Here is a 56518-nt window from a genome sequence, read left to right on the forward strand (position 1 = left end):
TTCGCGTTGCAGTCGGCCGGCCGCAGCATTGGCTCGGCATTGTCCCAATCCCCCCTCTGCCAGTTTGCGTAACTCAGTGACGGCAGCCACGGGAAGGCAACCAAAATAGTGTCTATCGTGCTGCAACCGAATCGCATTCTGCCGAGTTTCCCCGTCGTTCAGGTTCACGAAATTCGCGTGCGGCTTCCGGGCATACCACGCCAACTCTTCATTTAGCAGGCGAATGCACGCCTTCTTCAGCTCAACAAGGAAGCATGTTTCATACGCATCTGCTGCTTGCGCCTCAAATGCAGCAAAGACATTGTCCAACTGTCTTTGCAAATCTTGCTGAATCGCCTCGCGGCTGCCCACATCAAGCGTCACAGCCAATTGTCGCATCGCAATGTAGATGTCATTGAATGCGGTCAGTTTTTCATCAGGAATTTGCCAGCTTGGCATGTCGAAGTTGAAAGCTGGATGGTTGAGATAATTGCTTTCCAGTAGTGTATTAATCTGTTTCATCGTAGATCGTTGGAAATGGTCCGAGCGCTAGAATGCAATAGTCCATAGTACATGCCCAAAAGCGCCATGAAATAGCGCCAGAGTCCTTCGCTAAAGACATCCACCAAACCTCTCCCCGCGCACACAAGTATGATTGCGCAGAGGGTTACCAAGGACACCGATGCGCGCCCCGATCGAATCGCGCGCCGAGTGGAGCGCAGCACACCCCATATCACCCATGCATAGAACAAAAGACTGAACACGCCAAAAGAAACGACGTGCTGAACCAGGAAATTGTCGCCACGCTGGAACTTCCCAGGCTCACCTGCGACGCCCCACAGCCGTCCCATGTAGTCATCTGAATAACCGATCCCAAACGGGTGATCCCATAGGCTTTGCATACCCGTGAGTATCCAGGCTGTGCGCAGATAGGCAGATTGGTCGACCTTGCATCGGAAATGACCTTCGAGGTAGCACGCGTTGATATCTTTTATTGGGGCGCTCCAGTAGCTTTCGTCCACAAAGGGACGCTGGGATAACTCCACTTGCGAGTCAAATACGTCATGAGTTGCGGCTTTGATGCTGTAGCTCATGGATATCCAGCGCGATTTGCCCGCACTGTATCCCAATCCGACAACCACCATGAAAAAGCACACCAACACAATCCTCCCAAGGCCCGTTGGCAAATAAGGTCTGATCTTGCGCCACGCCGTACCGGGGCCGATGACAAATATCAGGACGGCGCCACTGAACGCTACGGATGCGTAGGCCGCTCGGGCATCCAGAAGGGCCAGCGACAATATGCTCAAACCAGTCATTGCCCCAGCCAGATACCTAGCTCTCGCATGCTTGTGGCGCCAAGTCATCAACCAGCCCGCACACAACAAGTGCAAAAGCGCCCAAGAAAGATAGCGACGCCCTACCCTGGGAGCATCCTTTATGTATTCAAGCATGCCTTGTTTGGATGACGACGAGAACGGTATGTTTCCTTTCTGGAGCGCGACGAAGACGTCAAGATACATGAAGGCCAGATGAACCACTCCCGGAATCAGGAATAACGCGAGCAGCAAGGATGGCTCACGCTCCGGTACTTGGTTTCGGAATACCACATACAGCAAAAAGAAGGGAAGAAAGCCAAATATCAGTTCCTTGATATAGGTTTGGGCGCCGTCTTCCGTTCCATTGGAAAAAGCCAGGGCAGCCACATATAGCAGCATGAAAATCAATGGCGTAAGCGGCTTGCATCCTGCCGCGATACCGGAGCGGTGCCAGCCGAACATGCCGAGGAAAATGACTAGCGAAAATGCGGCGATCAAGTCTGCGATTGGATATTTTGATGGTGCCAAATAGAGTGTCAGTATCACAGACAAGACGGCGCCAGTGATCACAGTGAACGCCCATGCGGACGGCAGTCGCTTCTTACCAATTTCGAAACTTGGAGACTCTTTTTGCGGCATTTAGTGGTAGGCAGCGTGTTGGGAAAGGTTTTCTTGCCTGTTCACCAGTTTCGTGGCAAAGCGAGCAAATGAGGGGTGATTGGCGAGAGAAAGAAAGGCTGCTTCTATGCTCTCATCTGCCGGTTCTCCCATATTGCAGGCTCGCCAGAAGGCGACAAAGGCCTTTTGTAAATCCCGTGTATCGCCAGCGTCATGGAGGTTATGCATGTAGTAGAAGGCCAGGGCCTGCTGCTGCATTTCTTCCTGCGATAGGGGACGTGCTTTGTAGGTCTGGAGCATGTCTTCATATTCTTGTCTTGTGCGCGCCGTGCGACAAAAGTCAAATGAGTGATGAGGATGGCGCGCACTTCCGATGCTTGGGACACCCAGATAAGCCAGTTCATGTGCCACTGTACCGTAGACAGTGACGCCGCAGGCAATGCCTGCCTGCGCCAGTTGCACATTGCTGGTACTGGCAGACAGCCACTTCAGGTCGGGGTACTTCGCTCGCAGCCGAACCATTGCCTTATCGCTCAAGGCAATCTGATTTGGATGTGGCTTAAGGAAAAAATTCGTTCCGTTTTTTTGCAGCGCTTCGACTGTGAAACAAATCCAGCTCCAGAAATCGTGAAATACAAGTTCTGGATAAATGTGGGGACTGTCGTAGAAGTCATGTAGGAATACAATCACTGCCCCATTGAGGCCTAACGGTAACTCTCCAGCTGTTTGCCCGTATGCCGATTGGCGCATGTAGCTTGTTGCGGCGTCGATATTGCCAGACAAGCGTATTTCCAGTTGCTTGCGTGCCTGTTGCAATTTCTCCGTCTGCTGATCCAGCATGTCGAAATCACTTCTGTATCTAGAACAATCTTGCGTGTGGTAGCTATCGCTGAGTGTCAGTTGTTTGCCGAATCCGTTCAGATTGCCAAACGACCAGACATCCACGTTTTTTTGCAATGCAACGCGCGCCGGTATGCCATGTTCCAAATAGGTAGTATAGGAAGTCAGGTACAAGTGAGGTCTAGTTCGGCCGAAATAGGCTTGTGCTTGTCGCACGTCTCGTGATGCCTGCCATATCAGTCGTCGGACAAAGGGATCTGATACATCGAATTCTGGGGCCGGCTTGAAACGCAGGTATGAATCAATCACTAAATCGGCGACTTCTATACCTTCAATTTGCAAGGAGAAATTTCCGTTCTGTTGTTGCAGTTGGCGCCACAGGAGAGAGGAACTGATCCAGTCCGACAGATCCGCATATGGATGAGCCCAGGTTGCGCATCGATAGCCTACATCGTTGACGAGTGTTCCATAGGCTCGCACCCAAGGCTTGCTCCATAACCAGGTCACCGGTGCAGCCCGTTTTAGCTCGGCTCGCCAACCGGTGCCGACGGCACCGCTGACGGCTCTTACCACCACTAATTCTGCGGGGCCGCGCAAGTCGGCATTTACATGGGCGCGAATGGCCCCGAACAAGAGAAAGTAAAACTTGTCGGGGACCATCTGAAACACCAGAGGGGCTAAGCGCGTATCGGCATGTCGATACGCAGGAGGGGGGCGGATGCCGGCAAATATTGTCGGGCGTACACCGGGTTCCTTCGGATAATTGGTGAGCAGGCTCCCAATCTTTCGTAATATCTCTTTAAATCTTGTGTGCACTGCTGTCACCTGATTGAGAAAATTCTTTCGCAGCGAAGAGATAATCCTGCCCGGAGAGCTTCTCGATAAACCGGTACCCATGGGATGTCAGGTACAAATCCAGGCGAGGAAAGTCTCGGCATTCGACGAGAAGATATTTGAATCGGAAGGCCTGATGGTCCACACCCTTGAGCACCTCCAACTCTGCCCCTTCGACATCGAGTGAAAGGAAGTCGATAGTTTTGGGCGCTGCTGCATCGAGCAGTAAGGAGTTGAGCGTACGTGCCACTGCACCAAACTCGAAGATAGTTTCGCCTTGACTCAGGAAGCGGTTGCCTTGTTGAGCATGGGCGCGTGGATCTTGAATATCCGACTCGAGGTTGACCGATGTTGACATGAGGTTCGAGTAGGCAATGCGCACAAACTCCTTGTCGTACTCGAAGGACACACAAGCCGCACAATAGATCCTGTCTTCCGAAGAACGGTTCTTTCGGCATTTTAGGTAGTTTTGCGGTGCTGGTTCAACGAGCAAGCCACGCCAGTTGCGGTACTTCTCAAAATACAGACTGTTGGATTGGTTCACGCCGTCGTTGGCGCCGAGCTCGACAAAATATCCGTTGTCATAATCGACGTACTTTTCTAGCTTGCGATCCAGCTGATTCAGGCTGGAGTATTTTCCCCGCAGCAAGCGTTTGGCGAGCAATTTTATTGTTTGCATAGTTATCTAAGAACTCTCATCGCCATGAAGGCCTCAGCCGCTGCAGAACCGGTACAAAATCCGTGATGCTCCGCAAGGCATCGCATGTGATCAAGACTGCGGGAGTGTGGTGGGGCACGCATTTCCCGCATGTATGCTTCAAGCGCCTGCATCTTGACTTCCATGTGGGCGCTGACATCAACAAAGAAATTGGGTAGGAAGGGGGCTAGGCCCGGGCTGCTCCACTCTGTACTCGACATTACCTCGAAGGTGAGGATTTCTCTCACAGAGCCGCCCGGCATGGGGCGACAGGCCGTCATGACGGCCTGGTGCACTATCCGATGATCGACATTCAAATCACCGTAATGATGGGTATAGATGATTTGGGGCTCGACCTTGCCAATGACCGCCTCTAGCGGTTGGACGACATCCAGCAATGGTAGGCTGTCGAGTCTGTTATCGGGAAGGTTCAGGCATATCACGGTGCTGATGCCGAGTATTCGCCGCGCATTTTCGGTTGCTTGTTGGCGATGCTGCAAATCCGCTGGTTCTGCGCCCTCTCTGGCGGTGACCCCATCGGCCACGAAGACAACATGAACCGTGTCTCCCTCTGCAGCATGTCTGGCCAAGGTGCCGCCGCAACCAAGAGCCTCGTCGTCCGCATGCGCCGCCACCACCAGTATCGTTTTACTCATCGAATTGGTCCCAGCTGGTGGCAGTGCCACGCACTACATCTACCTTCAGACGCTTGCCGATCAAGATATCGAAATATTTTGGTGGGAGACCCATTCCCGGACGTATGCGTCGGATGTCTTCAGCGCTGACAATGGCGCCGGCCGGAAGATCTCGTACGAAATAAACCGAACGACGGAACACTTTGCTTCCATCTTCTGCAGACTGACGCTGGTATCCGACCTTGCCGAGCGCCAGCCATGCGTCCTGCGTCTCTTTGCATAGCCGCTCAAGCTCTGCCGGCTCGATAGAAAATTCACTATCTGGTCCCTTGTCGGAGCGGCTCAGAGTGAAATGCTTTTCGATCACGCAAGCACCCAAGGCGACGGCCGCAACCGAGGCAGTGGTGCCAATCGTGTGGTCGGACAGACCTGGCATACTGCCAAAGCGCTTGGCCAGCTCCAGCATTTGGATAATGTTGGCCTGATTCATCGGCGCCGGATAGCTGCTGATGCAATGCAATAGCACGAGATCCTTGCAACCTGCGCTGCGCGCGGCGTCTACGGCCTCGGCAATCTCCGGCTCCGTCGCCATGCCGGTCGACATGATGATAGGTTTGCCCGTCCTGGCAACATACCGGATCAATGGCAGGTCGGTATTTTCGAAGGATGCGATCTTGTAGATTGGCGCATCCAGTCTTTCTAGAAGATCGACCGCGCTCTCGTCGAATGGTGTCGAGAAGACGGTGATGCCAATTTTTCTTGCGTGAGAAAACATGGCCTCATGCCACTCGAACGGTGTCTGCGCCCATTTGTAAAGGTCGTACAGCTTAAACCCATCCCATAGCCCGCCTTGAACCATGAAGTCCTGCCGATCGGAGTCGATCGTCATGGTGTCTGCAGTATACGTTTGCAGTTTGATGGCACTGGCACCGCAGCGCTTCGCGGCGTCGATTGTCTGAAGCGCACGTTCCAGTGAGCCATTGTGGTTGGCGGACAGCTCGGCAATGATATATGGAGGATGGTCCGTCCCGATTTTCCTACCATTGATTTCAAAACTCATGATTCGACTCTCTGTTAAACAGATTTTTTGCGGATAACGACCTTGGCGACAATTTCGTCCTCAAAAAGCTGTGCGTTTGAAAGCTCCAACTGAAAATCCCCGTGCTGGATAAACGCAAGAGGGTAAGTCGGGGCATCCAGCATACGTATGTGGTCGTAAAGCGCTTCGAGATATCCCATCGACGGGAGCATGCTCTGCTCGGGTTTGCGGCGCTTGAAAATCACGGCGTCGCCTTCTTGCGGAACAGCCTCGGGCTCAGTCCGCGTGATCCATCGAATGATATCGAAGCTGAGCTGACCAGCCCTTATGTAGATTTCCTCTGCTCGGCCATCCAGCGGGAGTTCCCGTTTGACGTAGACCGGACCTGCGTCCATCTCGTGAACCATCTGCAGTGCTGAAAGCTTGGTATTTTTGTGGCCGGCTACAATCAGGTTTTGCAACGGACTGCCGCCACGACCATAGGGGACATCCGTCATGTGAAAACAAACGCACTCGAAACGCGACCATATTTCAACTGGAACGTGCCAGTTCCAATGCAGAAAGAATATATAGCGCAAACCGGATGTTTGATTGACGCTCTGCAAAAGCTCGTCAGGAGATTCTACCCAATGCCATCGGCCTTTTTCCTGTTTGCTCAGCTCGTTGAATCCTGTTTTGTGCCAGGCTTTGCAGCTCGCAACGATATAGTTGTCAGCCATCGTTTTTCATCTCGTCTTTAGGATTGATGCCGATTTCATAGAGTCTTCCTCGCATCTCGAAAAAGGCAGGGTAATCCTTGTTGTCTACGACTCTCAGCAGATCGAATTGCTCGGCCAGAGTTTTGCGGGGGTCCAGCTTGCTGTCGCCGGGGCGGCGGCGAGGATAGAGGCTTCCCTCGCCAGTTTGTTGGCGTGCCTCGTTGATGATGCTTGGATAGGCCTTCAACCATTGCAGACACAAACGCTGCGTGGCATGGGCTTGGAGCATTCTCCATTCCGGATTGAGTTCCGTGCCGTCGAGATCAATCCACTCCTGTAGATAGATGGGGCCGGCATCGACATTGTCGACAGCTTCGATCAGCGTTACGGGGATACGTTTTTTTCCTTCGAGGATTTGCCATGTCATCGGTGCCCAGCCACGACCATTGGGGAGGTCGCTCTCATGAACTACCAACGTGTGCTTGAAGTGCTTGCGCGCATCGGCTGAAATGATCTTGCTGAAACTTAGGCAAAAACAGAAATCAGCGGGACGGACTTGCTCCACCGCGTGTGCGATGTGCACGGTATGGCCTGCCGATTCCCATTCTTGCGCCAGTTCGGCAACGTAGGGCGCGATCCACGAACCTGCATCCGTCAACACTTGGATCGAATGCTGTGTTTTCTGGATGCGCCTGTTTTTTTCATTCGCGTAGCGAGAACTCAAGCCACGCTGGACGGTGCGCCATTCGCTGAGCAACATCCCCATTCTGAGTACATCCCGGTGGGTGTCCCCATCGAGATAAGCCGCCCGGGACTTGCCTTCAATGGAAAAGCCACATTTTTTTTTGTAGAAATCTAGTGCAAACCGATCATCTTCTACTGGATCCCAAGAGATTCTGTGCACGCCGGCAGCGCAAAATGCCAAGTCTAGGCCTTCGAGCATCATGCAAATCAATGTACTGCGCGAGGCATCTACGGCTGCCACCCAGCCTATTTGTAGTTCATGGCTATTAGCGTTGGGGCGGCGGCAAATGAGCGTGCCTTGGATTTCTCCCGCCTCGTCTTGATAAGCATGGATGAGAACATTTTCATCTTGTAGTTCTTGTCCAAGCCAAGAGTTTACTTCACGGCCGTCAATCAATTGCCGAGGAAACGCGACACTGCCGTTGCATCGTGCAAGTACGCGCGATAGGGACGTTGAATCTAACGAATGATAGGCCATGCTCTTTCTTTTTCTAGTCCAGCAAAATGTCGCATACACGTTGAGTCCCTGAACCCGGGACCAAGTCCTGGCCCATTTGACTCATCTGCTGTAATTGTTGAGGCTGCTGGATGCATTGAATAATCGAATCCGCAATTATTGTCGCGCTGATCTGGTTGCATTCTCCCAGAAAGTGGATGTACCCAGCCGCATGCATGGCATGGTTTGTCACTATCTGGTTGTCGGCGATGCTGATGACAATGGCCGGGAGGCCAAGGCACATCCGCTCCCAACTGGTGGAGCCGCCTGCACTGAGCATCAGATCGGCGTGCATCATCAGTGGCGCCAAGGAGGGGAGACCGCTATGTACATGAGTTAAGGGACGTGCAGCAGCTTGATGAGTTACGCTCTGCGGATCCGGATGGTTGACTCCGATCACGATATCCACATGCAGGTGGGCCAAGTCCGGATGCGCAAGTGCATCGAGTACTTTTCCAGTTTCATTTGTCGGATCGCTTCCACCCATAAAGACCAATATGCGCTCGGCCTTGCCATTGCGCGGCGGCATTTGGGCGCGCAGCATTGAATACTCCGGCTTGAGCAACGCGTATTCCGGACCCAGCATCGTTATGCAGTGATCAGGTATCATTCCGCGGTAGCGGCCGAGCGTATCGTCGCCGAACCAGTTTTGATCAAGCAGAAAGTCGCATTCGTGTCGGCGGTCAGCCAGATCGTCGATGACCATGAGTTTACGAACATGAGGGCGAAGCTGCTCTTCCCAGCGTTTGTCGATAGCATAATGATCAACGATTAGCAGATCAGGTTTGGAATCCTGAATGGCGCTTCGCGTCTCGTCGGCATCCTGCTTCCAATCGCTACCCAGCCAATCGGCGTGTGCTAAACGGAAGTCGCATGTTTCAGCTGCCAGGGGAGAGAACGCCGGGATGGTTGGCAATTCCGTGACTCCGTAGCCTTGCTGGCGTATGGCAGCAACCATGTTGCCTGCATGCATACGGCAAACGAAATGCGGCGTTAGTCCTCTGGCTCGCAATTTGTCAGCGAGAGAAAGACTGCGCACTATATGTCCGGTTCCGATTTGCAGGGAGGCATCCGCGCGGAATACTACGTTCATGTCAATTTTGCCCCATGCTGCATGGCCTTGAACATCCATTCGGCGCGTCGCCAATCCTCGGGTGTATCAATATCCTGTACAAGTTCGCGCGGCAATCGTATCGGCATTGAAGAAGGGGTGAAGAAGGCCGAATCCTCCAACCAAGCATTCCGCTTGCCCCAGTAGAATTGGCCTGCATCGTGCCACGCCTCCTCCAAATCCTGTGAGCGGGTATTGAAATGTTCTGGATAAAACATTTCAACGCGTTCGTTGTTCTGAATACGAATGGCTCGCTGAATTGGGAACGGATAACTGGTTACCGAGAACGCATAGTTACAGTCGTTGGCCAACAGCAAATTCAGGCCGCGGCGCAAATCATCGGGCCGCACAAATGGTGCTGTCGCGTAGATGCAGCAAATCTGTAACGGTAGCCTGTCTTGCGGGAACCATTCGATTGCATGACGAATCACGGGAATCGTTCCAGTGTGATCGTCTGCCAGGTTCGCCGGCCGCATGAATGGCACGCTTGCGCCCCACTGCCTCGCGACGTCGGCAATTTCTGTGTCATCGGTGGAGACGATGACGTCATCAAAGCAGCCACTTCGTAGAGCAGCCTCAATCGACCACGCGATCATGGGCTTGCCGCAGAAAGGCTTAATATTTTTACGCGGTATGCGCTTGCTACCGCCGCGTGCAGGGATGACAGCAAGCTTCACGATGCGCCGCTCCCGTGATCGAATTCCTTGATCGTTGCAGCGACTCGGGTGACATCTTCGATCGTGTGCCCGAAGGATACAGGAAGGCTGAGCTCGGTGGCATGCAGTTCTTCTGCGATGGGGTAGTAGCGGCCCGACAGGAGTCCTCGCATTGCCTCCTGTTGATGTGGCGGAATGGGATAGTGTATTTCTGTCTTGACGCCGCGCGCCAACAAGTATTGGCGCAATGCATCGCGCTGCGGATGACGAATGCCATAGATGTGAAATACATCGTATTCATCCGGCCGGCGCACCGGCATCTCTACGGAGTCCGGCAAATGAGAAAAATAGACCTCGGCCAGCGTCCGCTTATGCTCCGTCATGTTGTCCAAATGGCGCAACTTGACGCGCAACAATGCGGCTTGCATCTCATCGAGCCGGGAATTCTGCCCGATATAGCGGTTCACGTACTTTTGCTTGGAGCCGTAGTTGCGCGTGTGGCGCAGCCGATCCGCCAGAGCATCGTCGTTGGTGACAATGGCGCCCGCGTCGCCTATGGCGCCCAGGTTCTTCGTCGGATAAAAGCTGAAACAGCCTGCATCGCCGAAGGTGCCGGTCATTTGATTGCCCAGGCGTGCACCGTGAGACTGAGCACAGTCTTCAACTACTTTCAGGCCGTGTGCGTCGGCAAAGGCGCCGATGGCATCCATCCGGCAGGTCTTGCCGAACAGATGGGTGACGCAAATGGCGCGCGTATTGCTGGTCATGGCGTGTGGCAAGCGCGCCGGATCCATGTTGAACGTTGCCAGTTCGGGCTCCACCAGCACTGGGTTGTGTCCGGCGCGAACGATAGCGAGGATGGTGGCAATGTATGTATTGGAGGCCACCAGAATGTCGCTGCCCTTGGGAAGATCAAGGGCCTCGATGGATAGAATCAGCGCGTCCAGCCCGTTCGCTACACCGATGCAGTGCCGCGCGCCTACGTAGTGGGCGAATTCGGTTTCGAAAGCGTTGACCTCTTGGCCAAGTACGTACCAGCCACTGCGGATGACGCGCGTTGCCGCTGCCTCCAGGTCAGCCATGAAGGCATCGTTGGAGCGTGCCAGGCTTTCGTATTCGATGGTCAGAGATTCATTCATAGGGCGTATCAATATATTCGCTCCGGTCATATGGATGCGACGACATTACAAGCAAGACAGCGCCCGTATCAAATGTCATTGTGTGCCAATCCTTGGGCTCGACCAACAGGCACTTGCTTGGATGATCCAGGTCCACGGTATCGGTCGTCACACCATCATTCATGTATATGGAGACTTTCCCGCTGACGGCTATCAGCGCCTGGCGGGTATGGATGTGACGGTGTCCGCCACGGGTTTCTCCATTGGCGCCATAGATCCAGTACGTACGAACCACCTCAAATGGCAACGAGTCTTGCAGCACAGTCAGAGAGCCGCGTGAATCCGTGAATGTGGGGAGATTGAGAACGGTGAAATATGTCATGCGCTGCCTCTGGCCGGATAACGTGAACCATGGTAATGGAGTTTGGCGGCCAGCAATTCCTTGGCCGGGTATGCGCTACGTCCATCAAGCCATTTGCCGATGCGCTTGTCGGCGGGGCGCGTGGAGCATTGCCTCTTCATTCAAAAGATCGTCTGATAGCCGGAAGGAGCGAGCAGACGGGCAACAACTTCACCCTGCTGCTCCGCAGTGAGTCCCGGATAGATGGGAATGGTGATGGCCTCACCGTAATATCGCTCCGCCTCGGGGAAGTCCGTCGCCTGGAAGCCCATGCGTTCGTAGTAAGGCTGGCGATAAAGCGGGATGTAGTGCACGTTGACGCCAATGCCGTCGGCCCGCATGCGTTCGAATACTTCCCGGTGGCTGGCCTTCATGGTGTCAGCGGGCAACCTGACGATGTAGAGATGTAGCGCCGAGTGGGCGTCCGGGTGCTGCCAGGGGCGGACAATTGGTGTGTCTTTCAGCAACTCTTCATAGTGCTGCGCAATGGCATGGCGTTTCGTGACAAACTCGTCGAGCCGCCGCATTTGACTCACGCCCAGCGCAGCTTGGATGTCCGTCATACGATAATTGAAGCCGAGGTCGATTTGCTGGTAATACCAGGGGCCGTCGGGGGGGCAAGTCATTTCCGACGGATAGCGGGTGATGCCGTGACTACGGAAGCGAGCCATGCGCTTGAGCAGCGCCGGGTCATTGGTCATGGCCATGCCGCCTTCACCTGTGGTGATGATCTTCACCGGGTGGAAGCTGAATACGGTGATATCGCTGTAGCGGCAGTTGCCGATTTTTTCGCCTTTGTAGCTGCCACCGATGGCATGCGATGCATCCTCAATGATGCGGAAGCCATACTCGATGGACAGCGCATGAATGCGTTCCATGTCACAGGATTGGCCGGACAGGTGAACCGGTATGACTACCTTGGGCAACCTGCCATTACGCTTTGCATGCTCCAGTTTTTCCGCTAAACGGGTTGCGCTCATATTGTAGGTGTCCGGGTCGATATCGACAAAATCGACTTCGGCGCCACAATAGAGCGCACAGTTTGCGCTGGCCACGAAAGTGATCGGCGAGGTCCAAACCAGATCGCCCGGGCCGACTTCCAGGGCCAAGCAAGCAATGTGCAGGGCGCCGGTCGCGCTGTTGACTGCTGCCGCATGTTTGGCCCCGCAGTAGTTCGCGACGACTTTTTCGAACTCCGGCACAACCGGGCCTTGCGTGAGGAAGTCCGAACGCAGCACTTCCACTACTGCGTCGATGTCTTCTTGGGAAATATTCTGGCGTCCGTATGGAATCATGGCTTTTGACCGTCTAATGTAAAACAAAAGGGCGCGATGAGTTCATTGTCGCAGGTGACAACAGCCCTCTCTGTGATTTTTCGTTTTGCTACAACCAATCGTGCGGCTCGCGATATCCGGAGCAAACAACGCAACGCTCCGCGTAGGATTCCCGGTGAAGGCCGGCCAATTCCGAAGCGGCGAGATCAGGATCAAAGATGATCTGAAAAGGATTTTACAAGGCTACCGCTGTGCTGTTACACGATCAGCAAGCGCGGTTTGCAGGTTATATAGAAGGTCTGGCGGGGGAACGTGCCAGAAGTACATTTCTCGCAAGTTCGTCAGACCGAGGCAATTGTGCCACATCGCAACGACTTGAGAAAGGCTTATGAAAAGATGGACTGAGCCGCTGTAGGGGCAACGGGGATCATGCAGCGCTATCTTCTTGGTTCTTATTCTTTAGATTGAGCTGCCGGCCGGCGGGGCGCATCTCCGCGCAACGATCGCTCGATGTTGGGCTGAAGGGGGCGGCGGTCGGTGATCTTGATCAACTGAGTTTGCGCACGCTCGTCAGTCGCACAGGAATGACAACCGGCTTGCTGAGCAATTCGATCAGGACGATGACGCGGCGATCGCCGTCGGCCATCTGATAGATGCCCTCAAGACCGGCAAACGGTCCATCACGGAGTTGTATTTTTTCGCCATGACTGAACAGTTGTTGCGCTTCGTGCTGTACAAGCGACTGCTGCTGTTGCAGTAGTTCAATCAGGTAACTATCGACTTTTGCGGGTTCTGTACCAAAGCTGACCAACCGGCTTACACCCTTGGTCGAACGGATTGGCGTCCAGCTCTTGGTGGAACTGTCACGCCCCAGCCGGATGAACAGATAGCGCGGGAATAACGGTTCGTCGCTGACAGTGACCGTGCCTTGGCGGAGCTTTTCGACAGGCAGTACGGGGAGATAGCACTGGAAGCCCTGTCTTTCCAGGTTCTCCTGTGCGCACTTTTCCTGCCGGGGTTTGGTATGGACGAGATACCAGTGCATCGCGACTCCCAAATGTTATTTTAATCCCGGGCTCATTCTACCTTCCGGTATTGGGGGCGAGCAAATGAATCGCATCATACCGTTGTTCAATTTCTTTTGGGAAACTGACGGATATTGTTCATGAGACCACAAAGTCAAACGGCCGCCCCGAGGCAGCCGTTTGGACTTTTGCAGTGCAAAGCGCTTTACTGCTTCGCCGCCAGACTCACCGAATTCTCGTTAAGCCCACCCCCCAACGCCTTGTACAGATCGATAGCGTTGTTGAGTCGCAGCTGGCGCGCCTGGATCAGCGACTGCTGCGCCGAGAACAGGTCGCGCTGCGCGTCGAGCTGGTCGAGCGAGGAGGCGATGCCGTTCTTGAAACGCAGGTCGGTCAGTTTCAGGCGTTCCTGCTGGGCCGAGAGGAAGGCTTCCTGGGCCTTGACCTGGTCGTCCAGGCTGCCGCGGGCGACCAGGGCGTCGGCCACTTCGCGGAAGGCGGTCTGGATGGTCTTTTCATACGTGACCACCGCCTTGTTCTTGCGCACTTCGGCCAGGTCCAGGTTGGCGCTGTTGCGGCCGAAGTCGAAGATCGGCAGCGACAGCGAGGGGCCGAAGCTCCAGGCGCCGGAGCCGGACTCGAACAGGCCACCCAGCGTGCTGCTGGCGCTGCCGAAGCTGCCGGTCAGCGAGATCTTCGGGAAGAAGGCCGCGCGCGCCGCGCCGATGTTGGCGTTGGCCGAGAGCAGGCTCTGTTCGGCTGAGCGGATGTCCGGACGGTTGGTCAGCAGGTCCGAAGGCAGGCCGGCCGGGATGTCGGTGACGATCTTTTCATCCGACAGCAGCTGCGCCGGCGGCAGGTCGCCGACCTTCTTGCCCACCAGCAGCGTGAGCGCGTTTTCGGCCTGGGCGCGCTGGCGTTCCAGCGTGGCCTTGGACACGCGCGCCGATTCCACCAGGGTTTGCGTCAGTCGGAAGTCCAGCGCCGAGGAGGCGCCCACGTCCAGGCGCTTCTGCGCCAGCTGCAGGTTGTCTTCGCGCGATTTCAGGGTCTGGTCCGCCAGGAGCAGCTGTTCGGCGTAGGAACGCTCGGTCAGGTAAGCCTGCGCCACCTGCGCGACCAGGCTGATCTGGGCCGACTTCTGCGCTTCCTCGGTGGAGAGGTAGCTGGCCAGCGCTGCGTCCTTCAGGCTGCGCACGCGACCGAAGAAGTCCAGCTCGTAGGCCGGCACTGCCAGGCCCACCTGGTAGCTGTTGCTGATGTAGGGCTGGCCGGTCAGCGACTGGCTGGCCGCGGTGCGGGTACGCGCAGCGTTGCCGCTCACGTTCAGGTTGGGCAGCAGGTCGGCGCGGGTGATCTGGTACTGCGCGCGCGCTTCCTCGATGTTCAGGGCGGCGGTGCGCAGGTCGCGGTTGTTTTCCAGGGCGGCCGCGATCAGCGCCTGCAGGCGCTGGTCGGGGAAGAACTGGCGCCAGCCCAGGTTGACCGCTTCCAGCTCCTTGCTGCCGGCGGCGTTGGCCGGGTAGGCCGTTTCCACCGGCGCTTGCGGGCGCTCATAGGTGGGGGCCAGCGTGCAGCCCCCCAGTACGCCGGCGACGGCCAGCGCTGCGCAGAGTTGCAGCAAGCGCGGCGAGCGTGGCATCGACAGATTAGCCATTGTTATTCTCCACATTAATCTTGGGCGAGTGGTCCGCATCGAACTTGCGTTGGCGTTCGCTGCCCTTGAAGATCTTGCGCACGACCACGAAGAAGATCGGCACCAGGAACACTGCCAGCACGGTTGCGGTGATCATGCCGCCCATCACGCCGGTACCGATGGCGCGTTGGCTGGCCGAACCGGCGCCGGAGGCGATGGCCAGCGGCAGCACGCCGAGGATGAAGGCCAGCGAGGTCATGATGATCGGACGGAAGCGCAGGTGCACCGCTTCCAGCGTCGCTTCGATCAGGCCCATGCCCTGCGCCTGCAGGTCCTTGGCGAACTCGATGATCAGGATCGCGTTCTTGGCCGACAGGCCCACCACCGCGATCATGCCCACCTTGAAGTACACGTCGTTGGGCATGGCGCGCAGCGTCACGCCCAAGAGCGCGCCGAGGATACCCAGCGGCACCACCAGCATCACCGCCAGCGGGATCGAGGTGCTTTCATACAGCGCTGCCAGCACCAGGAACACGGCGATCAGCGACAGCGCGTACAGGGCCGGGGCCTGGTTGCCGGAGGTCTTTTCTTCCAGCGACTGGCCGGTCCACTCGAAGCCGAAGCCCGCGGGCAGCTTGGCGACGAAGGATTCCATCTCCGCCATCGCCTCGCCGGTGCTGCGACCCGGGGCCGCGCCGCCGGCGATCTTCATCGCCGGGTAGCCGTTGTAGCGGATCAGCTGCACGGGGCCGTTGATCCACTTGGCCGACACGAAGGCCGAGAACGGCACCATGGTGCCCGAGGAGTTCTTGGCGTACAGGTTGACCAGGTCTTCCGGCTGCAGGCGACGGTTGGCGTCGGCCTGGACGATCACGCGCTGCTGGCGGCCCTGGTTGGGGAAGTCGTTCACATACGACGAACCCAGAGCGGTCGACAGCACGCTGTTGATGGTCGAGAACGGCACGCCCAGCGCGTTGGCCTTGTCGCGGTCGATGTCCAGTTGCAGCTGCGGCGCATCTTCCAGGCCTTCCGGACGCACGCCCGCCAGCACCTTGCTTTGCGAGGCCATGCCCAGGATCTGGTTGCGCGCCTGCACCAGTGCGGCGTGTCCCACGCCTGCGCGATCCTGCAGACGGAAGGTGAAGCCGGTGGCGTTGCCCAGTTCAGGGATAGGCGGCGGGTTCAGCGGGAACACGATCGCGTCCTTGATCTGCGAGAAGGCGCCGAAGGCCTTGCCGGCGATGGCGTCGGCCGACTGCGACTTGTCGCGCTCAGCCCAGTCCTTCAGCGGGGTGAACACCAGCGCCGCGTTCTGGCCGTTGCCGGAGAACGAGAAGCCCAGCACCGCAATCGCGTGCTCGACCGCCGGATCCTTCAGGTAATACTCTTCGACCTTCTTCACGACCTCCGTGGTGCGCGCCGTGCTTGCGCCCGGCGGCAGCTGGATGTTGGTGATGATGTAGCCCTGGTCTTCGTTGGGCAGGAAGGACGCCGGCAGGCGGGCATACAGCAGGCCCACGCAAGCCACGATCACCACGTACACGATCATGTAGCGGCCGGCCTTGGTCAGCATCTTGGCGATGAAGCCCTGGTAGCCGGCGGCGGTGGTGTTGAACTTGCGGTTGAACCAGCCGAAGAAACCCTTCTTCTCGTGGTGGTGACCCTTCTCGACCGGCTTGAGGATGGTCGCGCACAGCGCCGGCGTCAGCGTGAACGCCATGAGCACCGAGAACACCATGGAGGCCACCATCGACAGCGAGAACTGGCGATAGATCGCGCCCACGGCGCCGCCGAAGAAGGCCATCGGGATGAACACCGCGATCAGCACCAGCGTGATGCCGATCAGCGCGCCCGAGATCTGGCCCATGGCCTTGCGGGTGGCGTCGGCCGGCGACAGGCCTTCCTCGCTCATGATGCGTTCGACGTTTTCCACCACCACGATCGCATCGTCCACCAGGATACCGATGGCCAGCACCATGCCGAACATGGTCAGCACGTTGATCGAGAAGCCGAACACCAGCAGCGTGGCGAAGGTACCCAGCAGGGCCACCGGCACCACCACCGTCGGGATGATGGTGTAGCGGATGTTCTGCAGGAACAGGAACATCACCAGGAACACCAGCACGATGGCTTCGATCAGGGTCTTGACCACTTCCTCGATCGAGATCTTGACGAACTTGGAGGTGTCGTAAGGGATGGTGTACTTCACGCCGGCCGGGAAGTACTTGGCCAGTTCTTCCATCTTCTTGTGCACGGCGGTGGCGGTGCCCAGCGCGTTGGCGGTGGGCGAGAGCTGCACACCGATGAACGACGACGGCTTGCCGTCCAGGCGACCCGAGGTGTCGTAGGTCTGGCCGCCGACTTCGATGCGGGCCACGTCGCGCATGCGCACGGCGGCGCCGTTCGCGTTGGCGCGCAGGATGATGTCGCCGAACTGCTCGGGCGTGGTCAGCTGGCCGTTCACCACCACGGTGGCGGCGATCTGCTGCGTGCCGGGGCTGGGCAGGGCGCCCAGCGTGCCGCCGGCCACCAGCGCGTTCTGCGCGGTGATCGCTGCGGTCACGTCGGCCGGCGTCAGGTTCAGGCCGATCAGCTTGTTCGGGTCGATCCAGATGCGCATGGCGCGTTCGGTACCGAACAGCTGCGCCTGGCCCACGCCGGGCACGCGCTTGATTTCGTTGAGGACGTTGCGCGACAGGTAGTCGCCCAGCGCCACCGGATCAAGCTTGCCGTCGGTGGACGAGAGGCCGATGAACAGCAGGAAGTTGGAGCGCGACTTGGTCACCTGCACGCCCTGTTGCGTCACGGCCGCCGGCAGGCGGGCCTCCACGCGCTTGAGGCGGTTCTGCACGTCCACCGCGGCCAGGTCGGCGTTGGTGTCGGGCGAGAAGGTGATGGTGATCTGCACCTGGCCGTTGGCCTGGCTTTGCGACTCCATGTACTGCAGGCCGTCGGCGCCGTTCATTTCCTGTTCGATCAGGCTGGTCACCGAATCGTCCAGGGTCTGCGCGGTCGCGCCCGGATAGGTCGCCGTGACCACGATGGTCGGCGGCGCGATACTGGGGTACTGGGCCACCGGCAAGCCGGTGATCGCCAATGCCCCGGCCAACATGATGAAGATGGCCAACACCCACGCGAATACGGGGCGATCAATAAAAAACTTTCCCATCTTGCAGCCTCTTAGTTAGCTTTCGGTTGGGCGCCCGCACCTTGCTGGGCCGGCTGGCCTTGCGCGGGAGCACCCGCGGGATTCCACTGCACCGGCTTGACGGGCGCGCCTGGCTTGACCTTCTGCAGGCCTTCCACGATCACGCGGTCGCCGTCCTTCAGGCCGTCGGTGACCTGCCAGCTGTTGTTGAGCGCGGAGCCGGTCTTGACCGGACGGGCCTCGACCTTGTTGTCGGCGTTGACCACGAACACCACCGAGCCGGACGCGTCACGCATGACGGCCTGCTGCGGGATCACCAGCGCCTGCTCGTCGACCGCCTGCTCGATCTTGGTACGCACATAGGTGCCCGGCAGCAGCACGCGCTTGGGGTTGGGGAACTCGGCGCGCAGCGAGACCGAGCCGGTGGCTTCGTCCACGCTGATGTCGGAGAACAGCAGCTTGCCCGGCAGCGGATAGGCCTGGCCGTTTTCCAGCATCAGGGTCACGCTGGCCTTGTTCTCGCCCACGCTCTTCAACTTGCCGTTGGCCATGGCCTGTTGCAGTTTCAGCAGGTCGGCGCTGGACTGGGTCACGTTGACGTAGATCGGGTCGAGCTGCTGCACCAGCGCCAGCTGGGTGGCGTCGCTGCCCTGGCCGACCAGCGCGCCCTCGGTCACCAGCGCGCGGCCGATGCGGCCGGAGATGGGCGAGGTAACGGTGGCGTAACCCAGGTTCAGGCTGGCGGTCTGCACCGAAGCCTTGCCGGAAGCGACGTCGGCTTCGGCCTGCTTCTGCGCGGCCACGGCGTCGTCATATTCCTGCTTGGAGACGGCGTTGACTTCCACCAGCGGCTTGTAGCGTTGCGCCTTGAGCGCAGCCTGGGTCAGGTTGGCCTGGGCGCGGGCCAGCGTGGCTTGCGCGCTGTCGTAGGTGGCCTTGTACTGGGCCGGGTCGATCTTGTAGAGGACCTGGCCTTCCTTGACGTCGCTGCCTTCCTTGAAGACGCGCTTCTGGACGATGCCGGCCACGCGTGCGCGCACCTGGGCGATGCGGTAGGCCTCGACGCGGCCGGGCAGCTCATTGGTGACGGCGATGCGTTGCGGGGCCACGGTGACCACGGACACCTCCGAGGGCGGCATCGCGCCCGGACCGGCGGGTTTTTGTCCGCAGGCCGCCAGGGCGGCGGCAACGGCGACGGTCATGGTGAGGCGCGTGAAACGACTGACTGAGCTCATAGATATCTCGCACGAAAGTAAAGTTGATGCCGCGGAGGCGGCGGTGAAACGAATTCGGTGAAACGGATGTTGCCGACTGCTGAGGCCGTCCGGTATGGCGGAGCGGAGGATGAAACACGGTTGTTGCAGAGCAAAAAATACGATCCCTGCTTCCCGGCGGAGGCGATCAAATTTTTTGCAGGTGATTTACGGCAGGAGCTTGAAGCGGATGCTATTATACATACATTCGTGTATGTATGTATTTCTTCGAAAACTCACACTAATTTAGCAAACTTGTTGAAAAGGGCGTAGAGAAATATGAGCGATTCCTTGCATTTTCTGAATCGCGCCGTCTCCGCGCCGCTTCTGCAGGTCGAAAACCGAGCCCTTGTTCTTTTTCCCGCGACGATTTGTCGCAGCTAAAAGACGGGCCAGAATGCCATGACATTGTGCCCAGCATTGCCTGAAGGGAAAATGAAGGCGCGCACCCATAAGGTGCGCCATGCCGGCGCGCGTTGTCCAAATCCGATGTGCGGGTGCAGCATGCAGGGCCGGCGAATGCCGCCGCCTGTTGCCCGGCACGTTCATCCTGTCCAGGTATCGCCATGATCCATATTTCCATCCTCACCGCGGGCTGTCACTGACATGGCCCGCTCGACCAAGGAAGAAGCGCTCGAAACGCGCTCCCGCATCCTCGACGCCGCCGAACAGGTGTTCCACGAGCGCGGCGTCTCGCACACCTCGCTGGCCGACGTGGCCAAGGCGGCCGACGTCACGCGCGGCGCCATCTACTGGCATTTCAAGAACAAGAGCGACCTGTTCGACGCCATGTGCGAACGCGTGCGGCTGCCGATGGAGGCCGTGCTGGAAGAAAACGCCAGCCCGCAGGTCGAGGATCCGCTGGGCGAATTTTTGCGCAGCGGCGTCTACGTGCTGACGCTGGCCTCCACCGACGAGCGCTGCCGCCGGGTGTTCGACATCATCTTCAACAAGTGCGAATTCGCCGATCACGAGGACCCGATCCTGGTCCGCCAGCGCGAATGCCATGTCGACGGCATGCTGCGCCTGGAGCAGATCCTTACCAACGCCATCGCGCGCGGCCAGTTGCCGGCCTCGCTCAACATCCGCGTGGCCTGCCTGATGGCGCACGCCACCTTCAGCGGCTTGCTGACCGACTGGTTCTTCGCGCCCGACAGTTTCGATCTGGTCAGGGACGGCGAACGTATCCTAGCGGCGTCGCTGCATGCCTTGAAGTCGGCGCCGTCCCTGCAGAAATCGGTGGACGAGGCCGCGCCCGCGGCCTGACATCCGACCTGTGCCGCTTTACTGCTGGGGTCCGCCCAGCAGGGCATTGATCTGCGCCAGGTCGTCCTCGCGCAGGGCGCCGGCCGCAGCCTTGAGCTTCAATCCGTTCATCAGCGTGTCGTAGCGCGCCTTAGCCAGGTCGCGCCGGGTCGAGTACAGCTGCTGCTGCGCATTGAGCACGTCGATGTTGATGCGCACGCCGACCTGGTAGCCCAGCTTGTTGGAGTCCAGCGACGACTGGCTCGACACTTCCGCCGCCTCATACGCCTTCACCTGCGACAAGCCGTTGGCCACGCCCAGAAAAGCCTGGCGCGCGTTCAGCACCGCGGTGCGGCGCGCGTTCTCCAGGTCCGAGCGCGCCTTGTCGGCCAGCGCCACCGCCTCGTCCACCTTGCTGCTGGTGGCAAATCCCGAGAACAGCGGAATGTTCCATTGCACCCCGATCGAATTGCTGTAGCCGCGCGCGTTGAGGTAGGGCGTGCGCACGCTGGTCTGGTCGGTGTAGTTGCGCGCCACCACCAGGTCGACGGTGGGCGCGTGGCCGGCGCGGTTGCGCTTGATCTCGCTCTGGGCCACCTCCAGCGCCACCTGCTGCGCCACGACCGCGTAGTTGTCGGCCTGGGCGCTGGCGATCCAGGTGTCGATCTGGGCCGGCCGCGGCGACGAGAGCTTCACGCCGGGGCGCAGCACCGCCAGCGGCGCCGGCGGCTGGCCGATGATCTGCTGCAATTTCGAGAGCGCGACTTCAAGGTCGTTCTGCGCCGCGATCTCCTGCGCCGTCGCCAGGTCGTAGCGCGCCTGCGCTTCGTTGGTGTCGGTGATGGTGGAGGTGCCGATCTCGAAATTGCGTTTGGCCGAGGCCAGCTGCTCGCTGATGGCGATCTTCTGCGCGCCCAGGAAGGACAGCGCATCCTGCGCCGCCAGCACGTCGAAATAGGCCTGGCCGGTACGCAGGATCAGGTCCTGCTGGGCCTGGGCGAATTGCGCCTCGCTGGAGGCCACCGACAGCTTGCCCTGCTTGTAGCTTTCCCAGTTGGCCAGGCGCAGCAGCGGTTGCGTCAGCTGCAGCGCGTAGCTGTTGTTGGTGCTGTCGAAGTTCTGGTCCGAGCGCGTATAGCTGCCGCCGACGCCGACCGCGGGCAGCAGGCCGGCGCGGCCCTGGGTGTCCTTCTCCCTGCCCGCCGTCAGCGCGTAGCGCGCGCTGGTGTAGACCGGGTCGTTGGCCAGCGCCTGCTGGTAGACCTGCAGCAGGTCGGCGCCGCTGGCGGCGCCATGCAGGACCAGGCCGGCGATCAGTGAGGTAAGCAGGGCAGCACGCATGTGGCGGATTCTCCGAAGAGGTGGAACAGGTCGGTACGGGCAGCGGCGCAAGCGCGCGGCACAGGCGCAATCCAGGCCCGGACCGCGCTTGCGGTGAGCTGGAGAGAATGGAGGGAAAGTGCGCCGGACGCTGCCTGTTGCGATCACGCCCGCCTTTTCAGGGGCGGGCGCGACGGCTTCAGTAGGTCGGCATGGACGGGTCGACCTGGTTGGCCCAGGCGTGGACGCCGCCGGTCAGGTTGATCACCTTGGTGAAACCCTGGCGTTCGAGGAACGCGGCGACTTGCATGCTGCGGCCGCCATGATGGCAGATGCACACGACGGCCTGCTCTTCATCGAGCTCGGAAAAGCGCCCGGGAACGGTATTCATCGGAACCAGCTGCGATCCGGTGATGTTGCAGGTCTGATGTTCCCAGGGTTCGCGCACATCCAGCAACAGAGGGGTGGGGCGGTCGGGATCGTTGATCCAGGCGGCCAGTTCCGGGGCGGTGATGTGCTCCATGGTGTTTCCTAGAATGAGAAGTGGGAGGGCGCGGCGGCCGCGTGCAGCGGCTTGGCCACGGTTTCGACGATGTTGACGGTGTCGAACGTCTGTTCGGAGGTGCGGGTGACCAGCTTGATGTCCATCACCGGCAGCGAGCCGACGATGGCCAGCAGGCGGCCGCCGACCTTCAGTTGCTTGCCGAAGGCTTCCGGCAGGAAGGGCAGCGAGCCCGAGATGACGATCACGTCGTACTCGGCGGCCTTGCCGTCGGCGCCGGTCCAGCCTTGCGCGCCGTTGCCCAGCTGGACGTCGACGTTGGCCACGCCGTAGTCCGACAGGTTCTGCTCGGCCAGGCTCTTCAATTCCGGGGAGATTTCAACGGTCGTCACGTGACGCGCCTTGTGCGCCAGCAGCGCCGCCATGTAGCCCGAACCGGCGCCGATTTCCAGCACGACTTCGTGCTTCTTGACGTTGGCTTCCTGCAGGATGCGCGCTTCGATCTTGGGCGCCAGCATGTTTTCGCCGCCCGGCAGCGGGATCTCGGTGTCGAAGAAGGCCAGGCTGCGGTGCGCGGCCGGCACGAATTCTTCGCGCTTGACGACCGTCAGCAGGTCCAGGATGTCCTGCGCCAGCACGTTCCAGGGACGGATTTGCTGTTCGATCATGTTGAAACGGGCTTGTTCGATATTCATGGCGGTAGGCTCTAATAGCGACGGAAAACCGCCATTTTATCAAACACAGACCAGCTGGACAGCTCGTATAGCCCCGGAAAAACGCCTGAGAAACCCACCTGTTGCGGGATTTCCTCAACGCAACGGCCCGCCCGGGCCCGCCGGGCCAGCTCAGCCGTCATGGCGCATCCCTCCGGCGGCGTCGGCGCCGTCCCGGCCGAACCACTTGCGCTTGAACCAGGCGCCCAGGTCGTCCAGGTAGGTATAGGCCACCGGCACCACCACCAGCGTCAGTAGCGAGGAGGTGATGATGCCGCCGATCACCGCCTGCCCCATCGGCGCGCGCTGCTCGGAACCCTCGGCCACGCCGAAGGCCAGCGGCACCATGCCGAACACCATGGCCAGCGTGGTCATCAGGATCGGGCGCAGCCGCACGTGGGCCGCCTCCAGCAGCGCGGCGCCGCGCTCCATGCCTTCGCGCCGGGCCTGGTTGGCGAAGTCCACCAGCAGGATCGCGTTCTTGGTTACCAGGCCCATCAGCATGATGAAACCGATGATGGAAAACATGTTCAGCGTCGAGCGGAAGAACATCAGCGCCAGGAACACCCCGATCAGCGTCAGCGGCAGCGAGGACATGATCGCCACCGGCTGCAGGAAGCTGGCGAACTGCGAGGCCAGGATCATGTAGATGAACACGATGGCCAGCGCCAGCGCGCCCACCGCATAGCCGAAGGATTCGTTCATGCTCTTGGTGGAGCCGCCGATCTGGTAGCGGTAGCCCGGCGGCCAGTGCATGCCGTCGAGCATGGTCTTGATCTGGGCGTTGATCTGCCCGGCCGAGCGGCCCTGGGCGTTGGCCGAGAGCTCGACCTCGCGGTTCAGGTCGCGCCGGTTGATCTGGTTGGCGCCCAGCGTGTCCTTGATCTCGGCCACCTGGCGCAGCGGCACCATGCGCGGCGAGCCGTCCGCATTGGTCAGCGTGCTGGCCAGCATCAGCCGCGAGAGGTCGTCGGCGGTGTTGCGGTCCTTGGGCGAGAGGCGCACGTTGACGTCGTAGTTCTCGTCATCCGGTCCGCGCCAGCTGCTGGCCGCCTCGCCCGCCAGCAGCGGCGAGAGCGCGTTGCCCAGCTGCGCCACGCCGATGCCCAGGTCCGAGCCGATGTCGCGCCTGGGCTCGACCGACAGGGTGGGCTTTTGCGCCTTCAGGCTGGAGTCGAGGTCGACCACGCCGGGGATCTGCCGCAGCTGCGCCTGCACCTGGTCGGACAGCCGCGCCAGCTGCTGCAGGTCGGGACCGAGCAGGCTGAAGCGGATCTGCTTGTTGTCGCCGCCCACGCCGTCCAGCGTACCCACGTGGGTCACCGTGATGCCGGCCACCTGCGCCAGCTTGTCGCGCAGCAGCGGCGCCATCTGGCCGGTGGTCAGCGTGCGCTGGGTGCGCGGCTTCAGGCGGATGAACACGGTCGCGTAGTTCTTGCCCTGGGCGTTGCCGGTGTTGACGGTGCTGTAGATGTCGGTGACTTCCGGGAACTGGCGCAGCACCGCCTCGACCTGGCGCACCTTGCTTTCGGTCAGCTCCAGCGAAGAGCCCACCGGCGTGAAGAAGGTGACGCCGGTCTCCGAGTAGTCCGCCTGCGGCACGAACTCGGAGCCGATCAGGCCGGTGGCCGGCAGCGCGAAGCCGGCGAAGAAGGTGGCCAGCGCGATCGCCAGCGTGGCCACGCGGTGCTTCAGCGACCAGCGCAGCATTTCCTGGTAGCGCGCCGACAGCCATTGCACCAGGCGATCGAAGGCCTGCAGCACGCGGCCGATGCTCTTGTCGTACCAGCCGGCTTTCCTGCCGTGTTCGCCGTGGGCGTCGGGGTCGGGCCAGATCGAAGACAGCATCGGGTCCAGCGTGAAGGAGACGAACATCGAGATCAGCACGGCGGCCGCCACCGTCACGCCGAACTGGTGGAAGAAGCGGCCGATGATGCCGCCCATGAAGCCCACCGGCAGGAACACCGCGACGATGGAAAACGTCGTGGCCAGCACCGCCAGGCCGATTTCCTGCGTGCCCTCCATGGCCGCCGCGCGGTGCGACTTGAACTTGCCGTGCACCTTCATGCCGGCGTGGCGCACGATGTTTTCCCGCACCACGATGGCGTCGTCGATCAACAGCCCCACGCACAGCGACAGCGCCATCAGCGTGATCATGTTGATGGTGAAGCCGAACATGTACATGAACAGGAAGGTGCCGATCAGCGCCACCGGCAGCGTCAGGCCGGTGATCACGGTGGAGCGCCACGAGTTCAGGAACAGGAACACGATCACGATGGTCAGCAGCGCGCCCTCGATCAGCGTGCGCCGCACGTTCTCCACGCCGGTGCGGATCTGGCGCGAGCCGTCCTTGACCACCTCCAGCATCACGCCCGGATAGAGCTTCTGGAAACTGGGCTCCATCTCCTTCATGGCGCGCTTCAAGCCGTCGGCCACGTCGATGGTGTTCTGGCCCTGGGCTTTCAGGATGTCCAGCGCCAGCGTGCGGCGGCCGTTGTAGAGCGCCAGCGTCTCCTGTTCTTCCTGGCCGTCGACCACGTTGGCGACCTGGCCCAGCGTCACCGGCTGGCCGCCGCGGCGGGCGACGATCAGGCGCCTGAAGTCTTCCGGATTCTTCACGCGGCCCTGCACCTGCACGGTCTTTTCCGCGTCCAGGGTGCGGATGGCGCCGGTGGGCAGTTCCTGGTTCTCGTTCTTCACCGCGTCCACGATCTGGTTCACGCCCACGCCCAGCGCTTCCATCTCGGCCGGCTTGACGTAGATGTTGATCTCGCGCTTGACGCCGCCCACCAGCGTCACCGAGCCCACGCCGCGCACGTTTTCCAGGCGCTTCTTGATCACCTGGTCGGCGATGGTGGTCAGCTCGCGCAGGCTGCGCAATGTTGCGTTGGGGGCCTCGGGCGCGTTGGACACCGAGATCGAGAAGATCGGCTGGTCGGCCGGATCGAAACGGGTGATGCGCGGCTCGTCGACTTCCTTGCGGAAGGCCGCCTTCACCAGCGCCACCTTTTCGCGCACGTCCTGCGCGGCCAGCGCCGGGTCGACGGTGAGGTCGAACTGCACGATCACCACCGACAGGCCTTCGTAGGAGTGCGACACCAGCGTGTCGATGCCGTTGATGGTGTTGACCGACTCTTCGATCTTGCGCGTGACGTCGGACTCGACGTTCTCAGGCGAGGCGCCGGGGTAAGTGGTCTGCACCACCACCACCGGGAAGGTGATGTCGGGGAACTGGTCGACCCGCATGCGCTGGTAGGAGAACAGGCCCAGCACCACGAAGGCCATCATCATCATGGTGGCCAGCACGGGGTTGCCGATCGAGATGCGCGTGAACCACATCGTCTAGCGCCCCTGCGGCTGGGTGGACGGATTGGCCGGCGGCGCGGCCGGCGGCAGCCCGGCTTGTGCGGTCTTCGTGGCCTGCATGGCTTGTGGCGAGGCCGCGGCTGGAGCGGCGCCGGACGTCGCCGCCGCGCCGCCCTGCGGCAGCACGCGCACCGATGTGCCGTCGCGCATGATGCCCAGGTTGGCCTTGACGATCTGCGCGCCCTCGGCCAGGCCGCTGACGATCTCGACCGCGTTGCCGTCGTCGGCGCGGCCCTGCAAGCCGGTCACCACCGGGCGGCGCGCCAGCACGCCGTGCTCGATGGCGTAGACGTAGGCGTTGCCGTTTTCGGTCTGGATCGCGGTGGCGGGCACCGACAGGGCGCGCTCCTTCTTTTCCAGCGTCAGGCTGGCGTCGGCGAACATGCCGGCGCGCAGCAGGCCCTGCGGATTGTCCACCCGCACATAGACCATGATCGAGCGCGAGCCCGACTGCGTGGCCGGGTTGATGCGCACCACGCGGCCCGGCACCTTCTGCGGCAGGCCCTCCACCGCTACCTGCACTTCCTGTCCGCCCTGCACCTTCAGGATGTCATTGGTCGGCACCGGCGCCTCCAGCTCCATCTGCGACAGGTCGACGATGTCGATCAGCTTGCCGTCGACGGCCACCTTTTCGCCCGGCTGCACGTTGCGCGCGCTGACCAGCCCGGCGATGGGCGAGCGCACCACCGTGTCGGACAGGGCTTTCCTGGCCACATCGAGTGCGCCGCGCGCGGAGTCGACGTTGGCGCGGGCGATGTCGAACTGGCTGGCGGCGGTGTCGAAGGCGTTGCGCGAGATGAAGCCCTTGTCCAGCAGCACCTGGTTGTTGTTGCGGGTCTGGGTGGCGATGTCGAGCTGGCCTTGCGAGGCCACCAGCGAGCCGCGCGCCTGGTCCACCTTGGCCTGGTAGTCGGCGGTGTCGATGCGCGCCAGCACCTGGCCTTCGCGCACCGCTTCGCCTTCACGCACCAGCACCTGCTGTACCTCGCCGGCCACGCGCGCCTTCACCGAGGCCTGGTTGAGCGCGCGCAGCGCGCCCGACAGCGGCAGCACCTGGCGCAGCTCGCCGCTTTTGACGACATACAGGTCGCCGGGCAGGAATTCCATGGCCGTCGGCGCCACGGCGGCGGGCGCCGATGCCGAGGCCGATGTCGGCGCGGCGTTGCGCTTTTTCAGCAGCATCGCTGCCGCGATCAGCAGCACCAGCGCCAGCAAGGTCCACCGCAGCCAGCGGCGTTTCAGAAAGGAAAGCGTCATTCGAAGTCCCGGGTTTGAGCCTGCAGACGTTCGTGCAGGCTTTTTATTGTTCTATTGCTTGGAGGCTCAGGCCTTCAGGCCGTTGATGCAAAGGTCGATCAGGCAGGCCAGGTAGGCTTGCGGATCAATGGGCACGATGGAGCAGGGGCCGAAGGACTGGTCCCACAGCATCAGCATCACCACCGGCGCCACGATCACTTTTTTCATCGTGTGGGCGTCGACGGCGCGGAATTCGCCGCGCGCCATGCCGCGCTCCAGCATGCGCACGATCATGGCGTCGCTGCGCACGATCACTTCGTCGTGGTAGAAGCGCGCCAGCTCGGGGAAGTTGCCCGACTCCGCCACCATCAGCTTGGAAATGCCGTTCAGGCCCGAGCGCGCGGCGGTGTCCCACCAGCCCGTGATCAGTTCGCGCAGCAGGTCGGCGCTGCTGCCGGCATAGCCGTCCACCATCGCCTCGGCCTCGGCCAGCAGCGGCAGCATGTTGGCGCGCACGACCGACTTGAACAGGCTTTCCTTGTTTTCGAAGTAAAGATACAGCGTGCCCTTGGAAACGCCGGCGCGCGCGGCCACGTCTTCCAGCCGGGTGGCGGCGAAGCCGCGTTCGACGAACAATTGCAGCGCAGCCGCCAGCAATTCCTGCGGACGGTCCTGCTTGCGGCGTTCCCAGCGGGGTTCTTTGGCGGCTTCTGACATGGCGGGGCAAGGCGCGGCGAACGCCATATCCGCATGCCGGCGGGCGTTGCGCTGCGGCCGGAAGAAAAGGCGAGTCCGCCGGTAAGTTACCGAGGAGTCAGCAATGTAAGTGTCAATCGGCATGGCGTCAAGGAGGCGGCGCAAGCATTCGGGTAAGCGAATGTAAAGGCGCCGCGGGCGGTGCCGCCAGCCTTGTGCGACAGGCGGTCGATGCGCGGCGCGAAATGCAGGCGCGGGGGATTTGCCTGACGGAACGGGAGAATCAACCAACTGGAAACCGGACTGAAAAGGCAGGCAGCAGCGGGCTGAAACGCTGGACAGACGATCAAGGCCGGGAGCCGAGGGGGCGAGAACGAAGGCGCCGGACCGCAAAAACCGGGCGGTCGCCGGCGCAGGCCTTAAAATGGCGACCTTGCCGTCCGCGTCAACGCCGGGCACGGCTTCTTGCATTGCCTGTTTGTCACGTTTCCCGATTTCCCGATTTCCCGATCTCCATGAACTGCCGCTCCCAGTGCGGCGCCTGCTGCACGGCGCCTTCCATCACCAGCCCGATCCCCGGCATGCCGCACGGCAAGCCGGCCGGCGTGCCGTGCGTGCAACTGGACGAGGCGATGCGCTGCCGCATCTTCGGCCGGCCGGAGCGCCCGGCGTTTTGCGGCGGGCTGCAGCCTTCGGCGGAGATGTGCGGCGACAGCCGCGAGGCGGCCATGTTCTGGCTGGGAGCGCTGGAGGCGGCGACCGCGCCGGCGGCCTGAGGCGATCGCCGCGCCGCGATCAGGGGAAGATTTCCGCCAGTCGCTCGCTGGGGCGCACCAGCATCGTGCCCTTGGGCGCCACGACGATGGGACGGTTGATCAGGATGGGGTGCGCCAGCATGGCGTCGAGCAGTTGCTCGTCGCTGAGCGCCGGATCGTCCAGGCCCAGTTCCTTGTACAGCGTTTCCTTGGCGCGGATGACGTCGCGCACCGGCACGCCCATGGCGGCGATCAGCTGTTTCAGCGTGGCGCGGTCGGGCGGGGTTTTCAGGTATTCGATCACGGTCGGTTCAACGCCGCCGTCGCGCAGGCCTTGCAGGACGTTGCGCGAGGTGCCGCATTTGGGGTTGTGATAGATGGTGATGTCGCTCATGGAAGTCCTTTCGCCCGGCATGGATCAAAAGGCGACATGGTAGCGCGCCCGGCGGTTTCCTAAGAAGACGCTAAGTGGCGTGCTGTAAAATTTCGATTTGTTGCAGCGCACCTTCCTGCGCAAGCGCGGTCAAACCGCCGGTTTTTGATCAGTTTTGATCATTTTTTGATTTATACGCCACGTTTTTTCCGTTCAACCCCACAAAAGAAGCCACCCAGCCACCGTATGGATACTATCCTCGCGCTCAAGGCGCTCATCATGGGCATCGTCGAAGGCCTGACCGAATTCCTGCCCATTTCCTCCACCGGCCACCTGATCCTGGCCAACAGCCTGCTGCAGTTCACCGGCCCGACTTTCTCCAAGGAAAAAGCCGACGTCTTTGAAATCGTCATCCAGGCCGGCGCCATCCTGGCGGTGTGCTGGGAATACCGCGCCCGCATCGCCGCGGTGCTGGGCGGCTTGTTCACCGACCGCAAGGCGCAGCGCCTGGTGATCAACCTGATCATCGCCTTCCTGCCGGCTGCCATCCTGGGCTTCCTGTTCAGCCGCAAGATCAAGGAGGTGCTGTTCAATCCGGTGGCCGTGGCGGTCGCCTTCATCGTCGGCGGCCTGATCATCCTGTGGGTGGAACGCCGCAACAAGGACCGCATGAGCATGGCTTCGGCGCGCATCGAGACGGTGGACGACATGACGCCGCTGGACGCGCTCAAAGTCGGCATCGCCCAGGCCTTCGCGCTGATCCCCGGCACCAGCCGCTCCGGCGCCACCATCATCGGCGGCATGATGTTCGGCCTGTCGCGCAAGGCGGCCACCGAGTTCTCCTTCTTCCTGGCGATCCCGACGCTGTTCGCCGCCACCATCTACTCGCTCTACAAGGAGCGCGCGCTGCTGTCGGCGGCCGACGTGCCGCTGTTTACCGTGGGCACCGTGGCCGCCTTCGTCTCGGCCTTCCTGTGCGTACGCTGGCTGCTGCGCTATATCAGCTCGCACGATTTCACCGTGTTCGCCTGGTACCGCATCGTGTTCGGCATCATGGTGCTGGTCACCGCCTACACCGGCGTGGTGGCCTGGGTCGAATAAAGCCGCCCGCGGCCGTACACCGCGACCCATCCCGCGTTACACTGCTGCACCCGCCGGACGCCTCGACGCGTCCGGCGTCATATTAAAAGCACCTCGATCACCGCCAATCCCTTCCAGAGAACATCCACATGGCCAATGTTTGCAGCGCCGGCCTCGATATCGGCTTCGCTTCGCTCAGCTACGCGCAGATCGGTTTCCTCGGCATCGTCCAGGGCATCACCGAGCTGTTGCCCATTTCGTCTACCGCCCACATGCGCGTGGTGCCCGCCTTCCTCGGCTGGCATGACCCGGGATCGGCGTTCTCGGCGGCGATGCAGCTGGCGGCGCTGGCGGCGGTGATCAGCTATTTCCGCCGCGACGTGGCGGCGGTCACCGGCGGCAGCGTGGCCGCCTGGCGCCGGCGCGACTTCAACGACCCGATGTTCAAGCTGGCCGTGGCCATCATCCTGGCCACCATCCCCATCGGCATCGCCGGCCTGGCGCTGTCGCATGTGCTCAACGCCTGCGGCTCGCCGCTGCGCAGCCTGACGGTGATCGGCTATTCCTGCATCGCCATGGCGATCCTGCTGGCGCTGTCGGAGCTGGTCTGCAAGCACCGCCGCAGCGTCGACCAGATGCGCCTGCGCGACGCCCTGATCGTGGGCCTGGCCCAGGTCGGCGCGCTCATTCCCGGCGTCTCGCGTTCCGGCTCCACGCTGACGGCGGCGCTGTTCCTGAATTTCCGCCGCGAAGAGGCGGCGCGCTTCTCCTTCCTGCTGGGCTTGCCGGCCATCGCGCTGGCCGGCCTGAAGGAGCTGGCCGTGCTGCTGCACGCGCATATTCCGCTGGAAGCCTGGGGCGTGCTGCTGTTCGGCCTGGCCGTGGCGAGCATCTCGGCGTTTGCCGCGATCTGGGGACTGATGAAGTTCCTGGAGAAATTTTCGACCTGGCCCTTCATCGTTTATCGAGCCGCGCTGGGGATATTCCTGCTGGCGGCGGTGGGACAGGGCTGGCTGCAATAAAATAGCGCCTTTGCTCCCCGCCCTGGCCCACGCCCACGCTTTCTGATTCATGGTCGACTTCGATTCCCTTCCCGCCGCAGCCACGCTGCAAGACCGCGCCCTGCATGTGCTGGAGACGGTGTTCGGCTATTCCTCCTTCCGCGGGCACCAGGGCGAGATCGTGCGTCACGTGGCCTCGGGCGGCGATGCGCTGGTGCTCATGCCCACCGGCGGCGGCAAGTCGCTGTGCTACCAGGTGCCGGCGCTGTTGCGCGAAGGCACCGGCGTGGTGGTGTCGCCGCTGATCGCGCTGATGCAGGACCAGGTCGACGCGCTGGCCGAAGTCGGCGTGCGCGCCGCCTTCCTCAACTCCACCCAGAGTTTCGACGAGGCGCTCAACATCGAGCGCCGCCTGCGCCAGGGCGACCTCGACCTGCTCTACGTCGCTCCCGAGCGGTTGATGACGCCGCGCTGCCTGGAGCTGCTGGAGGCGGCCCGCATCTCGCTGTTCGCCATCGACGAGGCGCACTGCGTCTCGCAATGGGGCCACGACTTCCGTCCCGAATACATCAAGCTGTCGGTGCTGCACGAGCGCTTCCCGCAAGTGCCGCGCATCGCCCTGACGGCCACCGCCGACCAGCAGACGCGCGAGGAGATCATCCACCGCCTGCAGCTGGAAGAGGCGCAGCAGTTCGTCTCCTCGTTCGACCGTCCCAACATCCGTTACCAGATCGTCGAGAAGGCCAACGGCCGCAAGCAGCTGCTGGACTTCATCAAGAGCGAGCACCCGGAAGACGCCGGCATCGTCTACTGCCTCTCGCGCAAGAAGGTGGAAGAGACCGCCGAGTTCCTGCGCGGCGAGGGCATCAATGCGCTGGCCTACCACGCCGGCATGGAGTACGCGCTGCGCACCGCCAACCAGGCGCGCTTCCTGCGCGAGGACCGCATCGTGATGGTCGCCACCATCGCCTTCGGCATGGGCATCGACAAGCCCGACGTGCGTTTCGTCTGCCACCTGGACCTGCCCAAGAGCGTGGAAGGCTACTACCAGGAAACCGGCCGCGCCGGCCGCGACGGCCAGCCCGCTGACGCCTGGATGGCCTACGGCCTGCAGGACGTGGTGCAGCAGCGCCGCATGATCGACGAGTCCGAAGCCGACGAGACCTTCAAGCGGGTCCAGGGCACCAAGCTCGACGCCATGCTGAGCCTGTGCGAGACCCTGCACTGCCGGCGCGTGCGCCTGCTCAACTACTTCGGCCAGGAGGCCGGCCCCTGCGGCAACTGCGACACCTGCATGACGCCGCCGGTATCCTTCGACGCCACCGTCGAGGTGCAAAAGCTCCTGTCCACCGTCTACCGCGTCGAGCAGCGCTTCGCGCCCGGCCACGTGATCGAGGTGCTGCGCGGCATCGACGGCGACCGCGTCAAGCAATGGCGCCACGACCAGCTCTCCGTCTTCGGCGTGGGCAGCGACCGCAGCGAGGCCGAGTGGCGCGCGATCCTGCGCCAGGTGATCGCGCTGGGCCTGCTGACCGTGGACGCCGAGAACTACAGCGCGCTCAAGCTCACCGAGGCCGCACGCCCGGTGCTGCGCGGCGAGCAGAACGTGCAGCTGCGCCAGTACCAGAAACCGGCCAAGCCCAAGCGCGGCTCGCAGCGCTCCAGCTTCGTCGAGACCGACCTCTCGCCGGAAGAGCAGCAGCTGTTCGAGAAGCTGCGCTGGTGGCGCGTGGAAACCGCGCGCGAGCACAACGTGCCGGCCTACGTCATCTTCCACGACGCCACCATGCGAGAAATCGCCAAGGCCCGTCCGCAATCGCTGGACGAGTTGCGCCACGTCAACGGCGTCGGCGAGAAGAAGCTCGACACCTACGGCGCCAAGATCATCGCGCTCATTTCCGGCATCGAGGAAGAGCCGGCCTGATCCGGGGCGCTGAGGCCCGCCCAGCGCAGGAAATCCTCTCCGATCCTCTCACTCATGGCATCTTCCGTGTCATGGCGGTTCACGCGCGCACGCAAAACGTGCGGCGTCACCGTGGCGACACATTCTTCCTTCAATCTCTGCAGCGCTTCATGCGGCGACGCATCAGGATTTTCCTGAGAGTCTCTTCAGCCGGTCATCCGTCATGCCGTTAACACGTTTGTCAGATGACGCGCGCCACTTCCGGGGGAAAAGATGAAGCTCAACGATTTCAAGATAGGCATACGCCTGGGTGTCCTGGCGGCACTGTTGCTGGCGGCCACGGCTTTTGTGGGCGTGCGCGGCTGGATCGTGCTGGACGAGATCTATGGGCAGGGTGCGCAGGCGATGGAGAAGGGCGCGCTGATCGAGCAATCGGTGGACGCCGCGCGCAGCGCCCAGGTCCAGTTCAAGATCCAGGTGCAGGAGTGGAAGAACACCTTGCTGCGCGGCAAGGACGCGGAAGCGTTCAAGAAATACCGCCAGGCCTTCATCGACGAGAGCGCCGCGACCCAGGTCTCGCTGAAGAAACTGGAAAAGCTGATGCCGCAGATCGGCATGAGCGACGAGGCCGCGCGCAAGGCGCAGGAGGCGCATGCCGACCTGCTGGCCAAGTATCTCGACGCCCTGAAGGCTTACGTGCCGGAGGACGCCGCGTCGGTGGCGCGGGTCGATGAACAGGTCAAGGGCGTCGACCGCCTGCCCACCAAGATGATCGACGACATCGTCGCAGCCGTGCTCGAGCATGGCCACAAGATGCGCGACGAGATCAACGCCGACAGCCAGGCCGACTACCTGCATGCGCGCGCGCTGCTGATGGCCTCCATCGCCCTGTCGCTGCTGGTGGGCATCGGCATCACCTGGTGGCTGGTGCGCAGCATCGTGCGTCCGCTGGGCGTGGCGGTGCAGATCGCCCAGACCGTGGCGGCGGGCGACCTGCGTTCCGACGTCGCGGTATCGGGCAAGGACGAGACCGCGCAACTGCTGCATGCGCTGAAGGAAATGAACGGCAACCTCGCCAACATCGTGTCGGAAGTGCGCCACGGCACCGGCGCCATCACGGTCGCCGCCACCGAGATCGCCAGCGGCAACCGCGACCTGTCGGAGCGCACCGAGGAGCAGGCCAGTTCGCTGGAAGAAACCGCGGCCTCGATGGAAGAGATCACCTCCACCGTGCAAAAGAACGCCGACAACGCCCAGCACGCCAACCAGCTGGCCGGCGCCGCCTCCGGCGTGGCCGCGCGCGGCGGCGAGATGGTCGGGGCGGTGGTGCAGACCATGCAGGCCATCGAAGAGAGTTCGCACAAGATCGTCGACATCATCGGCGTGATCGACGGCATCGCCTTCCAGACCAACATCCTGGCGCTCAACGCCGCGGTGGAAGCGGCGCGCGCCGGTGAACAAGGGCGCGGCTTCGCGGTGGTGGCCTCCGAGGTGCGTTCGCTGGCCCAGCGCTCGGCCACGGCGGCCAAGGAAATCAAGGAGCTGATCAATGACTCGGTCGGCAAGATCAACGCCGGCACTTCGCTGGTGGGCGGCGCCGGCGAGACCATGCAGGAGATCGTCGCATCGATCCGGAAGGTCGCCGCCATCATGGACGAGATCACCGACGCCAACCGCGAGCAGAGCGCCGGCATCGACGAGGTCAACAAGGCCGTGGTGCAGATGGACATGGTCACGCAGCAGAACGCGGCGCTGGTCGAGCAGGCCGCAGCCGCGGCCGAGAGCATGCAGGATCAGGCCGAGAGCTTGCAGCGGGCGGTGGCGGTATTCAAGCTGAAGTAGCGCGCGGCGCGGCGCCAAAGAAAAAGGCATGTCGAACGCGACATGCCTTTTTCATTTGTGGGGCCGTTGTCCGGCGGCCGTGCGTCATGCCGTCTTTTCGAACACCAGGTCCCACACGCCGTGTCCCAGCCGCAGCCCGCGGTTCTCGAACTTGGTGGTCGGGCGGTAATCCGGACGCGGCGCATAGCCCGATGCATCGGTGGAGGTGTTCTTCAGCGTCGGCTCCGCGCCCAGCACTTCCAGCATCTGGATCGCATAGTCTTCCCAGTCGGTGGCGCAGTGGATATAGCCGCCCACGGCCAGGCGCGAGCTCAGCAGCTGCACCAGCGGCCCCTGGATCAGGCGGCGCTTGTTGTGGCGCGCCTTGTGCCACGGATCGGGGAAGAACACGTGCACGCCCGCCAGCGCGTCCGGCGCGATCATGTTGTTGAGCACTTCCACCGCGTCGTGCTGGATGATGCGCACGTTGTCCAGGTTGCCTTCGCCGGCCAGCTTCAGGTAGCTGCCCACGCCGGGCGTGTGCACTTCCACGCCGATGAAGTTCTTTTCCGGCATCAGCGCCGCGATCTTCGCGCTGGTTTCGCCCATGCCGAAGCCGATCTCCAGCACGGTCGGCGCCGTGCGGCCGAAAGCGGCGGCCAGGTCCAGGGTTTGCTTGGCGTAGGGCAGCATGAATTTCGGCCCCAGTTCTTCCAGCGCGCGACCTTGCGCATTGGAGACGCGCCCGGTGCGCGTGACGAAGCTGCGGATGCGGCGCTCGCTGGGATCGTAGAAAAGCGGCTTGCCGGATTTGTTCTCAGACATGAATGACTCGTGAATCGGTGAAGCGCGGCCCTGAACCAGTTTCCAGCCGGAAGCTTCCGGCGGCGGGCCGCAGACGGTATGGAGCGGGTGAAGGGGATCGAACCCTCGTCTTAAGCTTGGGAAGCTCCTGCTCTACCATTGAGCTACACCCGCGAAAGCCGATATTTTACGCGCGATTGAGCAATTCGCTCAGCGTATTCAACGTGGTGCACGTCAATTTTGAATCCATCCTCAAGAACCCTTGCTTTGAAGAGCCTCTATTTCCACAATTGAGCTTTTCATCTGCTCTACAAGCCATACATATTTTTCTCGAACCTTTCCGGTCGTATTTTCCATATCTTCAAGAATTTTAAGATAGACCAATACCAGGCATTGCATCGGATCCATTGATGATAGTTCCGGCACCGAGATTCTCATGCTTTTCTCGAATTGTGTCCTCATATCGGGGCTAATGGGATCTGTCGCAAAGGCTCGTTCTAAGAACGAATAATTAAATGGGTTTATAAAAGTATGGTGCGTATCACTAGATAAAAAATCTGCCGCATATGGAAAAAAATCCTTGAGACTTGTTGCAGGATCCAGAATTATGCGTGGATATATTGCGCCACTAACTTTATTGCTTTCAAGTTCATAGGCACGGTTAAGGCCTGGTCCGAAGACGATTTCTTCATCGTGATATAGCTGACCAACGGTGACAGCACCTCGTATAAGGAAACCCTGTGCGGCTGCGCCAAACTGAATGCGCGCGAGGGCATCGAGAGTTGGGAAAAGGTATTCGGTTTTATAGGGAATACTGGCAACTACATTGTCTGAGAAAGATGTGATGCGCGCACCCGCAACGCGCTCAGCCAGACCAGTTACTGCTCTGCTAAATTGTCGGGGTAGAGAGGCTAAACGAGCAATTCTATAAGGGTCATCTCCAGCGTGCTCTATCTGATTTTTCCAGCCCAAAGTATCGAAAAATGCGATGAGGCGTTGTTCGTACCGTAGCTCTCCGAAAATATTGCTTGTAGATGGCGCCATTCTTTTTCAATCTTCTCTAATTAGACACTGGTTTTGGAACCGGCTTAATAAGAAAACATTTCCATTTTGGCTATGATTTGTCCGGTTTGCGGAAGCTTGTTTCCACCGTAAATCATTAACTCAAAGTCTGCACTAAGCGTCGCGCAAGCGCGGACGAAGGCAGTTCGCGATAGGGGATGATTTTCATGGGCAACACACTTTAGCGCCTTACATTTATCGTTAATGTGGGCTGAAATGAAGTTCAACTTTGTATGTTCGGATCGATGAACAATTTGGTGGGCAAACTCGTTTCTGATTTCGCGGATGATGTGCAGATCCGATTTTATGGTTCCACTGATCAGTCCCAGAAGACTGCAAAGATCGATCTTTGCAGAGAAGGTTGAAAGAGGCCCATTGCTACCAAAGAGTCTACTCCATGCTTTGCTATCGGCATGAAGAAATGACTCCATCGCAGTAGTCATCGCCTCTTCGATCCATGCCGCACCAACTATGGCAACCCCACGGTCTGTTTGTTCTTCTATTTCTTCGATGAGGGCCAGCATTCGCTTTTGCCCTTCAGCTGAATTCGGATCAAGTCTCATATGATCGTAATGGGTGAACAGAGCTAAATGTCATATTTGAATCCGTGCCGGGCCTAACGTTTTTCCGAGCTACCTGTTTCAGATGCATCGGGTACGCAGGCCTTTACAAAAAGTTGGCCAAATGGAGTCAGGCAAATGTCATTTCTAATGCGAACAGCTGTTTGCACGTTGCCCACATGGATAGCTTCTTGATTGCCTTTTTGCCAGACGCCAGCAAGATTGAGGCTATACAAATGATCCATGTAGATGAAAAAATTCTGAGAGTGCGACAGGATATCTAGAGGAAAAGTATTTGATTCTGTTTGCCGAGAGGAAAAGAGATTTCTAGCCTTGTCATACTGGGCTGTTTGAACCAAGTCGTAATGTTTCTGTTTCAGCGCTTTAAGAATCTGCGCCTCATCAGGTGACATGTGAGAAATGATCTTGGCAAATGCTGGATGCGCTTCGTTGACCCTTTCTTTGTCGATAGAGCGGGCTAGCAAATTGATAAACATCTCGGTCAAGATGTTGTCGTCTTCAAGATAGCGCATGCCTTCGATCGCTGTGCCAGCTATTTGGGGATGCGCTTCTATAAGATTTTCTTCCGGGACTTTCTCGCTGATCCGTTTTAAAAGACGCTGCCAGCGATCGTGTTGCGCTGCCAAATAATCTATCGGGGCTAATAGAAACCGTGCCGCTTTTACGCCATTTTTTGCAGCATCTCCGATTTCTCTAAAGGCAGGACCCAATAAGTGGTCATACACTTTTTCTACTGGGATAGTTTTCAGAGCAGTCTTAATTTCTTCTTCCATACCATTCTTCTGATAGTAATAGTCAAGTCAGCGGGCCCCTAGATAGAAAGTCTTCTTTGCAAGGGGCGCTACGCCGGAGGCGTCGTCGTACCTAGATCAGAAAGGTACGGTCTGAAATTCTACGATGAAAACTCAGGTGGGCTATTTCGGAAGAAAATGGGCTGGGGAGGAGAAGAGGAGTGCCGGGCACAACGGCAGGATACTGCGCAATGCAGGGGCGCGATATCTGCCGAGAGAAATTGGGAAGCTCCTGCTCTACCATTGAGCTACACCCGCGGAGATGCGCATTTTACGCGGGATCGGGGCTGTTTTGTGAACCCGGTGGCCTTTGCAGGGCTTTCCCGGCCGCATGCCGGGGCCCCGCCAGCCGTTAGAATCATGCCTTTCCACCAGAGGTTGCCGCCATTTCCATCCCATCGATCCCGGACGAAGAAGTCGAACTGACCGCCATCCGCGCGCAAGGCGCGGGTGGGCAGAATGTCAACAAGGTATCGAGCGCGATCCACCTGCGCTTCGATATCCGCGCCTCGTCCTTGCCGGACGAGGTGAAGCAGCGCCTGCTGGCGTTGCGGGATCAGCGCATCAGCAAGGACGGGGTGGTCATCATCAAGGCCCAGGCGCATCGCAGCCAGGAAAAGAACAAGGCCGAGGCCCTGCAGCGCCTGCAGGAAATGCTGGCGCTGGCGTCGGCGGTGCCGCTGCTGCGCCGGCCCACGCGTCCGACCCGCAGCTCGCAGCGCAAGCGGCTGCAGGGCAAGACCTTGCGCGGCGAGATCAAGTCGATGCGCGGCAAGGTGCGCGACTGACATCCGCGCACCTGGTGCGCAGGCCCGCAAGGCCGCGTTGCCGGGCTGTCAAAATCGACCCGGCGGCTGCAAGAATTCCCGCCTGCTCCCGATTAACGATGTAACATTGACCGTCACATCGCAATGGCCGGTCGATGGCCGAGGCAGCTTGAATTTCATCAACGTAGGGGGATGCAATCATGTCGGAAGCAAAGAAATATCGTCTGGTGACGCGCAGCGACTTCGATGGCCTGGTGTGCGCGGTCTTGTTGAAGCATCTGGACATGATCAACGAGATCCTGTTCGTCCATCCCAAGGACATGCAGGATGGCAAGATCGCCATCAGCGACAACGACATCACCACCAACCTGCCCTTCGTGTCGGGCGTGCATATTGCCTTCGATCACCATCTGTCCGAAACCATCCGCAACACCGGCGAACGCAAGAACCATGTGATCCATCCCGAGGCGCCGTCGGCGGCGCGCGTGGTGTATGACTACTACGGCGGCGAGAAGGCTTTCCCCGCGGCATGGGGCGACATGATGGCGGCCGTCGACAAGGGCGACGCCGCGCGGTTCAACGAGCAGGAAGTGCTGAACCCGCAGGGCTGGGACCTGCTGAATTTCCTGATGGATGCGCGCACCGGCCTGGGCCGCTTCCGCGATTTCCGCATCTCCAACTACAACCTGATGATGGACCTGATCGAGCTGTGCAAGACGCACACCATCGACCAGATCATGGCCTCGCCCGACGTCAAGGAACGCCGCGACCTGTATTTCGAGCACGCCGAGAAATGCAAGGAGCAGATCCGCCGCTGCGCCACGGTGCACAAGAACCTCGTCGTGCTCGACCTGCGCAACGAAGAGACCATCTTCGCCGGCAACCGCTTCATCATCTATGCACTGTTCCCGCAGACGAACATCTCCATCCACGTGCTGTGGGGACTGAAGAACCAGAACACCGTCTTCGCGACCGGCAAGTCCATCCTCAACCGCAGCTCCAACACCAACATCGGCGCGCTGATGCTGGAGTACGGCGGCGGCGGGCACGAGAACGCCGGGACCTGCCAGGTGGAAAACGAACGTTCCGACGAGGTGCTGCAAGCCCTGATCGCGCGCATCAACGCCGACGGCTGAGAACCGCGCGACGCCTGCCATCCGGTTGGGGCCGGAGCGCAGGCGCATCCGCCGCCCGGCGTAACGCAGCGCGCCGGCGCGGAGCACTCCGGCCGCGGCGCCACCGGCCCGATATTCCTTCGCATTTCTCCTGACGAGCTTTCGCCATGCCTCAAAGCAAGGTCCAAGACGACGCAGTGCTCCTGCACCAGGCCATGAACCTGCGTGCCCTGGTCGACCATGTCGGCGCCTATTTCTACGCCAAGGATCTCGAGGGCAAGTACCTCTTCGCCAACCAGGCCGTGTGCGACATCTTCGGCGCGCCGCTGGAAGACGTGATCGGCGCCACCGACCATCGCTTCGTCGACACCGGCAAGCACGCCGGCCTGCTGGTCAACGACCGCCGCGTGTTTGCAGAAGGCGTGGAGGTGCACGAGGAGGAGGAGATCAACCTGCTCTCCGGCGAATGCCGCGTGTTCTGGAGCATCAAGGTGCCGGTGCGCGACGGCGGCGGGCGCGTCATCGGCCTGTGCGGCATCTCCACCGACATCACCCAGCGCCGCCGTGCGGCCGATCACCTGATCGAGCGCAACGTGATGCTCAGCACCGTGCTCTCCAACATCGACGCCTCGGTCTACCTGAAGGATTCGGAAGGCCGTTTCCTCTATGTCAACCAGCGCGTGGCCGACCTCTACGGGCGGCCGCCGGAGGAGATACTCGGCCGCACCGACGCCGATCTGCTGGCGCCGGAAGTCGCCACGCGGCTGATGCAGATGGACCGCACCGTACTGGCCTCGAAGACGCGCCAGGCGCGCGAGGAAGTGGTGGTGGGGCCGGACAACGTGCCTCACCATTTCTGGTCGATCAAGTTGCCGCTGCAGTTTCCCGGACAGCCGACCTGCCTGATCGGTTTTTCCTCAGAGATCACCGAGCTGATGGAGCTGCGCCAGAGCCTGGCGCGCCAGCGCGTGACCGACCCGCTGACCGGGCTGGCCAACCGCGTGCAGTTCGAGGAAGAGCTCGACCTGGAGCTGCGCGTGGCCGAGCGCCACCAGATGCAGCTGGCGGTGGTGCTGCTGGATATCGACCAGTTCAAATACATCAACAACAGCCTGGGCCAGGACATCGGCGACCAATTGCTGCGCGCGGTGGCCGGGCGCCTGCGCGCCTACGGCGACGAACTGGGCGGGCTGGCGCGGCTGTCGGGTGACGAGTTCGTGCTGTTCGTGCCGCGCCTGGCCTCGGCCGAGGGCGTGGCGCACCTGATCGAGCGCATCCGCACCGGTCTGGCCGAACCCTTCGAGCTGCAGGGGCGCCCCTTGCACCTCACCGTCAGCGCCGGCATCAGCGTTTATCCGGACGATGCCCATAACTGCGCGGCGCTGCTGAACCACGCCGAGGCGGCCATGTATTACTCCAAGGAGCGCGGCCGCGACCAGGCCCGTTTCTATTCGCGCGCCATGGGCGAGGCGGTGGCGCTGCGCCTGGAGCTGGAGCGCGACCTGCGCGGCGCGCTGGCAGCCGGCGAGTTCGAGCTGCACTACCAGCCCAAGATCCGCAGCAGCGACGGCAAGGTGGCCGGTTTCGAGGCGCTGCTGCGCTGGAACCGCGGCGGCCGCGGCCTGGTCTCGCCGGCGCACTTCATCGCGCTGGCCGAGCAGCTGGGGCTGCTGGTGCAGATCGGCATGTGGGTGGTGGAAGAGGCCTGTCGCCAGATGGCCGCGTGGCGCGCGCAGGGATTGCCGCAGTTGCCGGTGGCGGTCAATCTTTCGCCCAGCCAGCTGGCCAGCCCGGCGCTGGTGGAGCAGGTGGCGCAGGCGATGGCGCGCCACGGCATTGCCGCCGACGGCCTGGAAATGGAAGTGACCGAATCGATGATGATGGAAGATCCCGAGCAGGCCATCGCCATCCTGCATACGCTGCGCCGCCAGGGCGTGAAGCTGTCGATCGACGACTTTGGCACCGGCTACTCGTCGATGGCTTACCTGAAGCGCCTGCCGGTCGACACGCTCAAGCTGGACCGGCAGTTCGTCACCTATGTCGCCAGCGATACGCGCGACGCCGACATCTGCGCCGGCATGATCGCGCTGGCGCACAAGCTGGGACTGTCGGTGGTGGCCGAGGGCGTGGAGACGGAGGAGCAGCGCGCGGCGCTGGCCGCGCGCGAGTGCGATCTGTTCCAGGGATATTTCTTCAGCAGGCCGCTGCCGGCGGACCAGGCCACCGCCTTCATCCGCGACAGGAGCTGAAGCCGGGCGGCGTCACTTCAGCGCGGTCCGCCGCGTCCGCCGTCGCCCCAGCCGCCGTGGCCTCCCCGGGGCCGCCCGGTCCCGGTCCGCAGAACCAGGGCGCGCACACGCAGCCGCCCAGGCTGGCCAGCAGCAGGGCCGTCGCCAGCGTCGTCATCAATCGTTTCATGGAAGCCTCCTTGACTCAAATTTCAATGAGGCTGCATTGGACACCGCAGGTTTGCTAAGCGCGGTCAGGCATTTGCAACAAAGGGTTTCCGCGCGGGCTCAGTCGAAGCCGCGCACCCGTTCCTTGTCCATGCGCGGCAGCTCCCAATGGAAGCGGATCGCCAGCAGGCGCACCGAGAATCCCAGCAGCAGGGAGCCCAGCGTGGCGATGCGCGGATCGATGGCCAGATGCAGCAGGCCGACGTAGGTCATGCCGGTCAGCAGCGAGACGCTGGCGTAGATCTCCCGCCGCAGCACCAGCGGGATCTCGTTGCACAGCACGTCGCGCAGCAAGCCGCCGAACACGCCCGTGACCATGCCCAGGATCACCACGATGGCCGGATGGAAGGTGGAAAAGCTGCGCGCGATATCGCAGCCGATCACCGTGAAGGCCACCAGTCCCAGCGCGTCCACCACCAGGAAGGCCGACTTGAAGTGATGCAGCGCGCGCGCCGCCACCGCGGCCACGATGGCCGCGCAGATGGTGAAGGCCAGGTACTCGGGATGCGCCACCCAGCCCAGCGGGTAATGGCCGATCAGCACATCGCGCACCGTCCCCCCGCCCAGCGCCGCCACCGTGCCGATCAGGCAGATGCCGAAGATGTCCATATCCTTGCGGATGCCCATGAGCGCGCCCGAGACGGCTTCGGCGCTGATGGCGAGCAGGTAGATGTAGTGCAGCAGCATGGACGGTCTCCGGCGAAGATATGGATGGCGGGTGGAACTCCGCTGGCATTGTAACGGCAAGCCCGGACGGATCTCCTCCGATACGCCGGCGCGGCGTGGGCGCCCGCCTTGAAGATTCGCTTGCCGCCCCTCTTTACATCTGCAAAAATCGCCGCGGGGAGTTCTGCCGGAGGGCAGGACATGGGGCGGGGGACGGCCGGGTATGGCCTGTTCCGGCGCGGGCGCGACCCGTGCAATGCCAAACCTGAACACATAAAACAAAAATGAATATCGCCGTCACCGTGAAGCACTTCGCTATCGCGGCCTGCCTGCTGATGCTGGCGGCCTGCACCCATGCACCGCGCAACAAGGCCGAGATCGCCAACGGCGATCCGTCCATGGCCACGATCTATGTCTACCGGGCCCCGTCGGAACTGGCGCGCAACCGTGCCTTCTATTCCACGTTGGACGGAAAGCCCATGACGCCGCTGGCCGCCGGCAGCTATGTCGCACTGAGCGTGCCGCCGGGCCGGCACCAGATCGTGGTCAGCCCGGGCCCCTTTGGCTACAACCGTGGAGCGGTAGTGCAGGCGCAAGCCGGAGGCAGTTATTTTTACCGGTTCGAGACGTCCCTGTCCGACGACCGCAGCTATTTCGCCGAAACCGCGCTGGCCAGGAGGGACGAGGCCGCCGGTCGTGCCGAGGTGCAGCAGCTGGTGCGGGCCCTGGCCAATTTCAACGACCGCCGGCTGACATATCCCCGTACCCGGTACGCGGCGGTCTCGGATGTCACGGCCGTGCCCGCCATCAACCAGCGCGGCCGGGACGGTTACCAGAACTGGCTGCGGCAGCGGTTGCCGCGCGCCTTCGTGGTGGCCAGCAATGGCGGCTGGTATGCGACATGGGGCATGGGCGTGACCGATATTCCGGGGGTGTCGGACCCGGCCACGCGCGGCATGCAGCGTTGCGCTGCCCGCGCCGATGTGGTTTGCCAGGTATATGCCATCAACAGCAGCGTCGTGTGGAACCCCTTGCCCGTGTCGCTGGTGCAGGGGGAGCGCGAGCGCAAGGCGGCCGAGGCGGTGAGCGCCGTGCTGGGGGAGGATGAGGGTTCGCTGCAGCAGCCGCAGATCCGCATGATCTCGCCGATTTTCAGCCAGCTGCTGATGCTGAGCCTGCCGTCCGGGTTCAAGCCGTCGGCCTTTGAGCAGGCGACGGCGTCCAACTACATCCGCGAGGCGGTGCCGGTCGGGCAGACCGTCCAGCGCTGGACCGAGATGATCACCGTCACTGGCGTGCGCAATCTCGCCCGGAACCGGGAAGTCTCGCCCGAAGCGTTCGGCGGCAGGATCGCCGATGGCTTTCGCTCCAACTGCCCGGCCTCATATGCGTTCAAGACCTTGTCGAGCGGCGCGGTAAACGGCAGGGACGAGCATGTGTTCGTGGTCAGTTGCGGCACGCGCCAGACCGCCTATGGCGCGGTCAGCGAATCCACCCTGATCCAGGTGATCCGCGGGCGCGCCGACTACTACACGGTGCAATGGTCCGAACGCGGCGCCGCATCGGCAACGCCTCTGCCGATCGACATGGTTCACTGGCTGGAGCGCTACAACACGCTGGCCCCGGTGAAGCTGTGCGAGCGCGTGGCAGGAGAAAAGCCGCCTTATCCGATCTGCATCAACGGCCCGGGCCAAGGCGGCGGTACTGCGATCTGAGGCGAACCTCGGCTCAGGCCGAGGTATCGATAATGCTGCCGATCTTCTTGAAGCCCGACGACACGCTGTCGGCCACCGTGTGCGCGGCCGAGGAGACGGCGTCCACGGTGGTATCGTAGGCGCTTTCGATATCGTCGCCGACTTCCTGCGCGACGTTCTTGATCGGTTGCACGATGGTGTTGTAGAAGCTGCTGTTGCCGGAAGAAACGGATGACACGCTCATGATGGACTCCCTTGTTCTGATGAATGGCGGTGGCCTTCGCCATGCCGCGGGGCGTGGACGAAGGCGTGAGTTCATCATAGCAAGCAAGGTGTCAGCGGGCAGGCCCCTACGCGCAACAAACGGGTAAAGATGTGCAATTCAATGTAAAGGCCTCGGGCGCCGCCGCGCTCATTGCGCCGTCAGTTCCAGCTCCAGCACCGAGCCGCCGGCAGCGCCGCGCGGCGTGCGCGATGCCGCTCGGCTTGCCGCCTTGCCGGCGCCGCCGTCGATCTTGAATACCGAGACCGCCTGGCTGAGTCGCCCGGCCTGGTCGCGCAGGTTCTCCGCGGCGGCGGCGGCCTGCTCCACCAGCGCGGCGTTCTGCTGCGTGGTCTCGTCGATGTTGTTGATCGCCTGGTTCAACTGCTCGATGCCGCCGCTCTGTTCGCGGCTGGCCATGGTGATCTCGCCCATGGTCACCGCCATGCCGCGCACCGCGCCGCCGATTTCCTCCATGGCCTGCGCAGTCTCGCGCACCAGCTGGTTGCCGCTTTCCACCTTGGCGCTGGAGTCGTCGATGAGCGTCTTGATGTCCTTGGCCGCCGCCGCCGAGCGCTGCGCCAGCGTGCGCACTTCGGCCGCCACCACGGCGAAGCCGCGTCCCTGTTCGCCGGCGCGCGCCGCTTCCACCGCCGCGTTGAGCGCCAGGATATTGGTCTGGAACGAGATGCCGTCGATCAGGCCGATGATGTCCACGATCTTGCTGGACGCATTGTTGATCTCGGCCATCGTGTCGCCCATGCGATGCACCGAGGCGCTGCCGCGCTGCGCGATGTCGGAGGCGGTCTGCGCCTGGCGGTCGGCATTGGCGGCGGAGTCGGCGTTCTGGCGCACGGTGGCGGCGAACTGCTCGACGCTGGAAGCGGTTTCCTCCAGGCTCGACGCCTGCGATTCGGTACGGCCCGAGAGGTCGAGGTTGCCGTTGGCGATCTCCTGCGTGGAGACCGCCATCGACTCCACGTTGCGCCGCACGTCGCCGATGATGGAGCGCAGGTTGACGTTGAGCTGCCGCAGCGCCTGCAGCAGCAGTCCCATGTCGCCGCGGTGGCCGGTGGCCACTTCCAGGTCGAGGTCGCCGCCGGCCAGGCCGTGCACGGCGGCAATCGCTTCCTTGAGCGGGCTGACGATGCTGGCGTGAAGCATGGCCCAGGATCCCAGCAGCAGCGCCGCGCCGACGACAGTGCCGCCCCATACCGCATACGGCTTGCCGCCGGCGGCCTGCACCGCCTCGCCGGCGACGGCGCCGCCGATAACGAACATCAGCGTGAGCAGCCCCATCACCAGGCCCAGCCGGCGTGCGATCGGCAGGTCGCGCAGGCCCTGCAGCCAGCCGACGAACCCCGCGCGCACGGCCGCGCCGCGCCGGATGCGCAGGCCGGCCGCCTGGCCCACGCTGAAGCGGCGATACACGCCGTCGACCGCCTGCACCTGTTCGCGCGAGGGCCGCGTGCGCACCGACATGTAGCCCACGGCGCGGCCGTTCTCGCGCACCGGCGTGACGTTGGCCTGTACCCAGTAGAAGTCGCCGTTCTTGCAGCGATTCTTGACCAGTCCGTTCCACGGCAGGCCGGCCTTGAGCGTGGCCCACATGTCGGCGAAGGCTTCGCGCGGCATGTCCGGATGGCGCACGATGTTTTGCGGCGCGCCCAGCAGCTCGTCTTCGCTGAAGCCGCTGATCTCGATGAAGTAGGGATTGACGTAGGTGATGTTGCCCTGGAGGTCGGTCTTGGAGACGATCGACTTGCCGTCGTCGAGCAGACGTTCGTTGGTGGTGACCGGCAGATTCTTGCGCATGCGTTTCCCCTTGCCTGAGTGTGCGGATGCGCCGCCTTGCGGGATCCGCACGATTCGTTGTGGACGCTGCGGCCTCGGTGTTCCCCCCCGGCGATGCCGCAGCCCTGCAAAAATCAAACTCTTGCTGTTGCGTGCTGCAAATGCTTACGTCGGTGAAGCAAAGGATGGGTAATGCCCGTTGGTAATTTTTTGCCCGGATGGGCTTAGTTATCTGGCGCGGCAAGAAGGCATTGTTGGCAGGTTTCCTCCGTTTTTCAAGTTGAACCGGCTCCAGGACGGCGTTGCAGTATGAAATTAAACGATACTGCGCAGGACGTGAATATCAATTGCCAGTGTGATTGCCAATTACGTTGCCGGACGCAAATTTTCCGTCGGCGGCAAGTTCGCAAGCTCTTCGGGCTACTGCTTGGGCTGGACCTGGAACAGCAGTCCCTGCGACACCACCTCGACCGACAGCAGCTGGTCGGAGACCACCTCGGTCATGCGCTGGCCGGGATTGTTCAGGGCGATGCCGGTCAGGCGGGTGATCAGCGGCAGCAGTTTTTCCTGGGAGCCCTCGATGAAGCTGCGCGCGGCGCTGTCGGCGCAGATCAGGAACTCGTCGCGCGCGGCCTGCGAGCGATCGGTCAGCAGCACGCCCACGGCGCGCAGTTCGCCCTTCTGGTTAAGCGTGCCGAGCAGGGAGGTCTGCGAGGGGCCGACCTTGGTTTCCAGCACGTACTCATACTGGCCGGGGTGCAGGCGCGAGGGATCGAGCTTGTACAGATTGGCCATGTGCGCCGGTTCGTCGACCTGCATGCCGGCCAGCGCGTCGGGCAGCTTCTCGTTGAAGCGCCGCGCGAACTCCTTGGGCGTCACGCCCAGCGTGGTTTCGGCGGCGGCGTGTTCGGCCAGCTGCCGGTCGACGCTGCGGTCGCAGCCGGCCAGCAGGGTGAGCAGGGCCAGCGCTGCGTACAACAGCAGGCGGGATGGGGAGCGGGAAAGTGTGGGCATGGCAGTCCGGAAAGGTCGCGGGTTTCGCTACATTGTGCATCAATGCGCGCTGCGGCGGCCTGTCCCAGATCAAGGAAGCGGCCCGCCGCCGCATCCGGTTGGTGATAAAGTGAGCGCTTCGCAACAGTCCGTCCGCTCCGCCATGACCGTCCCGCAGCAACGCGCCTCCGACCTGACCGAGTTGCGCGACATCATCCGCCAGTTCTCCAGCGAGCGCGACTGGCTGCGCTTTCACACTCCCAAGAACCTTGCCATGGCGCTGTCGGTCGAGACCGCCGAACTGCTGGAGCATTACCAGTGGCTGCCCACCGGCGCCGACCATGAACTGGACGACGCCGCCCGCGAAGGCGTGCGCCACGAGATGGCCGACGTGCTGGTCTACCTGATCCAGCTGGCCGACCACACCGGCGTGGACCTGCGCGCGGCGGTGCTGGAGAAGATGGAGCTGAACCGCCGCAAGTATCCGGTCGATCTCGCGCGCGGCAACGCGCTGAAATACACGGCGCTGGGCGCCGGCGCGACGGACCGGGATGCCGCGCAGGGCGATGGCGACGACCGCAGCAGTGGGCGTACCGACGACAGCACCGACGACAGCAACAACCACAGCAGACAGAACAGGTAGCGGCGGCCCCATCCGCCCCGCCATAAAAACGCCAACGCCATCCCGCCGGGAGCACTGCCTTGAACAACTGGAACGACGGATACGTCTTCGACATCGCCTACACCTACGGTTACTACCCCGGCCTGAACCCGGCGCGGCTGCCGCTGGCCTTCGCCTTCCACGGGCTGCAGGCGCCGGCGGTGCATACCGCGTGCGAGCTGGGTTTCGGCCAGGGCTTGTCGACCAACTTCCACGCCGCGGCGTCCGGCACGCGCTGGTGGGGCAACGACTTCAATCCCATGCAGGCCGGTTTCGCGCAGGAGTTGGCGGCGGCCAGCGGCAGCGGCGCCCAGCTGGAGGACTCCAGCTTCTCGCGCTTCTGCCGGCGCGACGACCTGCCCGACTTCGATTTCATCGCGCTGCACGGCGTCTGGAGCTGGGTCTCGCAAGAGAACCGCGACATCATCTTCGACTTCATCGACCGCAAGCTCAAACCGGGCGGCGTGCTCTACATCAGCTACAACACCCAGCCCGGCTGGTCGGCCTTCATGCCGCTGCGCGACCTGCTGGTGCAGCACACCCAGCAGGCCGGCAACGAAGAGCGCGGGCTGCCTACCGAGGCCCGCATCGACGCCGCGCTGGAGTTCGCCGCGCGCATGTTCGAGGCCGACCCGGTCTACGCCCAGGCCAACCCCTTCATGCGCGACCGCCTGAAGATCCTGCAGCAGCAGGGCCGCGGCTATCTCGCGCACGAGTACTTCAACCGCGACTGGCACGCCGAGTCCTTCGCCGACATGCATCGCCGGCTCTCGCCGGCCGGGCTGAACTTCGCCTGCCCGGCCAACTATGCCGACCATCTCGACATGGCCAACCTGACGCCGGCGCAGCGGCAGTTCACGCACGGCGTGACCGACCCGGTGATGCAGCAGAGCGTGCGCGACTTCATGGTCAACCAGCAGTTCCGGCGTGACTACTGGGTACGCGGCGGCCAGCCGCTGGACGATCGCCAGCGCGTGCAGTCGCTGGCGCTGCAAAGCATCGTGCTGCTGACCGAGCCGGACAAGGTGCCGCTGACCATCCAGAACGTGGCCTCCGAGATCACCCTGAACCGCCTGATCTACGAACCCATCCTGCAGGCCCTGTCGGACTACCGGCCGCACACGCTGGTCGACCTGGCGGCCTCGCTGGCGCATCGCAACCTCAACCTGTCGCAGGTGCTCGACTCGGCCGTCATGCTGATCGGCACCGGCCATGCGGCGCCGCTGCCGGCCGAAGCCGACCAGGCGGCGCGGGCCCAGGCGGCCAGCCGCAGCCAGCTGCTCAACCGCCACTTGCTGCGCAAGGCCGGCGAGTCGGCGCAGCCCGCCGACGACGGCGGCGTGGGCCACCTGTGCAGCCCGGTCACCGGCGGCGGCGTGCGGGTGGACCGCATCGAGCAGCTGTTCCTGCTGGCGCGCCAGGAGTGCGGCGACGAAGCCGAGGCCTGGCCGGCCGTGGTCTGGCGGCATATTTCGGCGCAGGGCAAGAAGCTGGTGCGCGACGGCGTGCGGCTGGAGGGGGAGCAGGAGAACCTGGCCGAACTGGCGACCCAGGCCCAGCTCTTCGCGCGTACCCGGCTGCCGTTGCTGCGCGCATTGCAGGTCGCATGAGGCGTGGATAAAACGTCACATCGGCGCGCGCCATTGCGCCTGCCGTTTGCGCGCACCTGCGCGAGCCTGTAGCATTTCGCGTGGCCGGCGCATGCCGGACCCATGTCGGCCGACGCAGGGAGGGGGCGCGGTACGATGCACATCGCGGACGCCGTTGCGGGTCCGCCGGGCCCAAAGCCCGGAACAATCCCCGATTACCGCCGTATCTCGCGCCATCGCAAGGCCGCCGCCCGGCGTAGCCTGCTCGCTGGTTGCCACCATCAAGGAAACTTTCCGCAGGGAAAGCAAGCTGCTGCTTATGCCACGTTTAAATCTGGAACTCAAAACCCGTCTCGCCCTGGCCGTCGTGGCCGCCGTGGTGATCACCGCCATCGTGGTCACGGCCATTTCGCTGTTCGTGATCCGGCGCGACATGCGCGACGAGCTCGGCGAGCAGCAGTTCACCGCCCTGAAGCTCACCGCCGCCGCGCTCGATGCCGGCTTCGAAGACCGCCGCATCGCATTGCGCCTGCTGGGCGAGGGCATCCCCGACGCCGCGCGCCACAATCCGGCGCTGATGCAGCGTTATCTGGAGCAGCACCTCTCGCTCAACGCCCAGTTCTTCAACGTCTCCGTGGCCGAGGCCGGCGGCGCGGTGATCGCCAACTACGCCGACCCCAGCCAGGTCGGCCGCTTCAGCATGGCCGGGCGCGACTACCTGAACGACACCCTCAAGGGCAAGAAGGGCGTGATCTCCAAGCCGCTGCAAAGCCGCATGTCCAACCGCTCGGTGGTGCTGATGACCGAGCCGCTGCTCAACACGCGCGGCGAAGTCGAGCTGGTGCTGGTGGCCAGCATCGACCTGAAGGAACACAACTTCCTCGGCCAGTTCACCGACGTCAAGCTGGGCAAGAGCGGCTTCATCTTCATCATCACCGGCGACGGCGTGATCGTCGAACACCCGGACAAGGAACGCATCCTCAAGCACATGGACGACGCCGGCGGCCAGAGCCCCGCCAACAACCAGGCGCTCAAGGGCTTCGAGGGCAGCATGGAAAGCCCGGACCGCGCCGGCGAGAACGCGCTCTATTCGTACAAGCGCATGGCCAGCACCAACTGGATCATCGGCGCCCACTACCTGACCCGCGACGCCTACGCGCCCATCGCCGAGATGCAGGAGCGCGCCATCATCGCCGCCGCGGTGCTGACGCTCCTGGCCGGCCTGTTGTCGTGGTGGTTCGTCAACCGCCTGTTCCAGCCGCTGGCGCGCCTGCACGCGCATATCCAGCGTATCCGCCAGGACAAGAGCCTGGACCAGCTGCCCGGCGAAATGCGTCACGACGAGCTGGGCGACCTGCACGGCGCCTTCAATGCCCTGATGCAGGAGCGCAAGAGCATCGAGGCCGAGCTGGACGAGGCGCGCGTGAACCTGGAAGAAATGAACAAGACCCTGGCGCGCCTGGCGCTGGAAGACGCGCTGACCGGCCTGGCCAACCGCCGCCAGTTCGAGCGCGGGCTGCAGGAGGAATTCAACCGCGCCGCGCGCACCAACCTGTCGCTGGCGGTGATCATGATCGACGTCGACTACTTCAAGCAGTACAACGACCTGTACGGCCACATGGCCGGCGACAAGGTGCTGCGCCGGCTGGGCAGCGCCATCCGCGACACCAACCTGCGTCCTGAAGACCTGCTGGCGCGCTACGGCGGCGAAGAGATCGCGGTGCTGCTGCCGGGCGCCAAGCTGGAAGGCGCGGTGATGGTGGCCGAACGCATCCGCAAGTCGATCGCCGCGCTCGATATCGAGCACAGCGCCAGCGCCTCCGGCCACCTGACCATCAGCCTGGGCGTGTCGGCGGTGGCGCCGGAGCGCCAGGTGCACAGCCCGGAGGACGTGCTGCGCGAAGCCGACGAGGCGCTGTACCTGGCCAAGGCGGCCGGGCGCGACTGCATCCGCACGATCGAGGACCTGAAGAAATCCAAGGGCCAGGCCTGAGACGTTTCAGTCCTTCGCCCATGAAAAACGCCGCAGCGAGATGATTCGCTGCGGCGTTTCTTTTTTTGCTGACGCCGTCGTCGGGACGCGGCCGCGCCGCGACCCCGTCCGGACAGATCAGGGCTGCTGCGGTGACGGCACCAGGAACTTTGACTTGGCGCAGTACATCTTGGCGTCGGTGTTGTTGTAGACGATCTTGCTGCCGGCCTGCGACTGCCGCATCGGGTAGGCCGAGTTGTCTTCGGCCGTGAAGCGGATGCCCAGCGCGGCGCTGATGGCGTCGGTCAGCTTGACCGGGGTGGTCTTGAAGTAGGCGCCGATGAAATCGGCCTGGCTACTGCTGTCGTTGACCAGGAAATCGGTGGCCTGCATGCCCCACAGGTTCAGGTTGGTCGCCTTGAACCAGTAGGCGCCGCCCTCGGTCTTGTAGGGCGGCCCGAAGGCCTCGGTGAAATAGTCGTAGAAATACTTGCTGTTGAGCTGGTTCAGGCACAGCAAGGCATTGCCGACTTCGATGCCGAAGCTCGGTTGCGGGGCCGCCGCATGCGCGGCCGGCGCCACGACGGCCGAACAGGCCAGCGCGAGCGCCGGAAGGCTTGTGGCCAGGCGACGTACGATGTTCAAACAGACTCCCGGGATGATGCCGTATGGCTGGTGTTGTCATTTCGGCAGCCTGTGGCTGCCGTTGGGAGTCGATTGTAGGGGGCTTTGCCGATTTTTTCCAATCGGCATGCATCCGGGCGCCGGAGAAGTCAGCGTCCGCGCCGCAGGAGGCTGTCGCCGCGCGCCGAAAGTCCCGCCGCCTGCGAACCGGTTTGCGCCAGGCTGCCCAGTCCGTCCAGGAAGGAGGCGATGCCGGTGCCCTTGACCAGCACGCAGGGTTTGCCCAGTTTCTTGCAGGTGCTTTTGACCAGGTGATAGGCGTTGTGGCTGATGTTGCCGGAGGCGCAGATCACGATGTCGGCCGCGGCCAGCATCGGCGCCAGCCGGTGCAGGTTGTCCTCGCGCCCGCCGTCGTGGTGGATGAAGCGGCCCGAACGCGTCTCGATCTCGGCGCGGTAGTGGTTGCGCGCGCCGGTCAGTCCGCCCACGCACAGCACACAGCGGTCGCCCAGGGAAAGCGGGGCGGCGTCCTTGTCATTCGGTCGGCTCGGGTCTTTGCGCATGGTCTTGGGCGGGAGTCAGTGACGGCTCAAGCCTAAACCCGCCGCAGGCGGCTGCGAACGAATGAATCCGCATCTGCATATGCGCTTTTTCTTGCGCGGGCGCCTTATTGCGCCGGCGGCGCTTGCTTCGCGCCGCGCTGCATGGCGCGCACGAAGTCGGCCAGGCGACGGCCGTTGCGGTCGGGGTAATAGCCTTGCTCGCTCATCTGCTGCACGCGGTCCAGCCGGAACGAGCGGAAGTCGTCGCGCGCCTCGCACCAGGCGGCCAGTATCCAGGTGCCGCCGAAGAAGGCCAGCGCCAGCGGCCACACCACGCGCTGGGTGGCGCGCTGCTGGGCGTCGGAGTAATGCAGCAGGAGCTTGTGGCGGCTGCTGATGGACTGGCGGATCGCCTCCAGGCGCTCGCCCTGCACGGCGTCCATCTGCATGCTGGGGGCGAACAGCGGCGTGGCTTCGACGAAGTCGCGCTTGTCCTTGGGCAGCGCCAGCACCACCTTGGCCAGCGCCGAGGCCGCCGAGGCCGAGAGCTGCGGGCCGCCCCAGGCCTGCACCATGCGCATGCCGATCACCAGCGCGTCGATTTCGTCGGCGTTGAACATCAGCGGAGGCAGGTCGTAACCGGGCTTGATGCGATAGCCGACGCCGGCTTCGCCGTCCACCGGCACGCCTGACAGCGAGAGGTCGCGGATGTCGCGGTACACCGTGCGCTCCGACACCGCCAGCCACTCGGCCAGCTGGCGCGCGGTGGTGAGCCTGCGCCCGCGCAGGTATTGGGTGATCTGGAACAGTCGGTCGGCTCGGCGCATGTGGCGGCGGGAAAGGATAGGTGCGCGCCATTCTGGCACGCATGAAAGGGCCGCGCCACAAGCTTCGATGCTGCTCTGCAATGGACGGCGGCGGCCGCCGGAACGCCCTGTGTAGTTGGGGTTTCCATGCTGCCGCCGTCGCCGTTCATGGGTCGCTTATTGACCGTGCATTGCGCGATCGGGCTCAGTTCATCGCGTGCAGCGCGACACGGTTGCCCTCGGTATCGATGAACTGGCAGATGTAGCCCAGGTCCTTGGGCAGCTGCGTCTTGGGCAGCGCCACCTTGCCGCCGGCCGGCACGATGCGGTCGATTACGGCCTGGATGTCCGGGCCGGCGTCCAGGTAGACCAGCGTGCCCTGCGGCGAGGGCTCGATCCAGTCGCCGCCGGTCAGGCAGCCCACGGACTGGCCGTCGTCGCGGGTGAAGATGGCCATCGGCGATTCTTCTTCCAGGGCCTCCAGGCGCAGCCTGGTGGCGAACACCGCTTCATAGAAGCGGGCGGCGCGGGTGAGGTCCTTGGTGGCGATTTCGAACCAGTTGACGGAGGTTTGCATGATGTCTTCCTTTCGTTGTGGGTGTTGTGAGACGGGTTCCTATGCCGGTTGGCATGGAACGCATCATGCAGGCAGGCTCCTGACAACGTGGTGTCAGGAGCCTGCGAACGAAAGAAAGATAAATGAGGGGAGCCGGGTCAGCGGCCGGCCACCGCCGGCGCGCGCGCGCCTTCCGCCTGCCCGGCCTGGTCGGCCTGGTCGGCGCGCTCCTGTTGCTCGGCATAGCGGCGCGCCAGCACCGCGCACAGCATCAGCTGCATCTGGTGGAACAGCATGATGGGCAGCAGCACCACCGCCGCGCCGCTGCCGGCGAACAGCACCGAGGCGATGGGGATGCCCGAGGCCAGCGACTTCTTGGAGCCGCAGAACACCAGCACGATCTCGTCGCCGCGCGGCATCTTCAGCGCTCGCGCGCCATAGGTCGTCACCAGCAGCACCGCGCCCAGCAGCACCGCGTTGACCAGCACCAGCAGCGCCAGCTGGGTCGGCGGGAACAGGTGCCAGATGCCTTGCGCCACGGCGGCGCTGAAGGCGGCGTAGACCGACAGCAGGATGCCGCCGCGGTCGACCACGTTGACGATCACCTTGTGCTTGTTGATCCAGGCGCCGATCCAAGGGCGCAGCAGGTTGCCCAGCACGAAGGGCAGCAGCAGCTGCAGCAGGATGCTGAGCACTTGCGACAGGCCGCTGCCTTCATGATGACGGTGCAACAGCAGCGTCACCAGCAGCGGCGTCACCAGGATGCCCAGCAGGTTGGAGGCGGTGGCGCCGCAGATTGCCGCCGGCACGTTGCCGCGCGCAATCGAGGTGAAACCGATCGAGGATTGCACCGTGGACGACAGGCAGCACACGAACAGCACGCCCATCCACAGTTGCGGCGTCAGCAGGTCGGGCACGGCCGCCTTCAGCGCCAGGCCCAGCAGCGGGAACAGGATGAAGGTCGAAGCCAGCGTCAGCAGGTGCAGCCTGGGCTGCTTCAGGCCCGACAGCGCGGCCTCGCGCGAGAGCTTGGCGCCGTGCAGGAAGAACAGCAGCGAGATCGCCACGTTGCTGGCGACGTGCATGAACTCCTCGAAACGGCCGGTGGCCGGGAGCAGGGTGGCCAGCAGGACGGTGGCGATCAGCAGCTGGGTGAAGCGGTCGGGCAGGAAACGTTTCATGATGGATGGACACAGATAGAGGATTTTGTCCTCATGATAGGAAAAGAGCGGGCTATCGGGAACCCCTTTGA

Annotated in this window: 49 protein-coding genes, 1 tRNA gene and 1 pseudogene (1 of these 51 running past the window's edge); 13 read left to right on the plus strand and 38 right to left on the minus strand. The window is 62.3% G+C overall.

Going from position 1 to position 56518, the window contains the following annotated elements; translation table 11 throughout:
• From CEJ42_RS19750 to CEJ42_RS19830, 17 genes are all read right to left on the minus strand, one after another.
• Nucleotides 1-501, minus strand: the beginning of a protein-coding gene (locus tag CEJ42_RS19750; RefSeq protein WP_088752252.1) for a hypothetical protein. 711 nt of this gene lie to the left of the window's left edge; the window shows 501 of its 1212 coding nt (coding positions 1-501); it begins with the start codon at nucleotides 499-501; the stop codon falls past the left edge of the window.
• Nucleotides 498-1937: a hypothetical protein gene (locus CEJ42_RS19755; protein ID WP_088752253.1), complete on the minus strand. Its 1440-nt coding sequence runs from the start codon at nucleotides 1935-1937 to the stop codon at nucleotides 498-500. The genes CEJ42_RS19750 and CEJ42_RS19755 overlap by 4 nt, the downstream gene beginning before the upstream one ends.
• Entirely contained in the window at nucleotides 1938-3572 is a 1635-nt protein-coding gene (locus CEJ42_RS24760) for a hypothetical protein (protein ID WP_129587787.1), read from the minus strand.
• Nucleotides 3556-4269: an FkbM family methyltransferase gene (locus CEJ42_RS19765; protein WP_088752255.1), complete on the minus strand. Its 714-nt coding sequence runs from the start codon at nucleotides 4267-4269 to the stop codon at nucleotides 3556-3558. Before CEJ42_RS19765 ends, CEJ42_RS24760 begins: the two co-directional genes overlap by 17 nt.
• Before the next feature lie 2 nt (nucleotides 4270-4271).
• A complete protein-coding gene (locus tag CEJ42_RS19770) occupies nucleotides 4272-4943 on the minus strand; it encodes a PIG-L deacetylase family protein (protein ID WP_088752256.1) in 672 nt (223 codons plus the stop codon).
• Entirely contained in the window at nucleotides 4936-5982 is a 1047-nt protein-coding gene (pseI, locus tag CEJ42_RS19775; RefSeq protein ID WP_207760461.1) for a pseudaminic acid synthase, read from the minus strand. The genes CEJ42_RS19770 and pseI overlap by 8 nt, the downstream gene beginning before the upstream one ends.
• A 14-nt stretch (nucleotides 5983-5996) precedes the next feature.
• The gene (locus tag CEJ42_RS19780; protein ID WP_088752258.1) at nucleotides 5997-6680 is read right to left on the minus strand and encodes a formyl transferase; all 684 of its coding nucleotides are present in this window, start codon (nucleotides 6678-6680) and stop codon (nucleotides 5997-5999) included.
• Nucleotides 6673-7881, minus strand: a complete 1209-nt coding sequence (locus tag CEJ42_RS25170) for a formyltransferase family protein (RefSeq protein ID WP_207760462.1) — start codon at nucleotides 7879-7881, stop codon at nucleotides 6673-6675. Before CEJ42_RS25170 ends, CEJ42_RS19780 begins: the two co-directional genes overlap by 8 nt.
• 13 nt (nucleotides 7882-7894) lie before the next feature.
• Nucleotides 7895-8992, minus strand: a complete 1098-nt coding sequence (gene pseG, locus CEJ42_RS19790; RefSeq protein WP_165774474.1) for a UDP-2,4-diacetamido-2,4,6-trideoxy-beta-L-altropyranose hydrolase — start codon at nucleotides 8990-8992, stop codon at nucleotides 7895-7897.
• Complete coding sequence (gene pseF, locus CEJ42_RS19795; RefSeq protein WP_088752260.1) at nucleotides 8989-9687, minus strand: pseudaminic acid cytidylyltransferase; 699 nt, start codon at nucleotides 9685-9687, stop codon at nucleotides 8989-8991. The genes pseG and pseF overlap by 4 nt, the downstream gene beginning before the upstream one ends.
• Nucleotides 9684-10805, minus strand: coding sequence for a DegT/DnrJ/EryC1/StrS family aminotransferase (locus CEJ42_RS19800; RefSeq protein ID WP_088752261.1), 1122 nt, complete (start codon nucleotides 10803-10805; stop codon nucleotides 9684-9686). The genes pseF and CEJ42_RS19800 overlap by 4 nt, the downstream gene beginning before the upstream one ends.
• Nucleotides 10798-11166 carry a sugar 3,4-ketoisomerase gene (locus CEJ42_RS19805; protein ID WP_088752262.1) on the minus strand — a complete coding sequence of 123 codons (369 nt, stop codon included), beginning with the start codon at nucleotides 11164-11166 and terminating at the stop codon, nucleotides 10798-10800. Before CEJ42_RS19805 ends, CEJ42_RS19800 begins: the two co-directional genes overlap by 8 nt.
• Before the next feature lie 140 nt (nucleotides 11167-11306).
• A complete protein-coding gene (gene pseC, locus CEJ42_RS19810) occupies nucleotides 11307-12479 on the minus strand; it encodes a UDP-4-amino-4,6-dideoxy-N-acetyl-beta-L-altrosamine transaminase (RefSeq protein ID WP_088752263.1) in 1173 nt (390 codons plus the stop codon).
• A 526-nt stretch (nucleotides 12480-13005) separates the two neighbouring features.
• Nucleotides 13006-13503 carry a transcription/translation regulatory transformer protein RfaH gene (gene rfaH / locus CEJ42_RS19815; protein ID WP_088752264.1) on the minus strand — a complete coding sequence of 166 codons (498 nt, stop codon included), beginning with the start codon at nucleotides 13501-13503 and terminating at the stop codon, nucleotides 13006-13008.
• Nucleotides 13504-13688: 185 nt separating this feature from the next.
• Nucleotides 13689-15140, minus strand: a complete 1452-nt coding sequence (locus tag CEJ42_RS19820) for an efflux transporter outer membrane subunit (RefSeq protein WP_079216949.1) — start codon at nucleotides 15138-15140, stop codon at nucleotides 13689-13691.
• Nucleotides 15133-18288 (minus strand): efflux RND transporter permease subunit, encoded by a 3156-nt coding sequence (locus CEJ42_RS19825; RefSeq protein WP_079216948.1) that lies wholly within the window; start codon nucleotides 18286-18288, stop codon nucleotides 15133-15135. Before CEJ42_RS19825 ends, CEJ42_RS19820 begins: the two co-directional genes overlap by 8 nt.
• Before the next feature lie 11 nt (nucleotides 18289-18299).
• On the minus strand, nucleotides 18300-19502 hold the full coding sequence (locus CEJ42_RS19830) for an efflux RND transporter periplasmic adaptor subunit (RefSeq protein ID WP_079216947.1): 1203 nt from the start codon (nucleotides 19500-19502) through the stop codon (nucleotides 18300-18302).
• Nucleotides 19503-20126: 624 nt separating this feature from the next.
• Here CEJ42_RS19830 and CEJ42_RS19835 point away from each other — a divergent pair.
• Nucleotides 20127-20786 (plus strand): TetR family transcriptional regulator, encoded by a 660-nt coding sequence (locus CEJ42_RS19835; protein WP_088752265.1) that lies wholly within the window; start codon nucleotides 20127-20129, stop codon nucleotides 20784-20786.
• A gap of 18 nt (nucleotides 20787-20804) precedes the next feature.
• Here CEJ42_RS19835 and CEJ42_RS19840 read toward each other — a convergent pair whose 3' ends face one another.
• The 6 genes from CEJ42_RS19840 to CEJ42_RS19865 all read right to left on the minus strand — a co-directional run bounded on the left by CEJ42_RS19840 (nucleotide 20805) and on the right by CEJ42_RS19865 (nucleotide 28619).
• The gene (locus CEJ42_RS19840) at nucleotides 20805-22106 is read right to left on the minus strand and encodes a TolC family outer membrane protein (protein WP_088752266.1); all 1302 of its coding nucleotides are present in this window, start codon (nucleotides 22104-22106) and stop codon (nucleotides 20805-20807) included.
• Between the two features lie 178 nt (nucleotides 22107-22284).
• Nucleotides 22285-22608: a rhodanese-like domain-containing protein gene (locus CEJ42_RS19845; RefSeq protein WP_079216944.1), complete on the minus strand. Its 324-nt coding sequence runs from the start codon at nucleotides 22606-22608 to the stop codon at nucleotides 22285-22287.
• 8 nt (nucleotides 22609-22616) lie between these two features.
• Nucleotides 22617-23282, minus strand: coding sequence for a protein-L-isoaspartate O-methyltransferase family protein (locus CEJ42_RS19850; protein WP_088752267.1), 666 nt, complete (start codon nucleotides 23280-23282; stop codon nucleotides 22617-22619).
• A gap of 150 nt (nucleotides 23283-23432) precedes the next feature.
• A complete protein-coding gene (locus CEJ42_RS19855) occupies nucleotides 23433-26639 on the minus strand; it encodes an efflux RND transporter permease subunit (protein WP_088752268.1) in 3207 nt (1068 codons plus the stop codon).
• Between the two features lie 3 nt (nucleotides 26640-26642).
• A complete protein-coding gene (locus CEJ42_RS19860) occupies nucleotides 26643-27923 on the minus strand; it encodes an efflux RND transporter periplasmic adaptor subunit (RefSeq protein WP_088752269.1) in 1281 nt (426 codons plus the stop codon).
• A gap of 66 nt (nucleotides 27924-27989) precedes the next feature.
• Nucleotides 27990-28619 (minus strand): TetR/AcrR family transcriptional regulator, encoded by a 630-nt coding sequence (locus tag CEJ42_RS19865; protein ID WP_088752349.1) that lies wholly within the window; start codon nucleotides 28617-28619, stop codon nucleotides 27990-27992.
• Between the two features lie 494 nt (nucleotides 28620-29113).
• On the opposite strand from CEJ42_RS19865, the gene CEJ42_RS19870 reads away from it, so the two are divergent.
• Entirely contained in the window at nucleotides 29114-29374 is a 261-nt protein-coding gene (locus CEJ42_RS19870; RefSeq protein ID WP_079216940.1) for a YkgJ family cysteine cluster protein, read from the plus strand.
• Between the two features lie 22 nt (nucleotides 29375-29396).
• Here CEJ42_RS19870 and arsC read toward each other — a convergent pair.
• A pseudogene (gene arsC, locus CEJ42_RS19875) lies at nucleotides 29397-29747 on the minus strand (arsenate reductase (glutaredoxin)); the annotation flags it as partial.
• Nucleotides 29748-29972: 225 nt separating this feature from the next.
• Between arsC and CEJ42_RS19880 the strand changes: the two are divergent.
• From CEJ42_RS19880 to CEJ42_RS19895, 4 genes are all read left to right on the plus strand, one after another.
• Nucleotides 29973-30827, plus strand: a complete 855-nt coding sequence (locus CEJ42_RS19880) for an undecaprenyl-diphosphate phosphatase (protein WP_088752271.1) — start codon at nucleotides 29973-29975, stop codon at nucleotides 30825-30827.
• 128 nt (nucleotides 30828-30955) lie between these two features.
• Nucleotides 30956-31828 carry an undecaprenyl-diphosphate phosphatase gene (locus CEJ42_RS19885; RefSeq protein ID WP_079216937.1) on the plus strand — a complete coding sequence of 291 codons (873 nt, stop codon included), beginning with the start codon at nucleotides 30956-30958 and terminating at the stop codon, nucleotides 31826-31828.
• A gap of 49 nt (nucleotides 31829-31877) precedes the next feature.
• Nucleotides 31878-33731, plus strand: coding sequence for a DNA helicase RecQ (gene recQ / locus CEJ42_RS19890; RefSeq protein ID WP_079216936.1), 1854 nt, complete (start codon nucleotides 31878-31880; stop codon nucleotides 33729-33731).
• Between the two features lie 252 nt (nucleotides 33732-33983).
• The gene (locus CEJ42_RS19895) at nucleotides 33984-35552 is read left to right on the plus strand and encodes a methyl-accepting chemotaxis protein (protein WP_088752272.1); all 1569 of its coding nucleotides are present in this window, start codon (nucleotides 33984-33986) and stop codon (nucleotides 35550-35552) included.
• A gap of 84 nt (nucleotides 35553-35636) precedes the next feature.
• On the opposite strand, the gene trmB is transcribed toward CEJ42_RS19895, so the two are convergent.
• The 5 genes from trmB to CEJ42_RS19915 form a co-directional block, all read right to left on the minus strand.
• Nucleotides 35637-36356, minus strand: a complete 720-nt coding sequence (trmB, locus tag CEJ42_RS19900) for a tRNA (guanosine(46)-N7)-methyltransferase TrmB (RefSeq protein ID WP_088752273.1) — start codon at nucleotides 36354-36356, stop codon at nucleotides 35637-35639.
• 79 nt (nucleotides 36357-36435) lie between these two features.
• Nucleotides 36436-36509: transfer RNA gene (locus CEJ42_RS19905), tRNA-Gly, on the minus strand.
• A 78-nt stretch (nucleotides 36510-36587) separates the two neighbouring features.
• The gene (locus CEJ42_RS24765) at nucleotides 36588-37379 is read right to left on the minus strand and encodes a hypothetical protein (protein WP_129587788.1); all 792 of its coding nucleotides are present in this window, start codon (nucleotides 37377-37379) and stop codon (nucleotides 36588-36590) included.
• A 44-nt stretch (nucleotides 37380-37423) separates the two neighbouring features.
• Nucleotides 37424-37921 (minus strand): hypothetical protein, encoded by a 498-nt coding sequence (locus tag CEJ42_RS19910; RefSeq protein ID WP_088752274.1) that lies wholly within the window; start codon nucleotides 37919-37921, stop codon nucleotides 37424-37426.
• 92 nt (nucleotides 37922-38013) lie between these two features.
• On the minus strand, nucleotides 38014-38751 hold the full coding sequence (locus CEJ42_RS19915; protein WP_088752275.1) for a DUF4393 domain-containing protein: 738 nt from the start codon (nucleotides 38749-38751) through the stop codon (nucleotides 38014-38016).
• A 404-nt stretch (nucleotides 38752-39155) separates the two neighbouring features.
• On the opposite strand from CEJ42_RS19915, the gene arfB reads away from it, so the two are divergent.
• The 3 genes from arfB to CEJ42_RS19930 all read left to right on the plus strand — a co-directional run bounded on the left by arfB (nucleotide 39156) and on the right by CEJ42_RS19930 (nucleotide 42900).
• Nucleotides 39156-39557, plus strand: coding sequence for an alternative ribosome rescue aminoacyl-tRNA hydrolase ArfB (gene arfB, locus CEJ42_RS19920; protein WP_079216933.1), 402 nt, complete (start codon nucleotides 39156-39158; stop codon nucleotides 39555-39557).
• Nucleotides 39558-39736: 179 nt separating this feature from the next.
• Entirely contained in the window at nucleotides 39737-40672 is a 936-nt protein-coding gene (locus CEJ42_RS19925; protein WP_088752276.1) for an exopolyphosphatase, read from the plus strand.
• 146 nt (nucleotides 40673-40818) lie between these two features.
• On the plus strand, nucleotides 40819-42900 hold the full coding sequence (locus CEJ42_RS19930; protein WP_088752277.1) for a putative bifunctional diguanylate cyclase/phosphodiesterase: 2082 nt from the start codon (nucleotides 40819-40821) through the stop codon (nucleotides 42898-42900).
• A 267-nt stretch (nucleotides 42901-43167) separates the two neighbouring features.
• Here CEJ42_RS19930 and CEJ42_RS19935 read toward each other — a convergent pair whose 3' ends face one another.
• Nucleotides 43168-43794 (minus strand): trimeric intracellular cation channel family protein, encoded by a 627-nt coding sequence (locus CEJ42_RS19935; protein WP_088752278.1) that lies wholly within the window; start codon nucleotides 43792-43794, stop codon nucleotides 43168-43170.
• A gap of 263 nt (nucleotides 43795-44057) precedes the next feature.
• Between CEJ42_RS19935 and CEJ42_RS19940 the strand changes: the two genes are divergently transcribed.
• Nucleotides 44058-45488, plus strand: coding sequence for a hypothetical protein (locus CEJ42_RS19940; RefSeq protein WP_088752279.1), 1431 nt, complete (start codon nucleotides 44058-44060; stop codon nucleotides 45486-45488).
• 13 nt (nucleotides 45489-45501) lie between these two features.
• Here CEJ42_RS19940 and CEJ42_RS19945 read toward each other — a convergent pair whose 3' ends face one another.
• From CEJ42_RS19945 to CEJ42_RS19955, 3 genes are all read right to left on the minus strand, one after another.
• Nucleotides 45502-45711: a protamine P1 domain containing protein gene (locus CEJ42_RS19945; RefSeq protein WP_079216928.1), complete on the minus strand. Its 210-nt coding sequence runs from the start codon at nucleotides 45709-45711 to the stop codon at nucleotides 45502-45504.
• A gap of 168 nt (nucleotides 45712-45879) precedes the next feature.
• Nucleotides 45880-47544 (minus strand): methyl-accepting chemotaxis protein, encoded by a 1665-nt coding sequence (locus CEJ42_RS19950; protein ID WP_088752280.1) that lies wholly within the window; start codon nucleotides 47542-47544, stop codon nucleotides 45880-45882.
• A gap of 399 nt (nucleotides 47545-47943) precedes the next feature.
• Entirely contained in the window at nucleotides 47944-48537 is a 594-nt protein-coding gene (locus CEJ42_RS19955; protein ID WP_088752281.1) for an attG domain containing protein, read from the minus strand.
• Nucleotides 48538-48679: 142 nt separating this feature from the next.
• Here CEJ42_RS19955 and CEJ42_RS19960 point away from each other — a divergent pair, with 142 nt between their 5' ends.
• The 3 genes from CEJ42_RS19960 to CEJ42_RS19970 all read left to right on the plus strand — a co-directional run bounded on the left by CEJ42_RS19960 (nucleotide 48680) and on the right by CEJ42_RS19970 (nucleotide 52759).
• Nucleotides 48680-49159: a nucleotide pyrophosphohydrolase gene (locus CEJ42_RS19960; protein WP_088752282.1), complete on the plus strand. Its 480-nt coding sequence runs from the start codon at nucleotides 48680-48682 to the stop codon at nucleotides 49157-49159.
• Between the two features lie 59 nt (nucleotides 49160-49218).
• Nucleotides 49219-50787, plus strand: coding sequence for a methyltransferase regulatory domain-containing protein (locus tag CEJ42_RS19965; protein WP_079216924.1), 1569 nt, complete (start codon nucleotides 49219-49221; stop codon nucleotides 50785-50787).
• Between the two features lie 298 nt (nucleotides 50788-51085).
• Nucleotides 51086-52759 (plus strand): sensor domain-containing diguanylate cyclase, encoded by a 1674-nt coding sequence (locus tag CEJ42_RS19970; protein ID WP_088752283.1) that lies wholly within the window; start codon nucleotides 51086-51088, stop codon nucleotides 52757-52759.
• 117 nt (nucleotides 52760-52876) lie between these two features.
• Here CEJ42_RS19970 and CEJ42_RS19975 read toward each other — a convergent pair whose 3' ends face one another.
• The 5 genes from CEJ42_RS19975 to CEJ42_RS19995 all read right to left on the minus strand — a co-directional run bounded on the left by CEJ42_RS19975 (nucleotide 52877) and on the right by CEJ42_RS19995 (nucleotide 56447).
• Nucleotides 52877-53383 (minus strand): hypothetical protein, encoded by a 507-nt coding sequence (locus CEJ42_RS19975; RefSeq protein ID WP_079216922.1) that lies wholly within the window; start codon nucleotides 53381-53383, stop codon nucleotides 52877-52879.
• Between the two features lie 128 nt (nucleotides 53384-53511).
• Nucleotides 53512-53925: a DUF2325 domain-containing protein gene (locus CEJ42_RS19980; RefSeq protein WP_088752284.1), complete on the minus strand. Its 414-nt coding sequence runs from the start codon at nucleotides 53923-53925 to the stop codon at nucleotides 53512-53514.
• 104 nt (nucleotides 53926-54029) lie between these two features.
• Nucleotides 54030-54731 (minus strand): helix-turn-helix transcriptional regulator, encoded by a 702-nt coding sequence (locus CEJ42_RS19985; RefSeq protein WP_079216920.1) that lies wholly within the window; start codon nucleotides 54729-54731, stop codon nucleotides 54030-54032.
• A gap of 184 nt (nucleotides 54732-54915) precedes the next feature.
• Nucleotides 54916-55287, minus strand: a complete 372-nt coding sequence (locus tag CEJ42_RS19990) for a VOC family protein (RefSeq protein WP_079216919.1) — start codon at nucleotides 55285-55287, stop codon at nucleotides 54916-54918.
• Between the two features lie 137 nt (nucleotides 55288-55424).
• Complete coding sequence (locus CEJ42_RS19995; protein WP_088752285.1) at nucleotides 55425-56447, minus strand: bile acid:sodium symporter family protein; 1023 nt, start codon at nucleotides 56445-56447, stop codon at nucleotides 55425-55427.
• Nucleotides 56448-56518: the final 71 nt, after the last annotated feature.

The organism is Herbaspirillum robiniae, from assembly GCF_002213415.1.
GTDB classification, from domain to species: Bacteria; Pseudomonadota; Gammaproteobacteria; order Burkholderiales; family Burkholderiaceae_D; genus Herbaspirillum; species Herbaspirillum robiniae.

Excerpts from the sequence above, each read along its gene's own strand:
- CEJ42_RS19755 (WP_088752253.1), bottom strand. The coding sequence starts at position 1,937 with ATGCCGCAAAAAGAGTCTCCAAGTTTCGAAATTGGTAAGAAGCGACTG.
- CEJ42_RS19765 (WP_088752255.1), bottom strand. The coding sequence starts at position 4,269 with ATGCAAACAATAAAATTGCTCGCCAAACGCTTGCTGCGGGGAAAATAC.
- CEJ42_RS19770 (WP_088752256.1), bottom strand. The coding sequence starts at position 4,943 with ATGAGTAAAACGATACTGGTGGTGGCGGCGCATGCGGACGACGAGGCT.
- pseI (WP_207760461.1), bottom strand. The coding sequence starts at position 5,982 with ATGAGTTTTGAAATCAATGGTAGGAAAATCGGGACGGACCATCCTCCA.
- CEJ42_RS19780 (WP_088752258.1), bottom strand. The coding sequence starts at position 6,680 with ATGGCTGACAACTATATCGTTGCGAGCTGCAAAGCCTGGCACAAAACA.
- CEJ42_RS25170 (WP_207760462.1), bottom strand. The coding sequence starts at position 7,881 with ATGGCCTATCATTCGTTAGATTCAACGTCCCTATCGCGCGTACTTGCA.
- pseG (WP_165774474.1), bottom strand. The coding sequence starts at position 8,992 with ATGAACGTAGTATTCCGCGCGGATGCCTCCCTGCAAATCGGAACCGGA.
- CEJ42_RS19800 (WP_088752261.1), bottom strand. The coding sequence starts at position 10,805 with ATGAATGAATCTCTGACCATCGAATACGAAAGCCTGGCACGCTCCAAC.
- CEJ42_RS19805 (WP_088752262.1), bottom strand. The coding sequence starts at position 11,166 with ATGACATATTTCACCGTTCTCAATCTCCCCACATTCACGGATTCACGC.
- pseC (WP_088752263.1), bottom strand. The coding sequence starts at position 12,479 with ATGATTCCATACGGACGCCAGAATATTTCCCAAGAAGACATCGACGCA.
- rfaH (WP_088752264.1), bottom strand. The coding sequence starts at position 13,503 with ATGCACTGGTATCTCGTCCATACCAAACCCCGGCAGGAAAAGTGCGCA.
- CEJ42_RS19820 (WP_079216949.1), bottom strand. The coding sequence starts at position 15,140 with ATGGCTAATCTGTCGATGCCACGCTCGCCGCGCTTGCTGCAACTCTGC.
- CEJ42_RS19825 (WP_079216948.1), bottom strand. The coding sequence starts at position 18,288 with ATGGGAAAGTTTTTTATTGATCGCCCCGTATTCGCGTGGGTGTTGGCC.
- CEJ42_RS19830 (WP_079216947.1), bottom strand. The coding sequence starts at position 19,502 with ATGAGCTCAGTCAGTCGTTTCACGCGCCTCACCATGACCGTCGCCGTT.
- CEJ42_RS19835 (WP_088752265.1), top strand. The coding sequence starts at position 20,127 with ATGGCCCGCTCGACCAAGGAAGAAGCGCTCGAAACGCGCTCCCGCATC.
- CEJ42_RS19840 (WP_088752266.1), bottom strand. The coding sequence starts at position 22,106 with ATGCGTGCTGCCCTGCTTACCTCACTGATCGCCGGCCTGGTCCTGCAT.
- CEJ42_RS19845 (WP_079216944.1), bottom strand. The coding sequence starts at position 22,608 with ATGGAGCACATCACCGCCCCGGAACTGGCCGCCTGGATCAACGATCCC.
- CEJ42_RS19850 (WP_088752267.1), bottom strand. The coding sequence starts at position 23,282 with ATGAATATCGAACAAGCCCGTTTCAACATGATCGAACAGCAAATCCGT.
- CEJ42_RS19855 (WP_088752268.1), bottom strand. The coding sequence starts at position 26,639 with ATGTGGTTCACGCGCATCTCGATCGGCAACCCCGTGCTGGCCACCATG.
- CEJ42_RS19860 (WP_088752269.1), bottom strand. The coding sequence starts at position 27,923 with ATGACGCTTTCCTTTCTGAAACGCCGCTGGCTGCGGTGGACCTTGCTG.
- CEJ42_RS19865 (WP_088752349.1), bottom strand. The coding sequence starts at position 28,619 with ATGTCAGAAGCCGCCAAAGAACCCCGCTGGGAACGCCGCAAGCAGGAC.
- CEJ42_RS19870 (WP_079216940.1), top strand. The coding sequence starts at position 29,114 with ATGAACTGCCGCTCCCAGTGCGGCGCCTGCTGCACGGCGCCTTCCATC.
- CEJ42_RS19880 (WP_088752271.1), top strand. The coding sequence starts at position 29,973 with ATGGATACTATCCTCGCGCTCAAGGCGCTCATCATGGGCATCGTCGAA.
- CEJ42_RS19885 (WP_079216937.1), top strand. The coding sequence starts at position 30,956 with ATGGCCAATGTTTGCAGCGCCGGCCTCGATATCGGCTTCGCTTCGCTC.
- recQ (WP_079216936.1), top strand. The coding sequence starts at position 31,878 with ATGGTCGACTTCGATTCCCTTCCCGCCGCAGCCACGCTGCAAGACCGC.
- CEJ42_RS19895 (WP_088752272.1), top strand. The coding sequence starts at position 33,984 with ATGAAGCTCAACGATTTCAAGATAGGCATACGCCTGGGTGTCCTGGCG.
- trmB (WP_088752273.1), bottom strand. The coding sequence starts at position 36,356 with ATGTCTGAGAACAAATCCGGCAAGCCGCTTTTCTACGATCCCAGCGAG.
- CEJ42_RS24765 (WP_129587788.1), bottom strand. The coding sequence starts at position 37,379 with ATGGCGCCATCTACAAGCAATATTTTCGGAGAGCTACGGTACGAACAA.
- CEJ42_RS19910 (WP_088752274.1), bottom strand. The coding sequence starts at position 37,921 with ATGCTGGCCCTCATCGAAGAAATAGAAGAACAAACAGACCGTGGGGTT.
- CEJ42_RS19915 (WP_088752275.1), bottom strand. The coding sequence starts at position 38,751 with ATGGAAGAAGAAATTAAGACTGCTCTGAAAACTATCCCAGTAGAAAAA.
- CEJ42_RS19925 (WP_088752276.1), top strand. The coding sequence starts at position 39,737 with ATGTCGGAAGCAAAGAAATATCGTCTGGTGACGCGCAGCGACTTCGAT.
- CEJ42_RS19930 (WP_088752277.1), top strand. The coding sequence starts at position 40,819 with ATGCCTCAAAGCAAGGTCCAAGACGACGCAGTGCTCCTGCACCAGGCC.
- CEJ42_RS19935 (WP_088752278.1), bottom strand. The coding sequence starts at position 43,794 with ATGCTGCTGCACTACATCTACCTGCTCGCCATCAGCGCCGAAGCCGTC.
- CEJ42_RS19940 (WP_088752279.1), top strand. The coding sequence starts at position 44,058 with ATGAATATCGCCGTCACCGTGAAGCACTTCGCTATCGCGGCCTGCCTG.
- CEJ42_RS19945 (WP_079216928.1), bottom strand. The coding sequence starts at position 45,711 with ATGAGCGTGTCATCCGTTTCTTCCGGCAACAGCAGCTTCTACAACACC.
- CEJ42_RS19950 (WP_088752280.1), bottom strand. The coding sequence starts at position 47,544 with ATGCGCAAGAATCTGCCGGTCACCACCAACGAACGTCTGCTCGACGAC.
- CEJ42_RS19955 (WP_088752281.1), bottom strand. The coding sequence starts at position 48,537 with ATGCCCACACTTTCCCGCTCCCCATCCCGCCTGCTGTTGTACGCAGCG.
- CEJ42_RS19960 (WP_088752282.1), top strand. The coding sequence starts at position 48,680 with ATGACCGTCCCGCAGCAACGCGCCTCCGACCTGACCGAGTTGCGCGAC.
- CEJ42_RS19970 (WP_088752283.1), top strand. The coding sequence starts at position 51,086 with ATGCCACGTTTAAATCTGGAACTCAAAACCCGTCTCGCCCTGGCCGTC.
- CEJ42_RS19980 (WP_088752284.1), bottom strand. The coding sequence starts at position 53,925 with ATGCGCAAAGACCCGAGCCGACCGAATGACAAGGACGCCGCCCCGCTT.
- CEJ42_RS19985 (WP_079216920.1), bottom strand. The coding sequence starts at position 54,731 with ATGCGCCGAGCCGACCGACTGTTCCAGATCACCCAATACCTGCGCGGG.
- CEJ42_RS19990 (WP_079216919.1), bottom strand. The coding sequence starts at position 55,287 with ATGCAAACCTCCGTCAACTGGTTCGAAATCGCCACCAAGGACCTCACC.
- CEJ42_RS19995 (WP_088752285.1), bottom strand. The coding sequence starts at position 56,447 with ATGAAACGTTTCCTGCCCGACCGCTTCACCCAGCTGCTGATCGCCACC.